This window comes from Salmonella sp. NW38 (assembly GCF_051807745.1).
GTDB classification, from domain to species: domain Bacteria; phylum Pseudomonadota; class Gammaproteobacteria; order Enterobacterales; family Enterobacteriaceae; genus Salmonella; species Salmonella enterica.
This window is the reverse complement of the sequence record NZ_JAMMTO010000007.1, coordinates 105040-162710: the sequence shown is the minus strand read 5'-3', so window position 1 is coordinate 162710 and position 57671 is coordinate 105040. Positions and strand designations below refer to the sequence as shown.

Below are 57671 nucleotides of genomic sequence, written 5' to 3'. Positions count from 1 at the left end.
TCTGTTGAGAATAGTTCACAGACAGCTTCGCAATCCGTTAGCGCTAAAGATATTCTGAATAGTATTGGTATTAGCAGCAGTAAAGTCAGTGACCTGGGGTTGAGTCCTACACTGAGCGCGCCTGCGCCAGGGGTATTAACGCAAACCCCCGGAACGATCACGTCCTTTTTAAAAGCCAGTATTCAAAATACCGACATGAATCAGGATTTGAATGCCCTGGCAAATAATGTCACGACTAAAGCGAATGAGGTTGTGCAAACCCAGTTACGCGAGCAGCAGGCAGAAGTCGGAAAGTTTTTTGATATTAGCGGAATGTCTTCCAGTGCCGTTGCGCTGTTGGCTGCCGCGAATACGTTAATGCTGACGTTGAACCAGGCTGATAGCAAACTGTCTGGTAAGTTGTCATTAGTCAGCTTTGATGCAGCTAAAACGACGGCAAGCTCCATGATGCGCGAAGGGATGAATGCGTTGTCCGGTAGTATTTCCCAGAGCGCGCTTCAGTTGGGGATCACTGGCGTGGGCGCCAAACTGGAATATAAGGGGCTGCAGAATGAAAGAGGCGCGCTTAAACATAATGCCGCGAAGATCGATAAACTGACCACTGAAAGCCACAGTATTAAAAACGTGCTGAACGGGCAGAATAGCGTCAAACTCGGTGCTGAAGGCGTCGATTCTCTGAAATCGTTAAATATGAAGAAAACCGGTACCGATGCGACGAAAAATCTTAATGATGCGACGCTTAAATCTAATGCCGGAACCAGCGCCACGGAAAGTCTGGGTATTAAAGACAGTAATAAACAAATCTCCCCTGAACATCAGGCTATTCTGTCGAAACGTCTTGAGTCTGTCGAATCCGATATTCGTCTTGAGCAGAATACCATGGATATGACCCGAATTGATGCGCGCAAGATGCAGATGACGGGCGATCTGATTATGAAGAATTCGGTCACGGTCGGTGGTATTGCAGGGGCGTCCGGGCAGTACGCCGCTACTCAGGAACGTTCCGAGCAGCAAATTAGCCAGGTGAATAACCGTGTTGCCAGCACCGCATCGGACGAAGCCCGTGAAAGTTCACGTAAATCGACCAGCCTGATTCAGGAAATGCTGAAAACAATGGAGAGCATTAACCAGTCGAAAGCATCCGCACTTGCTGCTATCGCAGGCAATATTCGCGCTTAATCTGAAAGGTCATCTATACGCCATCAGGGGTGTGATTTAATCGCGCTCCTGATGGCGAACTGGGGATATTATGCTTAATATTCAAAATTATTCCGCTTCTCCTCATCCGGGGATCGTTGCCGAACGGCCGCAGACTCCCTCGGCGAGCGAGCACGTCGAGACTGCCGTGGTACCGTCTACCACAGAACATCGCGGTACAGATATCATTTCATTATCGCAGGCGGCTACTAAAATCCAGCAGACACAGCAGACGCTGCAGTCAACGCCACCGATTTCTGAAGAGAATAATGACGAGCGCACGCTGGCGCGCCAGCAGTTGACCAGCAGCCTGAATGCGCTGGCGAAGTCTGGCGTGTCATTATCCGCAGAACAAAATGAGAACCTGCGGAGCGCGTTTTCTGCGCCGACGTCGGCCTTATTTAGCGCTTCGCCTATGGCGCAGCCGAGAACAACCATTTCTGATGCTGAGATTTGGGATATGGTTTCCCAAAATATATCGGCGATAGGTGACAGCTATCTGGGCGTTTATGAAAACGTTGTCGCAGTCTATACCGATTTTTATCAGGCCTTCAGTGATATTCTTTCCAAAATGGGAGGCTGGTTATCGCCTGGTAAGGATGGAAATACCATTAAGCTAAATGTTGACTCACTTAAAAGTGAAATAAGTAGTTTAATTAATAAATACACTCAAATAAATAAAAATACGATTTTATTTCCCTCGCAAACTGGCAGCGGAGTGACAACAGCAACGAAAGCGGAAGCTGAGCAGTGGATTAAAGAATTGAATTTACCGGCCAGCTGTCTAAAGGCGTCTGGTTCTGGTTATGTCGTACTGGTGGATACGGGGCCACTGAGCAAAATGGTTAGCGATCTTAATGGAATAGGATCGGGTTCAGCCCTTGAACTGGATAACGCCAAATATCAAGCCTGGCAGTCGGGTTTTAAAGCACAGGAAGAAAATCTGAAAACCACATTACAGACGCTGACGCAAAAATATAGCAATGCCAATTCATTGTACGACAACCTGGTAAAAGTGCTGAGCAGTACGATAAGTAGCAGCCTGGAAACCGCCAAAAGCTTCCTGCAAGGATAACAGAAGAGGATATTAATAATGGTTACAAGTGTAAGAACTCAGCCCCCCGTCATGATGCCAGGTATGCAGACCGAGATCAAAACGCAGGCCACGAATCTTGCGGCGAATCTTTCCGCAGTCAGAGAAAGTGCCACAGCGACGCTGTCAGGGGAAATTAAAGGCCCGCAACTGGAAGGTTTTCCCGCGCTGATCAAACAGGCGAGTCTGGATGCATTGTTTGCATGCGGGAAAGACGCCGAGGCGTTAAAAGAAGTTTTTACCAATTCAAATAATGTCGCCGGTAAGAAAGCGATAATGGAATTTGCCGGGCTCTTTCGTTCAGCGCTCAACGCCACCAGTGATTCTCCTGAGGCGAAGACGCTACTAATGAAGGTGGGGGCAGAGTATACCGCGCAAATCATAAAAGATGGCCTGAAAGAAAAGTCAGCTTTTGGACCATGGCTGCCAGAAACAAAGAAAGCGGAAGCGAAGCTGGAAAACCTGGAAAAACAGCTGTTAGATATCATCAAAAATAACACTGGCGGTGAATTAAGTAAATTATCGACGAATCTTGTTATGCAGGAGGTGATGCCCTATATTGCCAGCTGCATTGAACATAACTTTGGCTGTACGTTAGATCCGTTAACCCGCAGCAATCTTACGCACCTTGTTGACAAAGCGGCGGCGAAGGCGGTTGAGGCGCTTGATATGTGCCACCAAAAATTAACGCAAGAGCAGGGTACCAGCGTAGGACGGGAAGCCCGGCACCTTGAAATGCAAACGTTGATACCCCTGCTGCTACGTAATGTTTTTGCACAAATTCCTGCAGATAAACTGCCCGACCCTAAAATTCCGGAACCTGCGGCTGGACCAGTACCTGATGGTGGGAAAAAAGCAGAACCTACGGGTATTAATATCAATATTAATATTGATAGCAGTAACCGTAGCGTGGATAACAGTAAGCATATTAACAATAGCCGAAGCCATGTCGATAATAGCCAGCGCCATATCGATAATAGCAACCATGATCATAGCCGGAAGACGATTGATAATAGCCGAACATTTATTGATAACAGCCAACGCCATGGCGAGTCACACCATTCGACTAACAGCAGTAACGTAAGTCATAGTCATTCGCGTGTGGATTCGACTACGCATCAAACGGAGACGGCACACAGCGCCAGCACAGGGGCAATTGACCATGGCATCGCGGGTAAAATTGACGTCACGGCTCATGCGACGGCAGAGGCTGTGACCAACTCTTCATCCGAAAGTAAAAATGGAAAGGTGGTCACGTCAGAAAAGGGCACTACGGGTGAAACCCCCTCTTTTGATGAAGTCGATGGCGTAACCAGCAAGAGCATTATCGGCAAGCCGGTACAGGCCACGGTGCACGGCGTTGATGATAATAAACAGCAAAGCCAGACGGCAGAGATTGTGAATGTGAAGCCGCTTGCCAGTCAACTGGCTGGCGTCGAGAATGTTAAAATCGATACCTTACAATCAGACTCGACGGTAATTACAGGTAATAAAGCCGGTACGACCGATAATGATAATAGCCAGACAGATAAGACTGGCCCATTTTCTGGTTTGAAGTTTAAGCAAAATAGTTTCCTCTCAACAGTACCGAGCGTTACGAATATGCATTCAATACATTTCAACGCCCGTGAGGCGTTTTTGGGTGTGATACGTAAAGCCCTGGAGCCGGATACCTCCACACCGTTCCCTGTACGCAGAGCGTTTGACGGCTTGCGTGGGGAAATATTACCCAATGACACGATAAAGAGTGCAGCGTTGAAAGCGCAATGTAGCGATATTGACAAGCACCCAGAATTGAAAGCGAAAATGGATACGCTTAAAGAGGTCATTACTCATCATCCACAAAAAGAAAAACTGGCTGAGATTGCATTGCAGTTTGCCAGAGAGGCGGGGTTGACCAGGCAAAAAGGGGAAACTGACTATGTGTTAAGTAATGTGCTGGACGGCCTTATCGGAGACGGTAGCTGGCGAGCTGGCCCGGCTTACGAGTCATACCTGAATAAACCTGGCGTGGATCGGGTTATTACTACCGTTGATGGCTTGCACATGCAGCGTTAATTAACCGGGAAAGATGCGATGAATATGGATATTGAAGCAAGAGTCAAAAAAGTGATCACCTCCTGTATTGCCGTTGATGTTGATAGTATCAATGGTCAGACCCATCTGGTTGAGGATCTTTATGCTGACTCATTGGATTTAATTGATATTGTATTTGGTCTTAGTGAGGAGTTTGACATTAGTTGCAATGAAAACGATCTTCCTGATATGACGACCTTTGCAGATATATGCCGTGTTGTTAAAAAAAGTCTTGAGTCCAGGGTGTAGTATTTTTCTCTCGCTCGACAACAATTGAACAAGATTAATTGTTATGAAAATCATCACACACGTAGTACCCGGTTCAGGTATGGCTGCAATATATGATGATATTGCTGACAGTCCGCGTTTTGTTATTAAAGGCAAGTTACGTCATGTTGAAAATGATCCGAAGGAGCTGCTGATATGTGTTCCGATGCGTAGTGAATGGCTATTCTACTGGATTAAAGGAGAGAAATATTGCGCCCGGCGATGGGCGCGAAAAAGTATCAAGACATTGTGTAACCAGATTAAATTTGAAGAAGCAATCTTATAAAAGATATAATTCAAGAGGAAAGTAAATTGCAAGCACACCAGGATATTATCGCTAATATTGGTGAGAAATTGGGTTTACCGCTCACTTTTGACGACAACAATCAGTGCTTATTACTACTCGATAGCGATATTTTTACGTCTATTGAAGCTAAAGATGATATCTGGTTATTGAACGGTATGATTATACCGTTATCGCCTGTTTGTGGCGATTCTATCTGGCGGCAGATTATGGTGATTAATGGTGAACTGGCTGCGAATAATGAAGGTACGTTAGCGTATATTGAGGCCGCAGAGACGTTGTTGTTTATACATGCAATTACCGATCTGACAAATACTTACCATATTATATCGCAGCTTGAGTCATTTGTGAATCAGCAGGAAGCGCTCAAAAACATACTGCAGGAATATGCTAAAGTATGAGGAGAGAAAATTGAATAATTTAACGTTGTCTTCTTTTTCAAAAGTTGGTGTGTCGAATGATGCCCGACTTTATATTGCTAAGGAAAATACTGATAAGGCATATGTTGCGCCTGAAAAATTTTCGTCAAAAGTATTAACCTGGCTTGGAAAAATGCCGTTATTTAAAAACACTGAAGTGGTGCAAAAACATACGGAAAACATCAAGGGACAGGATCAGAAAATTTTACAAACATTTCTCCAGGCACTAACGGAAAAATATGGGGAAACAGCGGTCAATAACGCACTGTTAATGTCCCGTATAAATATGAACAAACCCCTTACCCAACGTTTAGCAGTGCAGATCACGGAGTGTGTAAAAGCTGCTGACGAAGGGTTTATAAACCTTATTAAGAGCAAGGATAATGTTGGTGTCATGAATGCCGCTTTAGTCATAAAAGGCGGCGATACAAAAGTGGCAGAAAAAAATAACGATATTGGAGCAGAAAGTAAGCAACCTTTACTCGATATCGCGCTAAAAGGACTTAAGAGAACAATACCGCAACTGGAACAAATGGATGGAAATAGCCTGCGAGAAAACTTCCAGGAGATGGCTTCAGGTAACGGCCCGCTACGTTCATTAATGACGAATTTACAGAATTTAAATAAAATTCCAGAGGCTAAACAACTTAATGATTATGTTACAACGTTAAAAAATATTCAGATAGGAGCAGACAGGTTCTCACAATGGGGAACCTGTGGGGGAGTGGTTGAGAGGTGGATTGATAAAGCCTCTACTCATGAATTAACCCAGGCTGTAAAAAAAATTCACGTTATTGCTAAAGAACTGAAAAACGTTACAGCTGAACTTGAGAAAATAGAAGCCGGCGCGCCAATGCCACAGACGATGAGCGGACCGACACTGGGCCTGGCACGGTTTGCGGTCAGCAGCATTCCAATTAATCAGCAAACCCAAGTGAAACTGAGCGATGGAATGCCTGTGCCAGTGAATACGTTAACTTTTGACGGTAAGCCTGTGGCATTAGCCGGTTCGTACCCAAAAAATACGCCGGACGCGCTGGAAGCGCATATGAAAATGCTTCTTGAAAAAGAATGCTCGTGCCTGGTGGTGTTAACGTCGGAAGATCAGATGCAGGCAAAACAATTACCACCCTATTTCAGAGGGAGCTACACTTTTGGCGAGGTGCATACCAACAGCCAAAAAGTGAGCTCAGCCAGTCAGGGAGGAGCGATAGACCAATACAATATGCACCTGTCCTGCGGGGAAAAGCAGTATACAATCCCGGTATTGCATGTGAAAAATTGGCCAGATCACCAGCCGTTACCGTCTACTGATCAGTTAGAATACCTGGCAGATAGGGTGAAAAATAGTAACCAAAATGGCGCGCCGGGGCGTAGTTCATCAGATAAGTATTTACCGATGATTCATTGTCTGGACGGAGTGGGGAGAACCGGAACGATGGCGGCGGCTCTTGTACTTAAGGATAATCCTCATAGTAATCTGGAGCAGGTACGTGCAGATTTCCGGGATTCACGGAACAATAGAATGCTGGAAGACGCCTCACAGTTTGTACAACTAAAAGCAATGCAAGCCCAGTTGCTTATGACGACAGCAAGCTGATAAAAACATAGCTTACTTTTAGAACTATCTGAAAGTAAGCTATTTCTGTATAATTATTTGTTTACCGCGATAGAAAGTCTTTTGTTTTTCTCTTCTGCTGACATCCCTTTTAATTTTCTGTAATTCTCCCAAATTTTTTTAGCATAACGCTTCCTTATATCCGATCGTTTCGGTGACGTCCCGGCATTATAAGCGCCAACGGCCTCCCAGCTATAACCGTAGATTTTCATCATATCTGATAAAATGGATGCGCCCACAATGACAGAAATGCAGGGGTCCTGTAACAACTGTTTTTCACTAATCCCCATTTTTTTCAGCCTTTTCATATGGAAGCTGTTAATTTGCATCAGGCCAAGATCGGTTGAACCATCTCGGTTATAACCAATGGCGCCTGGTTTCATCGCCGATTCCTGCTGGGCGATAGCGTAAAGTAGTTCGGATTCAATATTGAACATTTTTTCAGCCTGAAGCCAGCAATCAGCCCATGCCGTATTTATGCTAAGCAACCAGATTACGATGATAAAAAAATAATGCATATCTCCTCTCTCAGATTTTACCGTAATTTAATCAAGCGGGGATCCTGTTTCCATCTTTTGAACCAAATATTGTCTTCGTTTTTAAATTTATTCCACATTTTCTCGGCAATAGCTTCGCCGTGGGCAACCAGCACTAACGGTAATAATCCCGGATTATTATCTATACGCTGTTCACTTTCCAGAAATTCTCTTATCGTCGGTAAGGCTCGCTCACTATTCTGACAGTATTCAGCATAAAGAAGATTAACAGCAATAAGCCCTGTTATTTCCTGCGTGGATATTTCTTTAGTTAATTTTCGTGCCAGTTCATGTTTACCTTTAAGCGAAAGAAACATAACCTGCATACTTAATAATATTGGATTATCCTGCAGGTGTTGTGAGCGTAATTCATCGCCTAAACGTATAGCATCATCAATACCAGTATGATAATAGGTAATCCACAGCTTAGTGATCCCTGCGGCTGCGCGCGTTGGATCCAATTTTAAACACTCATTAATCGTTTGTAAGGCCTCCTCCAACTGACCAGCCATGAAAAGATTCCAGCCATAATAATATTTAATATCTGCAGAAATGGGCGAAAGTAAGTTAGCTTGTTTGAATAGCAAACTCCCGACGATGTATTCTGAATGAATCGTATTAATTAGCCCCAGTAATCCTAAAGCTTGTGGATTATTGTGGTCCAGCTCTGTCGCCTTAATCGCATGTTCTTTAGCTTTGATCATGGCGTTTTGTTTATCAAAAATCCCCATTTGCGCCATGCTGAGGTAGCATTCTGCCAGCGCACAGTAAGGCGCAATGCTGTTTGGCGACATGTTAACGCATTGAGTCAGCAATTTAAGCGCTTGCTGTAAGCTATAGGGGGTATATTGATTTAACTCATGCTTACCGCGTAAGTAAACCATAGTACTGTCAATCGAATTTAGCTCGCTAACCTGCTTTGTGTCCCAGCGAAGCCCGGGAATACATCTGAGCAAAAGATTAGCAATTTTGTTTTGCAAGAGAGAAGCGGGTTGGTGTTCTATCAACTTAATGCTTTCCTGGTGCAGCAGGTGATAACCTTTAACCCGAACTATCTCGATCTGTACAATATTATCATTGCCATCGGGTATCATCTGCCCGGAGATATAATAATCGGGGCGTAATTGATCCATGAGCTCAAGTATATCCTTAACACTGCGACAGTTCTTCGTAATGGTCACCGGCAGCACGCTCAGGCCAAAGGGCGCATACTGCGATAATCCCTTCACGATAGAGTAATGCAGACTCTCGGATTGAACCTGATCCTGCATCTGAAAAGGAAGTATCGCCAATGTATGAGTCGTAGGTTGCGGCGCTGGCGGAGACACCACTACGACCGGACGATTAAACCGATAGCCCTGTCCGTACAGTGTTTCAATGTAACGATGCTCTTTATCTTCCGACAGAATACGTCGTAAGGCATAAATACAGCGGGTAAGAGATTCTTCGTTAACTTCCGCGTCGCCCCATACCTGGTCCAGTAAGGTGTTTTTACTCACAATCTCGCCGGCGGCTTCGAGCAGGATGACCAGAACGGCATATTCTTTTGGCGGAATATTGACTTTCTTTTCTGAGCGTAGCAGGGAGCCGTCCATGTTGAGTATGAAATCATCAAAGACGAATTTTTTATTCGATACAGGAACAGGATTAAAATGTGGCATGATAATAGTGTATTCTCTTACAGGGTGAAAAGTTATAATAGCTAATACAAGTCGTTAGGATAGAATCTACTGTTTCAGTAATTCTGCTGTTAGTACTAACGGTCAGGTTGAGCTTTTATTATGAGCTTAATGTCATATTGTACGGGCTCGGGTTTATATGTTTTTAACATTTGATTATTTAGCTTATGCCTGTGCTTTAAATAACTGACATGTTGGTAATAATATTGTTATAACTAACCGTGATTATCGAATGGACGCTGTCGTATATCCTGGTGCAGAGAGTCAGCGCCGGGCATCTAAATATTTACATATTTAACTTGGCCTCATTGCAATAGAGATTAGTTTTGTAGCTATCTTACTGCATTTTTTGGGGGTGTAAATGCTGCTTATTATATCTTCATGGTTAATGGTCTGATAATTACACCATCAGAACCATTTTTCTCGAAGATTTCCACTAAATGACCATTCGTTGAAAGTTTAAGAGTGTAATTTGTCTTAGGTTCCAAAATATAAATGAAAGACTGTTTTTAATGGTGCGCTTATTTTTATATTTTTTTGCAAAATAATGATATCGTCTTTTCTTTACACCCTTCAGCTATAGCGTCAAAAAGGCAGGGGGTTATGAGCAGTATCATCCTCAGGCTGGCCCCCAGGCATTATATCGATATCAGGAGGAAGAGAAGAGGTATGCCAGGCAGAAGCTAACAAGCGTGACTGTTTCGGTGTAGACCGTTCAGGCAAATAGTTCCCAGAGGGAACGGATGATGTATAAATATGAATAAAATGCCGGCCTTAATCCACAGGGTTAAAGCCGGAAGGAGATAGTGTCATCTGGATGGATTGTTACGCTGTGAATAAGGCAATATCGATTTACCAGTCATCATAGCGATGACAAGTTCACAAAAATCGTGTTATATAATCAGCCTTACTTTAAATTACCAGAGATATCAGTATAAGCTGTCTTCCTGACAGAACAATGATATTGAATAGCCTCCCATCCTGATATAGCGTGTTAATGCGCAGTCTGAATTTTAAATTATTACAATTTTAATAAAAATCTTTACTTGAGTGACAGATACAAAAAATGTTAATGGTTCGCCATTTTTATGAATGTCGATGGCGTAGTTTTAAAATATTTTTTGAAACATTGAATGAAATAGGACGTGCTGTCATAACCACATTTTAATGCTACAGCATTAACATTATGGTTGCCTATGCGTAAAAGTTTTGCTGCCTGATTCATTCTTGCCGATAAGTAGATGTCGCTAAAGCTGGTACCTTCTTCTGCAAGTTTCCGTTTGAGCGTTGACGTACTCATAAATATATGATCGGCAACATCCGTAAGCTTCCACTGTCTACTGGGTGACGAAGATATAATGTTGTAAACGCGCTCCTTTAACGTTATCTGAGCCGAGCTAAGGATGATCTCATAACTCTCCGGGAGTCGGAGAAAAGCAGTAAGCAGGAACAGCAGAAAATAAGGAATTAACTCTTCATTTTCAATACAACTTTTGTTGTTACAGTTACTGCAACCTTTGCTTGTATCCTTCGTACAGGAGAACGCCGTTTTCAGATGTTCAAATACCTCTCTTCTGGCAGGAAAGTCAGGCGTATAGAAGATTTTCTGCGCTTTCTCTGTGGGTACCGCCATTTTGGTTTGCTGCTCGTTTGGGATAAGTGCATAGAGAGCGCCAAGTCGTTGCGTCGGTATCTCGAGTATATCGAAATCCATATGGCCATTGACTTCTTCAAGCGTCACGCTAACTACCTGCTCTTTTTTGAGCACCAACATCCCAGGTTCGTCACAGTAAATCGTATCGTGATTATTGCTAATCGTCAGTTTACCGCTCCGAAAGCAAACTAAAGTGAAACTGCTTACATAAAGATTTTTGATGGTAACCTGCTGAGTCTGACTTTTAATTTGCTGCCGGGTATTTGTCAAAAGTGATTTTAATTTCTGTAAGTTATCTGCGGCAGGACGCTGATGACTATTACTTACAAAGGTTACATTTTCCATATTATCCCTTTGTTGATGTTATTTTAATGTTCCTTACTGGTATCCTACTGAAAAAATCTGAGTTGTAAATGCTCTTTATTAGCGTGTGTTGGCAATGGTCTGATTGTTACACCAAAAGAACCCAAATTTGGGTAATTTATCTACAGTAGTTTAAGCCCCAATGGGGATGATGGTTCTTTTAATATGTGTTGAGACGCATTATACAGAATAAATTGATTTTATTTCTCACTTTTCATTCTATTTTCATCAGGAATCCCTGTGTCCTGTGCGGTAATCTGCTGCTATCGAGAACGACAGACATCGCTAACAGTATATATGGAAACATCAAAAGAGAAGACGATAACAAGCCCAGGGCCATACATAGTTCGATTACTTAACAGCTCACTGAACGGCTGTGAGTTTCCATTGCTGACAGGCCGAACACTCTTTGTGGTAGGTCAGAGTGATGCGCTCACTGCTTCAGGCCAACTCCCTGATATACCTGCCGATAGCTTTTTTATCCCGCTGGACCATGGCGGAGTAAATTTTGAAATCCAGGTGGATACGGATGCGACCGAAATTATACTCCATGAGCTGAAAGAAGGAAATTCTGAATCTCGTTCGGTGCAATTAAATACGCCAATACAGGTCGGTGAATTGCTTATCCTGATTCGCCCGGAAAGCGAGCCGTGGGTGCCCGAGCAGCCTGAAAAGTTAGAAACGTCTGCAAAAAAGAACGAGCCGCGTTTTAAAAACGGAATTGTAGCAGCACTGGCCGGGTTTTTTATATTGGGAATTGGGACGGTGGGGACGTTATGGATACTTAACTCGCCGCAGCGGCAGGCCGCAGAGCTCGATTCGTTATTGGGGCAGGAGAAGGAGCGCTTTCAGGTGTTGCCAGGACGGGACAAAATGCTCTATGTCGCTGCGCAAAATGAAAGAGATACGCTGTGGGCTCGTCAGGTTTTAGCGAGGGGCGATTATGATAAAAATGCGCGAGTGATTAACGAAAACGAAGAAAATAAGCGTATCTCTACCTGGCTGGATACCTATTATCCTCAGCTGGCTTATTATCGGCTTCATTTCGATGAGCCGCGTAAACCCGTTTTCTGGCTAAGCCGCCAGCGAAACACGATGAGCAAGAAAGAGCTCGAGGTGTTAAGTCAAAAGCTGAGAGCGCTAATGCCCTACGCGGATTCGGTTAACATCACGTTGATGGACGATGTTACCGCAGCAGGCCAGGCGGAAGCGGGGCTAAAACAGCAGGCGTTACCTTATTCCCGCAGGAATCATAAGGGGGGCGTAACGTTTGTTATTCAGGGGGCGCTCGATGATGTAGAAATACTCAGAGCTCGTCAATTTGTCGATAGCTATTACCGCACATGGGGAGGACGCTATGTGCAGTTTGCGATCGAATTAAAAGATGACTGGCTCAAGGGGCGCTCATTTCAGTACGGGGCGGAAGGTTATATCAAAATGAGCCCAGGCCATTGGTATTTCCCAAGCCCACTTTAATTTAACGCAAATAAGGAAGTCATTATGCCAACACCTTGGTCAGGCTATCTGGATGAAGTTTCAGCAAAATTTGATACGGGCGTTGATAATCTACAAACGCAGGTAACAGAGGCGCTGGATAAATTAGCAGCAAAACCCTCCGATCCGGCGCTACTGGCGGCGTATCAGAGTAAGCTCTCGGAATATAACTTGTACCGTAACGCGCAATCGAACACGGTAAAAGTCTTTAAGGATATTGATGCTGCCATTATTCAGAACTTCCGTTAATCAGTTATAAGGTGGATTATGTCGATTGCAACTATTGTCCCTGAGAATGCCGTTATAGGGCAGGCGGTCAATATCAGGTCTATGGAGACGGACATTGTCTCGCTGGATGACCGGCTACTCCAGGCTTTTTCTGGTTCGGCGATTGCCACGGCTGTGGATAAACAGACGATTACCAACAGGATTGAGGACCCTAATCTGGTGACGGATCCTAAAGAGCTGGCTATTTCGCAAGAGATGATTTCAGATTATAACCTGTATGTTTCTATGGTAAGTACCCTTACTCGTAAAGGAGTCGGGGCTGTTGAAACGCTATTACGCTCATGATTCGTCGATATCTATATACCTTTCTGCTGGTAATGACCCTTGCCGGCTGTAAGGATAAGGATCTTTTAAAAGGACTGGACCAGGAACAGGCTAATGAGGTCATTGCCGTTCTGCAAATGCACAATATAGAGGCGAATAAAATTGATAGCGGAAAATTGGGCTATAGCATTACCGTTGCTGAGCCTGATTTTACCGCTGCGGTGTACTGGATTAAAACTTATCAGCTTCCTCCCCGGCCACGGGTGGAAATAGCGCAGATGTTCCCGGCGGATTCGCTGGTATCGTCTCCGCGAGCTGAAAAGGCCAGGTTATATTCGGCTATTGAACAGCGACTGGAACAGTCATTACAGACGATGGAGGGCGTGCTCTCCGCCAGGGTCCATATTAGTTATGATATTGATGCTGGTGAAAATGGCCGTCCGCCAAAACCTGTTCATCTGTCGGCATTAGCCGTATATGAACGAGGTTCGCCGCTTGCGCATCAGATCAGCGATATCAAGCGTTTCTTAAAGAATAGTTTTGCCGATGTGGATTATGACAACATTTCTGTTGTGTTGTCAGAACGTTCTGATGCCCAATTACAGGCTCCCGGCACACCAGTAAAACGTAATTCTTTTGCAACCAGTTGGATTGTGTTGATTATTTTGTTATCCGTGATGTCAGCAGGCTTTGGCGTCTGGTATTACAAAAACCATTATGCCCGCAATAAGAAAGGCATAACGGCTGATGATAAGGCGAAATCGTCAAATGAATAGGCAGCCATTACCCATTATCTGGCAAAGAATCATTTTTGATCCGTTATCGTATATCCATCCTCAGCGGTTGCAGATAGCGCCGGAAATGATTGTCAGACCCGCCGCCAGGGCGGCGGCAAATGAGTTAATACTGGCGGCATGGCGGCTTAAGAACGCAGAAAAGGAGTGTATTCAAAACTCACTGACGCAGCTGTGGCTGCGTCAGTGGCGCCGACTGCCGCAAGTAGCGTATTTACTCGGTTGCCATAAACTGAGAGCCGATCTGGCAAGGCAGGGAGCCTTGCTTGGCCTGCCGGATTGGGCGCAAGCATTTTTGGCAATGCATCAGGGAACAAGTTTATCTGTCTGCAATAAGGCGCCGAATCACCGGTTTTTACTTAGCGTCGGGTATGCACAGTTAAATGCCCTGAATGAATTTTTACCTGAATCTTTAGCACAGCGTTTTCCTTTGCTTTTTCCTCCATTTATTGAGGAGGCATCGAAGCAGGATGCTGTAGAAATGTCAATTTTGCTACTGGCCTTACAATATGCTCAAAAATATCCCAATTCCGTCCCCGCTTTCTCCTGTTGAGGGGATACTGATAAAGCGTAAAACGCTGGAACGTTATTTCTCTATTGAAAGATTAGAACAGCAGGCGCATCAACGGGCTAAGCGTATTTTGCGAGAGGCGGAAGAAGAGGCAAAGACCTTGCGGATGTACGCCTATCAGGAAGGTTACGAGCAGGGAATGATAGACGCGTTACAGCAGGTCGCCGCTTATCTTACTGATAATCAGACAATGGCCTGGAAGTGGATGGAAAAAATACAGATTTATGCCCGCGAGTTATTTTCAGCTGCGGTCGATCATCCCGAAACGCTTTTAACCGTCCTGGATGAGTGGCTGAGGGATTTCGATAAGCCGGAGGGGCAACTTTTTTTAACACTGCCAGTTAATGCGAAAAAAGATCACCAAAAACTGATGGTGTTGCTTATGGAGAACTGGCCAGGCACTTTTAATCTTAAATATCATCAGGAACAGCGCTTTATCATGAGTTGCGGCGATCAGATCGCAGAATTTTCACCTGAACAATTTGTTGAAACGGCAGTAGGCGTCATTAAGCATCATCTTGATGAACTTCCACAAGACTGCCGGACAATTTCTGATAACGCCATTAACGCACTTATTGATGAATGGAAGACAAAAACGCAAGCATTGTAAAATGGAGGTTATAAGGTGATACCGGGTACGATTCCGACTTCTTATTTGGTCCCGACAGCGGATACTGAAGCGACGGGTGTGGTTTCGTTGAGTACCAGGGCCGCTATGCTGAATAATGTGGATAGCGCGCCTTTAAGCAATGGCGGCGACGTTGATCTTTATGATGCATTCTACCAACGACTTTTGGCGCTTCCTGAGTCAGCCTCTTCTGAAACGCTTAAAGATAGCATTTATCAAGAGATGAATGCCTTCAAAGATCCTAAAAGTGGTGATTCGGCTTTTGTTTCTTTTGAGCAGCAAACGGCTATGCTACAAAACATGTTAGCAAAAGTTGAACCGGGCACCCATTTATATGAGGCTTTAAACGGGGTATTAGTTGGTACAATGAATGCACAGTCACAAATGACCTCCTGGATGCAGGAGATTATTTTATCGGGCGGGGAAAACAAAGAGGCAATTGACTGGTGAACCCCCCATTGCTGGCGATTTGTGATAAGGTATGGTGTATATATCAGCAAATAATGCAGAAAATGCACCATGCCAGTGTATCTATCTTATTGATGTATATGGATTATTAAGGTATCTACCAGGCGTTTTATTCTGAAATGATTATATTAATATTGTAAGCTTCCATTACAAAATTGTGCATAAAGTTTGTAAGAGTATCTTTTTGTGACGAAATGAACGCGCGTTGGAATGTAATTATTGGCTATAATAATAAAAAAATCGGATTTAAATCATCTCTGTGAGTTTTAATTATTTGTTTATAAGAATATAACGATTTTGAGTTCCTTATAGCACACAGGATAAAATATGGTATTGCCTTCAATGAATAAATCAGTTGAGGCCATTAGCAATAATCACCTTCAACAGCCGAACAAATTTCCATTAATAAATGGATTAGCTGACGTAAGAGACTATTATGTCGCAAACTGCTTATTATTTAAACTTAATAAAGGCAGTTTGCGAATTGAAAACGAATTTGGGGAGTTCATCGAACAATCTGCGCCGTGTTTATTTTTATTGGAAAAAGATCAAACAATCACTCTTAGTATGAGCGAAATAGAAGGGCATATTGATTTTTCTTCACTGGAAGTTTCCTATGACTTAATGCAAAAATTCTACAAAGTTTTTTACAGTACAAGAAACTATAATGATCGAGAGCTATCATTAAAAACGAAACCAAAGTATTTTTTTCATGCGGACTTGTTGCCAGGGATGAGTGATACTTTTGACTCTATTTTGCATGGTGTGGCATGTCCACGGGTTTGTAGTAATGTGAGTATTGATGATCATGATTATTCATATTTCTCATTGATGTATCTTATATCGGCATTTGTACGTAAGCCCGGTGGGTTTGATTTCCTTGAGCGAGCAATAAAAATTACGACAAAAGAGAAAGTTTATAACATTATTATCAGCGATCTCACCCGCAAATGGTCACAGGCTGAGGTGGCAGGAAAGCTGTTTATGAGCGTATCAAGTCTGAAGCGAAAACTGGCCGCTGAAGAGGTGAGTTTTAGCAAAATATACCTGGATGCTCGTATGAATCAGGCTATAAAATTATTACGTATGGGGGCTGGAAATATTTCACAAGTCGCGACGATGTGTGGCTATGATACGCCTTCTTATTTTATCGCTATTTTTAAACGGCATTTTAAGATTACACCGCTTAGCTTTATGCGTACAATGAACCATTGATTTGTGAAATTATTTTAAACGTTACTATCTGTTTGCGTTACAGATACCAAATATTTTTTAATCGTAGTGTATATTTCAGTATCGCTACACCAGTGATATGTAGTTAATGAAAGGGAATCGAAAGCGTTCATTGTCAGACATACATGGCCACCAGGCGCCGGGCAATCGTTGTACTCTAAGAGATTACAGTAAAGTAAAACAGCAAATTTAATCATTATCAGATTTGTAAAAGGAATTCATTTCGGTAACGACATTGCGCATGTAATAACGTATCTGGTCTTATTACCTTTGTAGTAAGAAGGCGTTATCTACTTGCGCAGTAGTCGCCCAGGAAGAAAAATCATTACCGAAGCTGTGGTCAGTTTTCAAAAAAGGATAAATAAATGAGAAATGTAATTATATACGGTATTAACTGGACTAATTGTTATGCCCTTCAGTCTATTTTTAAGCAAAAATATCCGGAAAAGTGCGTTAAAACGTGTAACTCATTAACCGCACTTTTGCATTCTCTATCCGATATGCCGGACGCCGGGCTGATTTTAGCTTTGAACCCGCATGAGCATGTTTATCTTTTTCATGCGTTGCAAACGCGGTTGCAGAACCGTAAAGTTTTGGTAGTGGCAGATCGCTTGTATTATATCGATCGCTGTGTGCTGCAATATTTTGGCGTTATGGATTATGTTTTAAAAGATGAACTATCCTGCGCTATCCGCTCGGATCGAGAGAAGCTTCGTCTTCCGGAAGCCTGGCTGCGTTTCTGCCACAGGCCACAAAAGAAAACCGTGGTTGCTACGTATGCTTTTAATGCCGGCGAAACGCCGGAAGAGGTATTGTTTAATATCAATCAATACGCCTGGTGGAATCTACCTCCCGGCGTCACTCAGGCGAAATATGCGCTGCTGATATTATTATCCTCCGGACATCCGGCAATTGAACTGGCGAAAAAATTTGGTCTGGGAACAAAAACCGTCAGTATTTATCGTAAGAAGGTTATGTATCGTTTGGGGATGGACTCTTCGCCGCTATCTCTGTTCCGGGGACTGAAACTAGACGCGCATTTACAGCGCACAGCTTTTGCACATAACCCTGCTGTACCTGACGATAATTGCGCGTTACCGATTGCAGTAGGAATGAATTAAACTATTTTTTATGTGACAATCATGCTCTTGTATTACGTGTAGTTATAGATTTATTTTTTGCTGGGATATTACAGATCTTGTGAGTAATAATCACATTGTGCTGGGTTAGCCAAACTCTGAAAAAATTTCGAAACAGGAAAAATATGGGGAGTAAAGCAGCTCATCTTTACGCTTGTCGCAAAGAAATTTAAAGATAGCTGCTTACCATACTGACCAACAATAGATATAGGGTGGCTTTCTACTACAACTGCCGTATTTATTTTCTGAACGCAGCTTTTAACCTTGCGCCTCTGGTACGATTTCATTACGCCTGTCGCGCCATGTTGCGTAAATAAATACCGCAATAAACACGATGGCAAATAATACCACGATGGTCGGCGCTGGCGCGCTATCAAGATAAAAAGACAGATAGACGCCCGCAAAAGCGGTAATAACTGACAGACTCACCGCTAATCCCAGCGCGCGCGCAAAGCGTCGCGTCAGCAAAATGGCAATTGCGCCGGGGGCGATAAGCAATGAAATCGACAGAATAATACCCACCGATTTCAGCGTGGCGACGATAGTCAGCGCAATCATACATAGCAGGCCATAATGCAGTAGCGTGATATTCAGCCCGCTGGCTTTCGCCTGGTGCGGGTCAAAAGCGTGTAGCAGGAGATCTTTCCATTTCAGCCCAATGATTAACGCAATACCCAGTGCAATAACTGACGTTTGTACGATATCCCCCAGCGATACGCCCAGCATATCCCCAAACAGGATGTGATCCAGATGCACTTCCGATTGAATAGAAACATAGAGCACCAGACCTGCGCCAAACATCCCGGAAAAGACGATGCCCATCACCGTATCACGTTTGATGCGGCTGTTATCGTCCAGATAGCCGGTCGCGATAGCGCAAAATAATCCGGCAATGAAAGCGCCAATCGCCAGGGGGATCCCCACAATATATGCCAGCACGACCCCGGGGAATACCGCATGACTCATTGCGTCGCCCATTAACGCCCAGCCTTTTAACACTAAAAACACGGACAGCAAGGCGCAGGGAATCGCTACAATGACCGAAACCATAAGGGCGTTCACCATAAAATCAAACTGAAAGGGTTCCAGTAACGTTGTTAAGAACATGTCGGCTCCTTCTGCAGGCGGGCGCGTCGACGGTTGGCTAACAGACCGTGTTTCGGGGCGAAAATAAAGGCCGTGATGAACAGTAAGGTTTGCATGACGACAATAATTCCGCCAGTGGCGCCATCCAGCCAGTAGCTAAGCCATGCGCCCAGAAAACTGGTCAGGCTGCCAATCACGACGGCAATCATGAGCAGACGTGGAAAACGGTCGGTGAGTAACCAGGCTGTCGCGCCCGGCGTGACGACGAGACAGATCACCAGGAACGCCCCAACGGTTTGCAGGGCCGCCACGGTGGAGACGGACAATAGAGTGAAAAACAACAGCTTTAGTCGACCCGGATTAAGCCCGATAGAACGCGCATGAGTTTCATCGAAAAAGACGACCATCAGATCTTTCCACTTTAACAGCAGAATCGTCAGCGAGACTGCGCCGATAATCGCCAGTTGCGCAATATCCGCTGGCGCGATCGCCAGCACGTTGCCGAGAATAATCGTCTGGATATTCACCGACATCGGATTGAGCGACACCATAAAAAGGCCGACGCCAAAAAAAGAGGAGAAGATAAGCCCGATAATCGCGTCTTCTTTCAGGCGTGAGCGTTGGTTAAGAAAGAGCATACTGCCTGCCGCCAGTCCGCCGGAAAGAAACGCGCCGAGCGAGAAGGGCAGCCCTAACATCCAGGCGCCAGCGACGCCAGGCACAATAGAGTGAGATAGCGCATCGCCAATGAGCGACCAGCCTTTGAGCATCAAATAGCAGGAGAGAAACGCGCACAGACCGCCCACCATTGCGGAGACCCACATCGCGTTGAGCATATACTGGTAGCCAAACGGCTCAACAAGCCAGTTCATGACGATTTTCCTCCGCTGGCCACGCGCCGGGAAATAAAGGGGCGCTCGTCATCGGTGATGATGTGCTCTTCACCTCCGCTTAGCGCGATATGACGTAGAACGCCGCTAAACGCCTGTTCCAGATTCGCGGCGGTAAACGTGGTTTCGGTAGGGCCGCTGGCCAGTACGGTTCCTTTAATCATTACCGTATAGTCGCAAAACTCGGTGACGGAGCCGAGATTATGCGTTGAGACCAGCATCGTGCGGCCTTCATCGCGCAGTTCCCGCAGTAGATCGATGATTCGCGCTTCGGTTTTTACATCCACGCCGGTAAAAGGTTCATCCAGCAGGATTACCTGTCCATCCTGGGCGATGGCCCTGGCAAGAAACACACGTTTTTTCTGCCCGCCGGACAGCTCGCCAATCTGCCTGTGACGATACTCCTGCATATCCACCCGCGCCAGCGCGGCGTCAACACAGGCGTGATCATGCGCAGTGGGACGGCGTAGCCAGCCCATATGGCCGTAGCGTCCCATCATCACCACATCTTCTACCAGCACCGGAAATGACCAGTCCACTTCTTCCGATTGCGGAACATAAGCAATGAGGTTTTTTTTCAGCGCCTTGTTGACTGACTGTTGCAGGATAGTGATATCGCCCTGCGCAAGATGCACAAAGCCCATTAACGCTTTAAATAACGTAGACTTACCGGAACCATTTACGCCTACCAGCGCGGCGATTGAACCGCCAGGCACCTGAAAAGTGGCGTCCCGTAGGGCGGTATGACCGTTGCGATACGTCACCGTGACTTGATCAACGGTAATCGCAGATTGACTCATTGTTGACTCCTCAGTCCGTCGTTAATGCCGTTGACGATGGTTTCGGTCGTGACGCGCAGCAGATCCAGATAGGTTGGCACAGGGCCGTCAGCGGCGCTCAGAGAATCGACATACAGTACGCCGCCATAATGCGCGCCGGATTCACGCGCGACCTGGCGGGCCGGTTTATCGGAAACCGTACTCTCGCTAAAGATGGCGGGAATATGGTGCTTTTTAATGGTATCAATCACTTTACGCACCTGTTTTGGCGTCCCCTGTTGATCGGCGTTAATTGGCCAGAGATAAAGCTCTTTCATGTCGTTATCGCGCGCCAGGTAAGAGAACGCGCCTTCACTGGTGACCAGCCAGCGCTGATCGGCAGGAATTTTTTCCAGCTCGGCACGCAACGGATCGGCCATCTGGCGAATTTTCGCTTTATAGCGTTCGGCATTTTGCTTATAGATCTGCGCATTATCCGGATCGTACTTCACCAGGGCATCGCGAATGTTATCGACATAAATCAGCGCGTTTTCTGCCGACATCCAGGCGTGCGGGTTCGGTTTACCGTTATACGGGCCTTCGGTAATGCCCATCGGTTTGACGCCGGTGGAGACGACGACTTCCGGTACGCCGGAAAGGTGCTGATAAAAGCGGGCGAACCATCGCTCCAGGTTCAGACCATTCGCGAGGATAAGCTGTGCCCCCTGCGCTCGTTTAATATCGCCGGGCGTTGGCTGATACTCATGGATTTCAGCGCCGGGCTTGGTAATTGAGCTGACTTCCGCTGCGTCGCCCGCCACGTTTTTCGCCATGTCGGCAATAACGGTAAACGTGGTGATGACTTTAAATTTCTCTTTTGCATAGGCTGGCGATAGCGCGAGTATTGCAACAATACCGGCAATCAGGAGTGTTTTCAGACGATGTAGATTCGTCATAGTATCCCTCGCAACAATGTGGTTAATTAATCATCGAATATAGCCTTTGCTATGTTATATAGCACAAGGTATGAATAAATGAAAATAATTCTTATTTGCGAAATGGCGACGATATGCAGTGATAGTACTAAAGAGGGATAAGGTGTAAAATAAATACACCTTAATGTTCGGAGAGAGCACGATGCCTGGTAAACGTATCGCTCGTGAAAAACTGACGATCAAAAAAATGATCGCGCTGTATGAAAGCCAGTGCCCACAGGCGTCAGCGGTGCAGGGGCATTACGAGGCGCTGTTCGCCTACGCGCAAAAACGTCTTGATAAATGCGTATTTGGCGAGGAAAAACCCGCCTGTAAGCAGTGCCCGGTGCACTGCTATCAGCCGGCTAAACGCGAGGAGATGAAGCAGATTATGCGTTGGGCAGGTCCGCGAATGCTTTGGCGGCATCCTGTCCTGACCTTGCGGCACCTTATCGACGATAAGCGCCCCGTTCCGGAATTGCCGGAAAAATATCAGCGCAAGAAGTGAAGGGGAAGCGCCAGGCCTACGGCGCGCATCATCTCCAGGCCGGATCAGATCCGGCAACCCGTTACGCTAACGCGTCTTTATCAATACCCAATCGCTTCATACGCGACAGCAGGGTGGTTCGTTTAAGCCCCAGACGCTGCGCCGCGCCTTTTGGTCCAGCCACTACGCCATTGGTCTCTTTCAGCACGCGTATAATAAGCTGATATTCATCTTCGCCTTCTTTGGCGCTTTCAGTCGCAACAGGCGAGGTATCGGGCGTTACGGCGGTAATATCCGGCAGCGACAGTTGTAGCACATTGCCGCGCGTCAGCAGCACGGCGCGCTCGACGACATTCTCCAGCTCGCGAACGTTCCCCGGCCATTCCATGCTGCTGAGCGTGCGCAGTGTTTCGGCGGGAATGCTGTCGATATTACGCCCCATTCGGCGGGCGATTTTGAAGGTGAACGCTTTGACCAGTAGTGGTATATCTTCCGGACGTTCGCGTAACGGAGGAAGCTGGATCGGAAAAACATTCAGCCGATAGTAGAGATCGTTACGGAATTCGCGATCGGCGACCATTTTTTTCAGATCGCGGTTAGTCGCGGCGATCAGCCGCACGTCGGTCTGGATCAGTTTATTGCTGCCGAGACGTTCAAACTCTTGCTCCTGAAGGACACGCAGCAGCTTAGGCTGTAGCTCCAGCGGCATGTCGCCCACTTCATCCAGAAACAGCGAGCTTTTATCCGCCAGCTCGAAACGGCCAATCCGCTGCGCGCTGGCGCCGGTAAACGCGCCGCGCTCATGACCAAACAAATCGCTTTCCAGCAGCCCCGCCGGCATCGCGGCGCAGTTCATCTTTACCATCCTGCGCCCGCTACGTCCGCTCAGGTTGTGAATGGCGCGGGCAATCAACTCTTTACCGGTTCCCGTTTCGCCCAGAATCAGTACGGTACTGTCGCTTTGCGCCACCATCTCAACCTGCTTTAGCACGTTGTACATCGCTTCGCTGCGTCCGATGATCTCGCCAAACTCGCTGTCGACGTTATTAAGCTGCTCTGTGAGCGCCAGATTTTCGTCGACCAGGCGTTCCTTCAGACGGTGGATTTCCTGATAGGCCAGCGCATTATCCACGGCAATGGCTACCCGTTCGGCAATCTGACGCAGCAGCTTGAGGTTGGCGGTGGTAAACACTTTTTCTTCGCACTGGGCCAGTTTGAGCACGCCAAGCATCGTCTTGCCGGACATCAACGGCAGCAGGCAAAGCGTCTGGATCTGATTGCCCCAGGTATCGAACAGCATGCGTTCGTACGGGGCAAGCGGATCGCGTTCGTTGAGGTTGATAAGCAGCATCTCTTTACTTTTAAAGACGCGCTCCGTGAGCGTGCCGGCTTCGTCGACTTCGCTCTGTTCGTGCGCCGGATGATGCTCATCAAGATAGTGGGTGGAGTAGATATTCAGCTTATTTTTGCGATGGCTGCGCAACACGATGCTGATTGCGTCGATATTGAAATAGTGGTGGATCTCTTTTGCGACTTCGCTTACCAGCTCATCAATATCCAGACGCGACAGGACGGCGTTGGTGATCGCAACCAGAATACGGAAGTTATCGCGTTCGCGGCACAACAGATCATAATCGACATTATTGTTTACCCGGTTTTGAATTTGCTCGGCGACCACGCCGACAATTTGGGTAAACGTATGCAGACGGTCATATTCCTTTTCACTCCAGGGGCGATCTTCCTGACGGATGAATTCGCAGCCGCCGAAAATACGGCCCTCCGCGGCTAAAGGAAGCAGACAGTAATGACCAAATTCAGGGTAGAGGCCGCTCGCGGCAAGCTGCGGCCAGGTTTCGGTAAACTCATGGAAATTACAGTGCAATGCATCGGGGCGAGAAAGGATGCGACGTACCGGGCCGTGCGCCAGTACGGTTTCATCTTCATATTCAACAGGACGGCCATTTTCTCGCGTCGCATAATATTGTGCGCGTTGCGACTGCGCCTGCCATAGCACAATGCCGGCGCTGTCGGCGAGCGCTGAACGCTTTACCAGTTGTGAAAGCGCTTCACTGAGCGACGCCAAATCGGGCTGCTGCAATAAGGTACGAGTGATATCGAACAAGCCTTGCTGTCCAAGATCGCTCATGGGTGTATACGACATGTTGCTTTTCCAGGAAAATACCGCAAAACGGTGCGAAAACGGTAAATGAATTATAGGTATAAGTCGTAAGTTATTGCCGGATGGCTGACCGCAAACTCGCTGGTCACACACTCCGTAGGCCTGATAAGCAAAGCGCCATCAGGCGTTCATGCAGCGTTAATGCCGGATGTCGACGCAAATGCGTCTTATCCGGCCTACAGTATGCTGCCAACAGGCTGCTAGCATATACGAGGTAATGGTTCGGCGTGTGGCAAATCAAGGGTTCGCTTCACGCCATAGAGTCCGGCTAAGCGAACGCCTTTGCGTTCCACGACTTCGCCAATCAGCGCCGCATCACGTCCCAGCGGATGCGCGCGTAATGCCGCCAACGCCCGATCTGCGGCCTGCCGTTCAACGGCAATCACCAGTTTTCCTTCGTTGGCAAAGTTCAGGGCATCCAGCCCCAACAGCTCGCAGACGCCGCGCACGGCAGGTTTGAGCGGCAGTGCGGATTCGGACAATTCAATACCGTAACCGCAGGACGCCGCAAACTCATGGGCGACCGCATTCACGCCGCCGCGCGTGGCGTCACGCAATGCCTTCACTCCGTCAATATGACGCAGCGTCTGAATAAGCGGCGTTAATACTGCGCAGTCGCTCGCCAGCTCGCCATCCAGTCCCAGTTGCTCACGCAGGTTGAGGATAGTGGCGCCGTGATCGCCAAGCGTACCGCTGACTAACAGCACATCGCCAACGTTCAGCGTTTGCGCGCCCCAGTGAATATCGGCGGGAATCGCCCCCATGCCGGCAGTGTTGATAAACAATTTATCCGCCGCGCCGCGCTGCACAACTTTGGTGTCGCCGGTTACAATGGCGATACCCGCTTCCCGCGCGGTCGCCGCCATGCTATTGACCACGCTTTTTAACGTCTCCATCGGCAGCCCTTCTTCAAGGATAAAGCCGCAGGAGAGATAGCGGGGGATCGCGCCGCTCACCGCAACGTCGTTCGCCGTACCGCAAATCGCCAGTTTGCCGATATTGCCGCCGGGGAAAAAGAGCGGATCGATCACATAGCTATCGGTAGAAAACGCCAGACGGTCGCCCTCCGCCGTCAGCTGCGCCAGCTCCAGACGCGCCTGATCTTCTTGTTCCGCCAGCCACGGGTTGGCAAAGGCCTCCATAAACAGGCTATTAATCAACTGTTGCATAGCCTGGCCGCCGCTGCCGTGGGCGAGTTGTATATTGTTCAAACTTCACACTCCTGCTGACGATACTGATACCAGGCGGCGCATGCGCCTTCGGAAGAGACCATCAGCGCGCCGAACGCGGTCTCTGGATTACATGTTTTACCAAATAGCGGGCACTGATGCGGCTTGCATCTGCCGGTCAGCACTTCGCCGCAGCGGGCGCGCGGATCGTCATAGACCTGCTGCGGCGCTGGGCGGAAATGCGCTTCGGCGTCAAAGCGCTGATACTCTGGCGTCAGGTGGACGCCGGAGGATTCAATCACGCCCAGACCGCGCCACTCGCTATCGCCATTAACGCAGAACACATCGGCGATGGCCTGCTGCGCCAGCATGTTTCCGGCATCCGGCACCACGCGACGGTATTGGTTTTCAACCTGGCTTAGGGCCGCTATTTTCTGCTCAACCAGCATGACCACGCCTTGCAGTAGATCAAGCGGTTCGAATCCAGCCACCACCAGCGGGCGATTAAAATCGGCGGCGATAAACTGGTACGCCTCGGTGCCGATGACCATGCTGACGTGGCCTGGCGCAAGAAAGGCGTCAATGCCGTTGTCCGGCTGCTCCAGTAAGCTACGCAGCGTCGGGATCAGCGTAATGTGCTGGCAGAAAAAGTAGAAGTTTCGCACGTCACGCTGTTTTGCCTGCTGCAGCGTGATGGCGGTGGTCGGCATGGTGGTTTCAAAGCCCAGCCCGAAAAATACCACTTTGCGGGTCGGGTTATCCTGCGCCAGCTTCAGCGCGTCCATCGGAGAGTAAACAATACGGACATCCGCGCCGCGCGCTTTAGCCTGCAACAGAGAACCCTGTTTCCCCGGCACGCGCATGGCATCGCCAAAGGTGCAGAAAATCACCTCCGGATGGCTGGCGATTTCCACGCAACTGTCGATGCGTCCCATCGGCAGCACGCAGACCGGACAACCGGGACCGTGAATAAACTCCACGTTTTCGGGCAGTAACTGATCGAGACCAAATTTAAAAATCGCGTGGGTATGACCCCCGCAGACTTCCATAATGCGCAACGGACGTTCGGCAGTGTAAGGAAGAAGGGCGGCGCGTTCACGCAGGTGTTCAATGAGCTGCATCACCTGTTCCGGCGCACGGTACTCGTCAACAAAACGCATTATCTCTCCTCACCATACAGCAGTGCGCCGACGTCCGGCTCAACATCAAACATATTTTGTAGCGCGTCGAGCGTGTCGCGCGCTTCCGCTTCGTTAATGACGCTCATGGCGAATCCGACATGAACCAGCACCCACTGACCCAGACGCGGCTGACCGTTTTCATCACAACTGCCAACTAATGTGAGATCGACGTCGCGCTGAATGCCGCAGACGTCAACTTTTGCCTGATTGCCGTCAATGGCGCGGATTTGACCCGGCACGCCTATGCACATCGCTGCACCTCCAGCCAGGCCAGCCACTGATCCATGCCTTCGCCGCTGGTGGCGGAAATCAGGATAATTTCAATCTCCGGGTTCACTTCACGCGCGCTGGCGATGCACTTCTCAACGTCAAAATTGAGGTAGGGCAGCAGATCGACTTTATTGAGCAGCATGAGCGACGCAGCGGCAAACATATGGGGATATTTCAGCGGCTTATCTTCACCTTCGGTTACGGAAAGCACTGCGACTTTATGCTTTTCGCCCAGATCGAAGCTGGCCGGGCAGACAAGGTTACCGACGTTTTCGATAAACAGAATACCATGGTCATCCAGCGGCAGGCGCGGCGCGGCGTCGGCGATCATTTGCGCGTCAAGATGGCAGCCTTTACCGGTGTTGACCTGAATGGCGGGCGTGCCGGTAGCACGGATGCGGGCGGCGTCGTTCACTGTCTGCTGGTCGCCTTCAATCACCGCGCACGGTACACGGTCTTTCAATTTCATCAGCGTTTCGGTCAGCAGGGTGGTTTTACCGGACCCGGGGCTGGACACCAGGTTGAGCACCAGTTGCTGGCGGGCGGCGAAACGGGCGCGGTTGCGCTCAGCCAGACGATTATTTTTGTCCAGCACGTCGATTTCAACCTCCAGCATCCGCCGCTGACTCATACCAGGCGCGTGGGTTCCGGCTTCGCCGTGGCCGTAATGCAGATCGCCTTCTGCGGTCTGACTTGGGGCAAAGTCAGGCGTTTTAATGCCGGTAATATTCAGCGCCGGGCGAGCCGCTGGGGCAAAGGGCGCGCTACGAAACGCTGAGTGCGGATTATGTTCATCGCCTTCTATATAAAGGTTGCCTTCAGCGCAACCGCAAGTCGTACACATCGCTTACTCCTGATCTTTTTCTTGTTACAGGCTTTCTGCCGGATGGCGACGCGAGCGTCTATCCGGCATTAATCTTCAGTTTCATCAATCTCTATGCGCCGAATTTGTAAGCCGTCATCGGCCACAATTCGCAGCGTATCGCTATGACATTGCGGACAACGACGTACACGGTGGGTTAACAACGTGACATATTGTTGACAATGCTCACACCAGCATTCGGCTTCCTGTTCTTCGAGGTGCAGTTTACAACCTTCTGCTATCGTGCCGCGGCATACCAGATCAAAACAAAAGGAAAGAGCGCTGGTTTCCACGCAAGAAAATGCGCCAATTTTGATCCAGACGGCTGTCACACGTTTTGCACCGTATGCTGAAGCCTGTTGTTCAATCAATTCCAGTGCCCGTTGGCAGAGGGTGATTTCGTGCATATCGCCTCCCGTAGTGGTTGCCCCTGTAAAGCAATATTTATGCCAATATTTTTATCCCCTGGCAGGTTAATGTCGACGATGACGAAATGACATGTCGTCACCGCGTCGAAACGGCAGTTACTGTGCGCGTCTGCCATTAAAAACAATAAGTTAAAAATTGGCATGGAAAATGCTTAACGCAGGCATCTCTGTTAAACGGGTAACCTGACATGACTATTTGGGAAATAAGCGAAAAGGCCGATTACATCGCGCAACGGCATCGTCGCCTACAGGACCAGTGGCATATTTACTGCAACTCGCTGGTTCAGGGGATCACCCTCTCGAAAGCGCGCCTGCATCACGCAATGAGCTGCGCGCCGGAAAGGGATCTTTGCTTTGTCCTGTTTGAGCACTTTCGTATTTACGTCGCGTTGGCGGATGGTTTTAACAGCCACACCATTGAGTACTACGTTGAAACCAAAGATGGCGAAGATAAGCAATTGATTGCACAGGCGCAGCTCGATATCGACGGCAAGGTTGACGAACGGGTTAATAACCGCGATCGCGAGCAGGTGCTGGAGCACTATCTGGAAAAAATCGCCAGCGTTTACGACAGCCTCTATACCGCTGTAGAAACCAATTCGCCGGTTAATTTGCGTCAATTGGTAAAGGGAAACAGCCCGGCGGTATAAGCCTGAGGTGTTGCCCGCTTTGATTCTCGATATGGCGTTGCGCCATGTCATGAATGTTTTGGGGATGGGCGTGTCGATAAGTGTCGAAAATGACATTTCAACGGCATGTTTTCGTCAAAAATGACAATCACCTGAGGAATGCCTGGTGAATCGTTTTGTAATTGCTGACTCCACTCTCTGTATCGGCTGCCACACCTGTGAGGCCGCCTGTTCAGAGACGCATCGCCAGCATGGCCTGCAGTCAATGCCGCGCCTGAAAGTGATGCTGAATGAAAAAGAATCTGCGCCGCAGCTTTGTCACCACTGTGAAGATGCGCCATGCGCCACGGTATGCCCGGTTAACGCGATTAATCGCGTTGACGGCGCTGTCCAGCTTAATGAAAGCCTGTGCGTGAGCTGCAAACTGTGCGGTATTGCCTGTCCGTTTGGCGCTATTGAGTTTTCCGGCAGCCGTCCGCTGCATATTCCGGCGAACGCCAATACGCCGAAAGCGCCGCCCGCGCCGCCAGCGCCTGCGCGCGTCAGTACGTTGCTCGACTGGGTGCCGGGCGTGCGCGCTATCGCGGTGAAATGCGACCTGTGCAGCTTTGACGAGCAAGGCCCGGCCTGCGTGCGGATGTGCCCGACTAAAGCGCTACACCTGGTAGAGAACACGGATATCGCCCGCGCCAGCAAACGTAAACGTGAGCTGACGTTTAATACCGATTTTGGCGATCTCACCTTGTTTCAGCAGGCTCAGAGTGGGGATGCATAATGAGTTCACTTTCACTGATTACTAGCGGCGTCGCGTGGTTTGCCGCCGCCGCCGTTCTGGCGTTTCTGTTTTCGTTTCATAAAGCGCTGAGCGGCTGGATTGCCGGTATCGGCGGCGCGGTCGGCAGCCTGTGTACGGCAGGCGCGGGGTTCACCGCGCTGACCAGCGCCGTTACGGTGAGCGGCGTGATGCCGTTTACCGGTCACATGCTGCAAATAACGCCGCTGAATGCTATCTGGCTGATTACGCTGGGGCTGTGCGGTCTGTTCGTCAGCCTGTTCAATATCGACTGGCATCGCCATCCACAGGTAAAAGCCAACGGACTGTTGATCAACCTGCTGATGGCGACAGCCGTCTGCGCTGTGGTCGCCAGTAACCTGGGGACGATGGTGGTGATGGCGGAAATCATGGCGCTCTGCGCCGTGTTCCTTACCGGCGGTAGCAAAGAGGGCAAACTGTGGTTTGCGCTGGGCCGTCTCGGTACGCTGCTGCTGGCAATCGCCTGCTGGCTGGTGTGGCAGCGCTACGGCACGCTGGATCTGGGGCTGCTGGATCAACGCGCTCAGCAACTGCCGCTGGGCTCCGATATCTGGCTGCTCGGTGTTATCGGCTTTGGTCTGCTGGCCGGGATTATCCCGCTACACGGTTGGGTGCCGCAGGCGCACGCCAACGCCAGCGCTCCCGCCGCCGCGCTGTTCTCGACCGTGGTGATGAAAATCGGGCTGCTGGGCATTCTCACGCTATCTCTGCTTGGCGGCAATGCGCCGCTGTGGTGGGGCGTGGCGCTGTTGGTGCTTGGGATGATCACCGCCTTTGTCGGTGGTTTGTACGCGCTGATGGAGCATAACATTCAGCGCCTGCTGGCCTACCACACGCTGGAAAATATCGGCATCATTTTGCTCGGTCTGGGCGCAGGCGTTACCGGGATTGCTCTCAATCAGCCGGTACTGATCGCGCTGGGTCTGACCGGCGGGCTCTATCACCTGCTGAACCATAGCCTGTTCAAAAGCGTGCTGTTTCTGGGCGCGGGCAGCATCTGGTTCCGTACCGGTCATCGCGATATCGAAAAACTGGGCGGTATTGGTAAACGGATGCCGGTTATTTCTATCGCCATGCTGGTCGGTCTGATGGCGATGGCTGCGTTGCCGCCGCTGAACGGCTTTGCCGGCGAGTGGGTGATTTACCAGTCCTTCTTCAAACTGGGCAACAGCGGCGCGTTTGTTGGTCGTCTGTTAGGACCGCTGCTGGCGGTTGGCCTGGCGATTACCGGCGCGCTGGCGGTGATGTGTATGGCGAAAGTTTACGGCGTGACGTTCCTTGGCGCGCCGCGCACGAAGGAAGCTGAAAATGCCAGCTGCGCGCCGATCCTGATGGGCGTCAGCGTGGTGGCATTGGCGATTTGCTGCGTACTGGGCGGGGTTGCCGCGCCGTGGCTGCTGCCGATGATTTCCACTGCGGTACCGTTGCCGCTGGAAACCGCGCACACCACCGTATCGCAGCCGATGATCACGCTGCTGTTGGTCGCCTGTCCGCTACTGCCGTTCATCATTATGGCGATGTTCAAAGGCAACCGTCTGCCGTCGCGTTCTCGCGGCGCGGCCTGGGTGTGCGGCTACGACCATGAGCAGTCGATGGTGATTACCGCGCACGGTTTCGCCATGCCGGTGAAAGAGGCCTTTGCCCCGGTACTTAAACTGCGTAAATGGCTGAACCCGGTATCGCTGGTGCCGGGCTGGCAGAACGCGGCGGCAGCGGTGCTGTTCCGTCGTCTGGCGCTGATTGAGCTGGCGGTGCTGGTGGTGATTGTGGTTTCACGAGGAGCCTGAAAATGAGTGTGTTTTATCCGTTAATTCAGGCGCTGGTGCTATTTGCCGTTGCGCCATTGCTGTCCGGTATTACTCGCGTGGCGCGCGCCCGTCTACACAATCGCCGAGGGCCGGGCGTGTTGCAGGAGTACCGCGACATTATCAAACTGCTCGGTCGTCAGAGTATTGCGCCCGCGGATTCCGGCTGGGTTTTTCGCCTGACGCCGTTTGTGATGGTCGGCGTGATGCTGACTATCGCCACCGCACTGCCGGTCGTCACCGTTGGATCTCCGTTGCCGCAACTGGGTGATTTAATCACCCTGATTTACCTGTTCGCCATCGCGCGCTTCTTCTTCTCTATTGCAGGCCTGGATACCGGCAGTCCGTTCACCGCGATCGGCGCCAGCCGTGAAGCGATGCTCGGCGTGCTGGTGGAGCCGATTCTGCTGCTGGGTCTGTGGGTCGCCGCGCAGGTGGCGGGTTCAACTCATATCAGCAATATCGCCGATACCATTTATCACTGGCCTGTCGCGCGCAGTATTCCGCTGATTCTGGCGCTGTGCGCCTGCGCCTTCGCCACCTTTATCGAAATGGGCAAGCTGCCGTTCGACCTGGCGGAAGCGGAGCAGGAGTTGCAGGAAGGGCCGTTGACCGAATACAGCGGTAGCGGCTTTGCGGTGCTGAAATGGGGCATCAGCCTGAAACAACTGGTGGTGCTGCAAATGTTCGTCGGCGTGTTTCTGCCGTGGGGACAAATGGAAACCTTCAGCGCAGGCGGACTGTTGCTGGCGCTGGTGATTGCCGTCGTCAAGCTGATTGTCGGCGTACTGGTGATCGCCCTGTTTGAAAACAGCATGGCGCGACTGCGTTTTTGCGCCACTTCACGCGTGACCTGGGCCGGTTTTGGGTTTGCGTTTTTAGCCTTCGTCTCCTTGCTGGCGGCGTGATTTAAGAGAGTTTGAGCATGTCTGAAGAAAAATTAGGTCAACAATACCTTGCGGCGCTGCACCAGGCGTTTCCGGGCGTCGTGCTGGACGAAGCCTGGCAGACCAAAGATCAGCTGACTATTACGGTGAAAGTAAACTATCTGCCGGAAGTGGTGGAGTTTCTTTACTACCAGCAGGGTGGGTGGCTGTCGGTGCTGTTCGGTAATGACGAACGCCAGTTGTGCGGCCACTATGCCGTTTATTACGTGCTGTCGATGGAGCAGGGCACGAAGTGCTGGATTACCGTCCGCGTTGAAGTGGATGCCAATAAGCTGGAATTCCCATCCGTTACGCCGCGCGTACCGGCTGCCGTGTGGGGTGAACGCGAAGTACGCGACATGTACGGTTTAATCCCGGTCGGTCTGCCGGACGAGCGCCGTCTGGTGCTGCCGGACGACTGGCCGGATGAACTCTATCCGCTGCGTAAAGACAGCATGGATTATCGTCAGCGCCCGGCGCCGACCACCGATGCGGAAACCTACGAGTTCATTAACGAGCTGGGTGACAAGAAAAATAACGTGGTGCCGATTGGCCCGCTGCATGTTACTTCCGATGAACCGGGCCACTTCCGTCTGTTCGTCGATGGCGAAAACATTATCGACGCCGACTACCGCCTGTTCTACGTCCACCGTGGTATGGAAAAACTGGCGGAAACCCGCATGGGTTATAACGAAGTCACCTTCCTGTCGGATCGCGTGTGTGGTATCTGCGGCTTCGCCCACAGCACCGCCTACACCACTTCCGTGGAAAACGCGATGGGCATTCAGGTGCCGGAACGTGCGCAGATGATCCGCGCCATTCTGCTGGAAGTGGAACGCCTGCACTCGCATCTGCTCAACCTTGGCCTGGCCTGTCACTTCACCGGCTTTGACTCCGGCTTTATGCAGTTCTTCCGCGTGCGTGAAACCTCCATGAAGATGGCGGAGATACTGACCGGGGCGCGCAAAACTTACGGACTGAACCTGATCGGCGGGATTCGCCGCGATCTGCTGAAAGAAGACATGATCCAGACCCGTCAACTGGCGCAGCAGATGCGTCGTGACGTGCAGGAGCTGGTGGACATGCTGCTGAGCACGCCGAATATGGAACAGCGTACCGTGGGTATCGGCCGTCTGGACCCGGAAATTGCCCGCGACTTCAGTAATGTCGGCCCGATGGTGCGCGCCAGCGGCCACGCCCGCGACACCCGCGCCGACCACCCGTTTGTCGGCTACGGTCTACTGCCGATGGAAGTACATAGCGAGCAGGGCTGCGATGTGATTTCTCGTCTGAAAGTCCGTATCAACGAAGTTTACACCTCGCTGAATATGATCGATTTCGGTCTGGATAATCTGCCGGGCGGCCCGCTGATGGTGGAAGGCTTTACCTATATTCCGCACCGTTTTGCGCTCGGCTTTGCTGAAGCGCCGCGTGGCGATGATATCCACTGGAGCATGACCGGCGACAACCAGAAGCTGTACCGCTGGCGCTGTCGTGCGGCGACCTACGCCAACTGGCCGACGCTGCGCTATATGCTGCGCGGCAACACCGTCTCCGATGCGCCGCTGATTATCGGCAGCCTCGACCCTTGCTACTCCTGTACCGACCGGATGACCGTGGTCGATGTGCGTAAGAAGAAGAGCAAAGTCGTGCCGTACAAAGAACTTGAGCGCTACAGCATTGAGCGTAAAAACTCGCCGCTGAAATAAGGAATCGCCATGTTTACCTTTATCAAAAAAGTTATCAAAACCGGCACGGCGACCTCGTCTTATCCGCTGGAGCCGATTGCGGTTGATAAAAACTTCCGCGGCAAGCCGGAACATAATCCGCAGCAGTGCATCGGCTGCGCCGCCTGCGTTAATGCCTGCCCGTCGAACGCGCTGACGGTGGAAACCGATCTTGCGACCAATGAGCTGGCGTGGCAGTTCAATCTTGGCCGCTGCATCTTCTGCGGTCGCTGCGAAGAAGTTTGCCCGACGGCGGCGATCAAACTGTCGCAAGAGTACGAACTGGCAGTGTGGAAGAAAGAAGATTTCCTGCAACAGTCCCGCTTCGCGCTGTGCAACTGCCGCGTGTGCAATCGTCCTTTCGCCGTACAGAAAGAGATTGACTACGCCATTGCGCTGCTTGCGCACAACGGCGACAGCCGCGCGGAAAACCACCGCGAAAGCTTTGAGACCTGCCCGGACTGTAAGCGTCAGAAATGCCTGGTGCCGTCCGACCGTATTGAACTGACTCGCCATATGAAAGAGGTCAGCTAATGAGCAATTTATTAGGCCCGCGTGACGCCAACGGCATTCCGGTACCGATGACGGTGGATGAATCCATCGCCAGCATGAAGGCGTCTCTACTGAAAAATATTAAGCGTTCGGCATACGTTTACCGCGTGGATTGCGGCGGCTGTAATGGCTGTGAAATCGAAATCTTTGCGACGCTTTCGCCGCTGTTTGATGCCGAGCGTTTCGGCATCAAAGTGGTACCGTCGCCGCGTCATGCCGATATTCTGCTGTTTACCGGCGCGGTGACCCGCGCCATGCGCTCTCCGGCGCTGCGCGCCTGGCAGTCGGCGCCGGACCCGAAAATCTGTATCTCTTACGGCGCCTGCGGCAACAGCGGCGGCATCTTCCACGATCTCTACTGCGTCTGGGGCGGTACCGACAAAATCGTCCCGGTGGATGTGTATATTCCAGGCTGCCCGCCAACGCCTGCGGCGACGCTGTATGGCTTTGCGATGGCGCTTGGCCTGCTGGAGCAGAAAATCCACGCCCGCGCGCCGGGTGAGCTGGACGATCAGCCCGCAGAGATCCTGCATCCGGATATGGTGCAGCCGCTGCGCGTGAAGGTGGATCGCGCGGCGCGCCGGCTGGCGGGTTATCGCTATGGTCGTCAGATCGCCGATGATTACCTGACACAGTTGGGGCAGGGCGAGCAGCAAGTGGCGCGTTGGCTGGAAGCGGAAAACGATCCGCGTTTAACCGAAATTGTCACCCATCTCAATCATGTTGTTGAAGAGGCGCGTATCCGATGAGCGAACAGGTGGTGTTCAGTCAACTGAGCCGTAAGTTTATTGATGAGAACGATGCGACGCCTGCCGAGGCGCAGCAGGTTGTCTATTACAGCCTGGCGATTGGTCACCACCTGGGGGTTATCGATTGTCTGGAGGCCGCGCTCACCTGCCCATGGGATGAGTATCTGGCGTGGATCGCCACCCTGGAAGCCGGTAGCGATGCCCGGCGTAAAATGGAAGGCGTGCCGAAGTATGGCGAGATCGTCATCGATTTCAACCATGTGCAAATGCTGGCGCGCGCGTTTGATGAGGCGCGCGCCGCGCAGACCCCGCAGCAGCAAGAATGGAGCAAACTGATGCTCAGTATGCTGCATGACATTCATCAGGAAAGCGCCATCTACCTGATGGTGAGGAGGCTTCGTGACTGACGTTTTACTCTGTGTCGGCAACAGCATGATGGGCGACGACGGCGCAGGCCCGTTACTGGCGGAAATGTGCGCGGCGCAGCCGAAGGGCAACTGGGTTGTCATCGATGGCGGCAGCGCGCCGGAAAACGACATTGTGGCGATTCGCGAACTGCGCCCGCAGCGTCTGTTGATTGTCGACGCCACCGATATGGGACTTAATCCGGGCGAGATCCGCATTATCGATCCGGATGATATCGCCGAAATGTTTATGATGACCACCCACAATATGCCGCTCAACTACCTTATCGATCAGCTGAAAGAGGATGTCGGCGAGGTGATTTTTGTTGGTATCCAGCCGGATATCGTCGGGTTTTATTATCCGATGACTCAACCGATTAAGGACGCGGTAAACATCGTCTATCAGCGCCTGGAAGGCTGGCAGGGAAACGGCGGATTTGCCGCGCTGGAAGCGCCGGAGGCGTAAAATGCGCACATATTTAGGGAGAATTTGTGTTACACGGCAAAGGTTGTAAGAAGGACGTGAAGATTATCGTATGGAGCGGACTGCTATTTCTCTGCCTCGCCGCACGCGCACTGGCCACCGGTGTTGTCGGTTACCTGCCGATGAGCGACGGTGAATATGCGCAAAAGCGTGCGCTGAAGCCGCTGTTCACCCTGCCTTATTCTGTATCGCCCGACCAGACCTGGCATTTTCGCCAGGTCGGAGTCAGTGGCGTGACGCTACTGCCGGAGCCGAAAAAAGATAACGAATGGCGGATTAGCGGAAAAGACAGAGCCGGTAATTCGTGGGTTGTCCCGGTGGGAAGGCTGATTAATTTGGCGGGTAATGCGCAATTTTATCGCGCTGACCTCGATCGTAACGGCATTCAGGACCTGGTTATCTGGTTGGGCAATCCTGGGTTGGGCCTGGCGCCGAGCGCGCAATACATCATTTTCACCTTTCTCAAGAATGGCCGCCCCTGCGTCTTTGAACCGTGGGGGTTTTATACCGCCAGCGATACTGGCGTCGATGATTTGCTTGATTTACAGGGCAATGGGCGTACGCAACTGTTGGATATGCAGTTTGACTCAGGCTACTGGATAACCAATTTATATCAGGTGAAGGACGCCCGCTGGCAGCGCGTACACGGCTGGTTTGGCCGGTTGAGTTATCCGGCGCTGACCCGTTTTAATCACTATCCTGGCCGTAAATTAATTATCAAACCTATTGTCGGAAGGAATCCGCAAACGGACGATCTTTCCCTTACGCAGCGCTGTTTAATACGCGGTAACGTATTGCCAGGCGTTAATCAGGATTGATGCCAGTTGCGGTGCAGAGTTGGCTGGCTATCACTGTAAATCTTGACCACCACTGGCGACATTACGTGTCATCGACACTTGTGACGATGACACGTAAATGCTCACGAAAATAGAAATAATATTCTTAAATAACAATGAAATAAAAATTGGCACGATTCGTGTATATATCGGCACATCATCTGTTATTGCTGGAGAATTTGATGAACCGTTTCATCATTGCAGACGCGAGTAAGTGCATTGGTTGCCGTACCTGTGAAGTGGCTTGCGTCGTATCCCATCAGGAAAATCAGGATTGCGCATCGCTGACCCCTGAAACCTTTTTACCTCGTATCCATGTCATCAAAGGCGTGAACGTTTCCACGGCAACGCTGTGTCGCCAGTGTGAAGACGCGCCGTGCGCCAACGTTTGCCCGAATGGCGCCATCAGCCGTGACAAAGGCTTTGTTCATGTGATGCAGGAACGCTGCATTGGCTGTAAAACTTGCGTAGTGGCATGTCCTTACGGCGCCATGGACGTGGTGGTACGTCCGGTGGTTCGCAATAGCGGCGCGGGGCTGAACGTGCGTGCCGAAAAAGCCGAAGCCAACAAGTGCGATCTGTGTCACCACCGTGAAGCCGGTCCTGCCTGTATGGCCGCTTGCCCAACGCACGCCCTCATCTGCGTGGACCGCAATAAGCTCGAACAGCTAAGCGCGGAAAAACGCCGTCGTGCGGCGCTGGATTCAACGGCATCGCTGCTTTTCTGATTTCTGCGATTGCGCGTAGAATACGCCACAAAGCATTGCCGGATGGCGGCATCAATGCCTTCTCCGGTCTACGGTCCGTGCGGTTGTAGGCCTGATAAGCGTCGCGCCATCAGGCATCCGGGTTCGATGATGGCGGGAAAATAAGATGGCGATAGACACACCTTCCGGCGTACAGCTACGCATTCGGGGCAAAGTACAGGGCGTCGGTTTTCGTCCTTTTGTCTGGCAGCTGGCGCAGCAGTTGCGATTACACGGCGACGTGTGTAATGACGGCGACGGCGTCGTCGTTCGGCTGCTGGAAGAGCCGTCGCAATTTATTGCCGCGCTCTATCAGGATTGCCCGCCGCTGGCGCGCATTGACAGCGTTGAACACGCGTCGTTGATATGGGAGCGCGCACCGACGGATTTCGCTATTCGTCAGAGCGCAGGCGGTTCGATGAACACGCAAATCGTGCCGGATGCGGCGACCTGCCCGGCATGTCTTGCCGAGATGAATACCCCTGGCGAGCGGCGCTACCGTTATCCTTTCATCAATTGCACCCACTGCGGACCACGCTTCACCATTATTCGCGCTATGCCCTATGACCGGCCATTTACGGTGATGGCGGCGTTTCCCTTGTGTCCGGAATGCGACAGCGAATACCGCGATCCGTACGATCGCCGTTTTCATGCCCAGCCCGTTGCCTGTCCGTCATGCGGGCCGCATCTTGAGTGGCGGAGCCAACATGAACGAGCGGAAAAAGAGGCGGCTTTGCAGGCGGCGGTCGCCCAACTGAACGCCGGGGGCATTATTGCCGTTAAAGGGCTGGGTGGTTTTCATCTGGCCTGCGATGCGCGCAACGATAACGCAGTGGCGATGCTGCGGGCGCGTAAACATCGCCCGGCGAAACCATTGGCGGTGATGTTGCCCACGGCGCAAACGCTGCCGAGCGCGGCGCGTTCGCTGCTGACCACGCCAGCGGCCCCGATTGTGCTGGTGGATAAGCAGTATGTACCTGCGCTGGGTGAGGGCATCGCGCCAGGGCTTACGGAGGTGGGCGTGATGCTGCCAGCCAACCCGTTGCAACATCTCTTGTTGCAGGCGCTCAATTACCCGCTGGTGATGACATCCGGCAACCTGAGCGGCAAACCGCCCGCCATCACCAACGAACAGGCGCTGGACGATTTACACGATATTGCCGATGGTTTTTTGTTGCACAATCGCGACATTGTTCAGCGCATGGACGACTCTGTCGTGCGCGACAGCGGCGAAATGCTGCGTCGTTCGCGGGGATACGTGCCGGACGCGATTGCGTTGCCGCCCGGATTTCGCGATGTGCCGCCGATACTTTGTCTGGGCGCGGATCTGAAAAACACGTTCTGTCTGGTACGCGGCGAACAGGCGGTTGTCAGCCAACATTTGGGCGATCTCAGCGATGACGGTATCCAGGCGCAGTGGCGCGAGGCATTGCGTTTGATCCAGTCAATCTACGATTTTACGCCAGAGCGTATCGTCTGTGACGCGCATCCGGGCTATGTTTCCAGTCAGTGGGCCAGTGAGATGCGTCTGCCGACAGAGACGGTGTTACACCATCATGCCCATGCGGCGGCTTGCCTGGCCGAGCATGGTTGGCCGCTGGACGGCGGAGAGGTGATTGCCCTGACGGTAGACGGTATCGGCATGGGTGAGAATGGCGCGCTATGGGGCGGAGAATGTCTGCGGGTCAATTATCGCGAATGCGAACATTTAGGTGGTTTACCCGCCGTGGCGCTGCCGGGAGGCGATCTGGCTGCCAAACAGCCGTGGCGTAATCTGTTAGCGCAGTGCCTGCGCTTTGTGCCGGACTGGCAGGATTACCCGGAGACAGCGGGGCTGCAACAGCAAAACTGGAGTGTCCTGGCGCGCGCCATTGAGCGCGGCGTCAATGCCCCATTGGCGTCTTCCTGCGGGCGGTTGTTTGACGCGGTGGCTGCCGCGCTTCGCTGCGCGCCAGCATCGCTTAGCTATGAGGGCGAGGCCGCCTGCGCGCTGGAGGCGCTGGCCTCTCAATGCGCTAACGTTGAGCATCCGGTAACGATGCCGCTTAACGGCGCTCAACTGGACGTCGCTGTTTTCTGGCGGCAATGGTTGAACTGGCAGGCCACGCCCGCGCAACGCGCCTGGGCTTTTCATGATGCGCTGGCGTGCGGGTTTGCCACGCTAATGCGCCAGCAGGCTACGGCGCGGGGGATAACCACTCTGGTCTTCAGCGGCGGGGTGATACACAACCGCTTACTTCGCGCGCGTCTTGCCTTTTATCTTTCTGATTTTAAATTGTTATTTCCGCAGCGGTTACCGGCGGGCGACGGCGGACTGTCGTTTGGACAGGGCGTGATTGCCGCAGCGCGAGCATTAAGGGAAGTGTAGGGCACCGGATGGCGGCTGCGCCTTATTCGGCCTGTAAATAGATGCTCACTCGTGGGCCGGATAAGACGCGAAGCGGCGCCATCCGGCATCACAGGCTTATACGGACAACGTTTTCAGTAGTGCAAAGGCCTCTTTCATGCGGTCTTCACTCACCACAAAGGCGCGTAGTTGGCCTTCTCCGCTCATGCCTTTGGCAATCATACCGTCAGATTCTGCGGTAATCTGCCAGCTTAAATCACGGCGCTGAGTTTCTCCCGCCAGATGCAGCGGCAGTTCCGGCGTTTTGACTTTGACCAGCATCGCCGGTAGCTTCAGCGGCACGTTGCCGCCAGACAGATTTTTCGCCAGGTACATCGCGCTTAGCTGGATCGGTTGCAGGAAGGGCAGCACCTGACCGTTGATTTCCGCGCAATCGCCGATCGCATAAATATCCGGGTGACTGGTCTGTAGATAGCTATCCACGCAGACGCCGCGGTTGACGACTACCCCGGCGCGGCGCGCCAGAGCGGTTTCCGGGCGTAAGCCGGTGGCGGCAATCACCGCATCGACCTCAATACTACGCTGGCTTACCAGCGTAGCGCGGATACCGGCTTCGGTTTTCTCCAGTTTTTGCAACTGCGATTTCAGCAGCAGATGCACCCCCATATCGGTCAGGTGATGCTGTAAGCGACTGCTCACTTCCGGTGGCATCAGTGAGGCGAGAAGGCTGGCGGCGTTATCCATCAGAGTTACCGTTTTCCCGGCGCGGCAGAAATCCATCGCTAATTCACTGCCAATGAGACCGCCGCCGACAATCAGCACTCGCTGCGCGTCGCGCAGTTGTGTCTCACAGGCGCGGTACTCCTGCTGGCTATTCAAAGTAAGCATTAACTCACGTCCTGCAATCGGCGGCACAAAGGCTGTCGCCCCGGTCGCCAGTACCAGCTTGTCGTACTGCCACTGCTTATCCTGACTTTTCACCACATGGGCATCGGCATCAATGTCAGCAACCCAGGTATGCGGGAACAGTCGCAGATTAAACTGTTCAGCAAATTCCCCCGCTAACTGGCGGGTGAGATCATCGGCGCGCTGCGACTGGCTGATAACGTGGCTGAGATCGGGCTTGTTGTACTCATCCATACTGTCCGCCGCAATCAGGGTTAACGGCACATGCGCATCTTGTTTACGGATATTTTTGACGAGCTGGCGGGCGGCGAAGCCCGACCCAATAATGATGATCCCCCGACTCATTTTGCCTCCGTCGCCAGTACGTCGAACACGTCTTTACCTAATGAACATTCCGGGCACAGGAAGTTATCCGGCACGTCGCTCCACGGCGTACCCGGCGCGACATCCTGCAACGGCTCGCCCTGCGCAGGGTCGTAAATCCACTGGCATACGCTGCATTGCATTTTAGGGCCGAGGTCTGCGGCGGCGCAGGTTGTGATTTCTTCGGCTGGCGCGGTTTTCTGTGTGGTTTCCGGCAGCGGAGCAAGCGCCCACTGACGCGCGATGTCGCGACCGTGCTGACGGCACAACTCCAGCGCATCCAGATCCGGACGCCATTTTGCTTTCAGACTCAGGGACATTTCAAAACCGGCATCCTGTAAGCGCGTGGACAGTCGATCCACCGCGCCGCCGCTCCAGCCATGAGAACCGAAGGCGCTGGCGCGTTTGTTGCGAAAGCGCAGGCCGGTCATCTCTTCCACCAGACCAGCGATTTTCGGCATCATCACGTTGTTCATGGTAGAAGTGCCGACCAGCACGCCTTTCGAACGGAAGACATTGGTCAGTATTTCATTTTTATCGCTGCGGGCGACGTTAAAGATTTTGACCGCCACGTTCGGGTCCACTTCATTGATACCCTGTGCGATGGCATCCGCCATCATGCGAGTATTGTTCGACATGGTATCGTAGAAAATAGTGATACGATCTTCCTGATAATCTGCCGCCCATTTCAGATACAGTTCCACGATTTGCGTTGGGTTGTCGCGCCATACCACGCCGTGTGAGGTGGCAATCATATCCACCGGCAGGTTGAAGCCGAGGATTTCGGTAATTTTTGGCGTTACCAGACGGCTGAACGGCGTCAGGATATTGGCGTAGTAGCGCTGGCATTGTTCAAACAGTTCGGTTTGGTCCACTTCATCATTGAACAGGCGCTCGTCGCAATAGTGCTGACCAAAGGCGTCGTTGCTGAATAACACCGCGTCGCCGGTCATATAGGTCATCATGCTGTCCGGCCAGTGCAGCATCGGCGTTTCCACGAAGATCAACTGCTTGTCGTTGCCGATATCCAGCGTATCGCCGGTTTTCACCACCTTAAAATTCCATTCCGGGTGATGGTGATGGCCGTTGATAGAGTCAATGGCGTTGGCGGTACAGTAGATAGGCGTGTCCGGGATCTGCGCCATCAGTTCGGTCAGCGCGCCTGCATGGTCTTCTTCGGCATGGTTAATGATGATGTAGTCGATATCCGCGAGGTCGATTTCACTGCGCAAGTTTTGCACAAACTCACGGCTAAACTTATGATCGACGGTATCGATCAGCACATTCTTTTCTTCACGAATGAGATAGCTGTTATAGCTGCTGCCTCGCAGCGTTTTGTATTCAGTGCCGTGAAAATCACGAACTTCCCAGTCGCGCTGGCCAACCCAATGAATATTATTTTTAACCAGGATAGACATAACCACCTCAATTCATTCAACGTTTGCAAAAAGTTGTTTTGCTTATTGCAGGTAGTGTGCCAACTTTACATCTTATTGATTTATATGAATTTATAATAAGTTTGTATTTTTGATATAGTCAAAAAGACTATAAATGATGCTGTCAATATGACACTATAGGTTGTCAAAATGACAATGAGGTAACCATGAGTTTTTCCGTGGAGGTATTGGCGGGCATCGCCATTGAGTTACAACGCGGCATTGGGCATCAGGATCGTTTTCAGCGGTTGATTACTACGCTGCGTCAGGTGCTGGCGTGCGACGCCTCGGCGCTGCTGCGCTATGAATCACGACAATTTATTCCACTGGCGATTGATGGCCTGGCGCAGGACGTCCTCGGCAGACGTTTTACCCTGGAAGGGCATCCGCGCCTGGAAGCCATCGCCCGCGCGGGGGACGTGGTGCGTTTTCCGGCTGATAGCGATTTGCCCGATCCGTATGACGGGTTAATTCCCGGACAGGAAAGCCTGAAAGTCCACGCCTGTGTTGGTCTGCCGCTGTTTGCCGGACAGAACCTCATCGGTGCGCTGACCCTTGATGCTATGACGCCGGAGCAGTTCGAGGTATTTAGCGATGAAGAACTACGGCTTGTCGCCGCGCTGGCCGCCGGGGCATTGAGTAATGCGCTGTTAATTGAACAACTGGAAAGCCAGAACATGCTGCCGGGGTCGTCAGGCGTGTTTGAACCGATAAAAGAGACGCACATGATCGGCCTGTCGCCTGCGATGACGCAGTTGAAAAAAGAGATCGAGATTGTGGCGGGCTCCGATCTTAACGTGCTGATCGGCGGTGAAACGGGGACCGGTAAAGAGCTGGTGGCGAAAGCTATTCACCAGGGCTCCCCCAGAGCGGTCAATCCGCTGGTCTATCTCAACTGCGCCGCGCTGCCGGAAAGCGTGGCGGAGAGCGAGTTGTTTGGTCATGTAAAAGGGGCTTTTACCGGGGCTATCAGTAATCGTAGCGGTAAGTTCGAAATGGCAGATAACGGTACGCTGTTTCTGGATGAGATTGGCGAACTGTCGCTGGCGCTACAGGCCAAGCTGCTTCGCGTGTTGCAGTATGGCGATATTCAGCGCGTCGGCGACGATCGTAGCCTGCGCGTGGATGTGCGGGTGTTGGCGGCGACCAACCGTGACCTGCGTGAAGAGGTGCTGGCGGGACGTTTTCGCGCCGATCTGTTCCATCGCCTGAGCGTTTTCCCGCTCTTTGTGCCGCCGCTGCGCGAGCGCGGCGATGATGTGGTGCTGTTGGCGGGCTATTTTTGCGAGCAGTGCCGACTGCGGCTGGGGCTGTCCCGCGTGGTGCTGAGTCCCGGCGCGCGCCGCCATTTGCTCAACTATGGCTGGCCGGGCAACGTCCGGGAACTGGAACATGCCATTCACCGTGCGGTTGTACTGGCGAGAGCGACCCGGGCAGGGGATGAGGTGATACTGGAGGCGCAGCATTTTGCCTTGTCAGAGGACGTTTTACCCGCGCCGCCTGCGGAAAGCTTTCTGGCGCTGCCGACTTGCCGCAATTTGCGCGAATCGACGGAGAACTTTCAGCGAGAGATGATTCGCCAGGCGCTGGCGCAAAATAATCATAACTGGGCGGCCAGCGCGCGGGCACTGGAAACCGACGTCGCCAACCTGCATCGGCTGGCGAAGCGTCTGGGACTGAAGGATTAGATAATCCCCGCCTGGTAGAAATCCTGTAGGTTAATGGCGCCGGTGAGTTTGCCGTTTTCATCGACCACCGGCGCGGCGGTAATTTTGCGTTTCATCAGGAGCTCTTTGGCGTCAATAGCGCGGCTTTGCGCCTGGAGCGTAATACCGTTGGGCGTCATGGCTTCGCTTACCGGCGTGGTGAGCGCGCCGCCGCCCACCAGCCAGCGACGCAGGTCGCCGTCGGTAAAGACGCCTTTCACAACATGTTGCTCATCGCAAACTGCCACCAGCCCCAGTCCGGTACGGCTAAGTTCCAGCATGGCATCCATTACGCTGGTGGCGAGCATCACCTGCGGTATTGCATCGCCCTGGCGCATCAGGTGATGCACATTATTGAGCAAACGCGCGCCCAGTGCGCCAGCCGGATGCGAACGGGCGAAATCTTCTTCGTTAAAACCGCGCGCCTGCATGACTGCCATCGCCAGCGCATCGCCCATCATCAGCGTATTGACGGTACTGGACGTCGGTGCCAGATGCATCGGGCAGGCTTCACGCTCGACGGAAATATCCAGAACGGCTTTTGCCGCTCGCCCCAGCGGAGAGTGAGGTTTACCGGTCATCGCCAGCAGCGCGACGGATTTATCTTCCAGACGCGGGATGATGAGGTCGAGTTCTTTTGCGCCGCCGGAATAGGAGATAAATAACATCACGTCGCGGCTTTCAATCATCCCCAGATCGCCATGCAGTGCTTCCGCCGGATGAACAAAAAAAGCGGGAGTACCGGTACTGGCAAGCGTCGCGGCGATTTTTTTACCAATATGACCTGATTTACCAATACCGGAAACGATCACTTTGCCTTCACAGTGAATAATGATATTGGCGGCGCGGACAAAATCATCGCCCAGACGCTCCGGCAGACGGCTGGCTTCCTGTAGCTCCAGCATTAAGGTCTGACGGCCCGCGTTTAGTAGTGCATCACTCATTGCTTTCTCCGGTTATGATTACTTCAATCCCTTTTGCTTCCAGCGCCTGACGAAATGCCGGATCGATACCCGCGTCCGTGATCAGTTTGTCGACGGTTTCCAGACTGCACACCACATTGGGGCTTTTACGACCAAATTTTGAGGAGTCCGCCATCAGAATCACCTCGCGTGCTGCATTGCACATTGCGTTACTGACGGTGTAAACCTCATTGAACGTGGTCACACCGACGTTCAGGTCAATACCGTCAGTTCCCATGAAAAGTTTATCAAAGCTGAATTGCTCAAAGGCGTTTTCCGCCAGTTGACCGTGAAACGACGCCGATTTTTTACGGAAGGTGCCGCCGGGCATCAGGATAGTTTGTTCGTTGTCCAGTTCCGATAGCGCGTTGACAATATGGAGGCTGTTGGTCATCACCGTGATGTTGCTAAAACGCGAAAGCAACGGCACCATCTGTAACACGGTACTTCCGGCGTCCAGAATAATGGAATCGCCATCATGGATATATTTCACAGCGGCTGCGGCTATCAGCGCTTTTTTGTGGGTGTTGATAAGCGTTTTGTGATCAATAGGCGGATCGGACTCTTCTTTATTCAACACCACGCCGCCATAGGTGCGGATGACGGTTCCGGCATTTTCCAGAATGACCAGATCTTTACGGATAGTGGTGCCTGTCGTGTCAAAGTACTGGGCCAGTTCTTCAACCGAGCATTTTCCCTGTTTTTGCAGGTGCTCCAGAATCGCGGCCTGACGCTGACGAGGTTTCATAGGCGTGATTACCCTGACTTATGTATTTACCCGTCATACTTCACGCTGCATGTGCGTTGGCTTTCCTCGCTCACCCCGGTCACGTACTGATGTACGCTCCTGGGATTCGCTGCGTCGCCGCCTTCCTGCAACTCGAATTATTTAGGGTATTGGTTGCAAAATGATAATTTCGCAAGCTATACGCATTCACAACGAAATTACCCATGTTTCAGTTTAAGCGCCAATGATAGTGCATTCTGCGCGAGCGAATCATGGGGAAAGATCACATCAGGCTGTAATTCATGCAAATGTTTTCCTTGCATTGCGGCAATTTTAACCGGTCTGGCGAATACCGTAAGGCCTTTCATCAATAAAGTGTCCGTCACCCGCTGCTGTTCGTCCAGCGCCACAGCAACCACCACCCGGGGCTTAAAACGCCCGCCGGAGCGCCCGACGCCGACCCGCCCCTGTTGGCTAAGTTTATCGAAAGCCCGATTAAAGCGGGAAATCTGCCAGCCGCCCAGCGCCAGTTGCGCGCACCAGGCGATAACGGCGACGGTAATCAGAGTGGAAACCATAATGTGCTCCTGTTGTTTTGCCTGATGGCGGCGTAACCGTCTTATCCGGCCTACGGCGCCATCCGGCAATTCACGGTCAGAACATCACTTGACCGCCGGTTACGTTGATCGACTGCCCGGTGCAATAAGACGCTTTCGGGCTGGCATAAAATAACAGCATGTTCAGCACATCCTGATAATCACACCCGCGTTTGAGTGGTACCTTATCAATGTAATACTGTTCCACCTCGTCGGGCTTAATGCCCAGTTTAGTGGCGTATTGCGGCAGCAGTGACTGGAACATTGGCGATTTCAAAAGGTTGCCGAGCATCAACGAGTGTACGGTAATGCCGTATTCCGCCAGATCCAGCGCCAGAGACTGGGTTAACCCCACGCCGCCGAATTTCGCCGCGCTGTAGCCGGAGTTGTGTTTACTGCCCACTTTGCCGGATTTAGAGTTAATCTGAATAATGCGCCCCTGAATGCCGTCGCGGATCATCAGGCGGGAAAACTCACGGGCGCAGAGGAAATAGCCCACCAGATTCACCTGTAGCGAGCGGTCAAAATCGCCCAACTGGAAATCGCTGATAAACGCCGCTTTGGCGATACCCGCGCTGTAAACCAGCAGATCGGCGCGCCCGAAAATCTCGTCTACGCCGCGGGACAGCGCCAGCACGCTCTGCTCGCTGGTAGCGTCGGCGCCAAAACCGTACGCCATACCTTCGCCAAAATCGGCGTTAATTTCCTGGGCGACATTCGCGGCTTTATCGCTTTGAATATCAACGACCGCCACGCGGTATCCTTCTTCTGCAAGCCCACGGCAAAGGAATGCCCCCAGGGTCTGGCCTCCGCCAATGACAACGGCAACTTGATTCATGTTTTTTCTCCTTAAGCGACAAACGTCAAAATACAGCCCGGCGCGATATCGTCCGGTACAGGCCCCGCAACGTGTACGGTGCCGGGAAATTCCGCTTCGCGCAGACCATCGAAGCGCAAAGTGATATGCCCCAGTTCACGCAGGTTTTGCTCGGCTACGCTGCCGACCGCCGTGACCGGATAGCAATGTTGGCCCAATTCACACCGCGCGCCAGGCTGCAGCGCGCCGGTCAGTTCGCCATGACAATGGATGAAGCAAAATTCTTCGATATCCGCCGGCGCGCCTTCCCGAAACGTAATCAGCATCTGTTCGCCGAGCGCCTCCTTCGCGCTCTGGCCGATACGGGTGATGGTGGTTTGATAAATCACGCTCATGTCTGAACCTCTTATTGATAGATAAAGCCGGAAACAAACCAGGCGATAAGTACCGTGGGCGCGCCAGTCAGGAAGCGTCCGACCAGCACGGAAGGTACGCCGACGCGAACGGTGTCTTGTTTCGCTTCTGCCAGCGACAGGCCGACCGGGATAAAGTCGCAGGCCGCCTGCGCGTTAATCGCGAACAGGGCAGGAAGCGCCAGATGCGGGGGGATATTGCCCAGGCCTATCTGAACGCCAATCAGGACGCCAATGACCTGAGCGATAACCGCGCCAGGGCCGAGAAAGGGCGACAGCAGTGGGAAAGAGCAGATCAATGCCAGCGTCACCAGCCCCAGTGGATGGCTGGCTAATGGCGCCAGACCGTGGGCGATCCAGTCGCCAAGACCTGAGGCCATAATGATGCCGATCAGCGCCGAAACGAACGCCATAAACGGCAGGATTGTTTTCAGGACCGTATCAATGGTGTCGCGACCGGACTGGAACAGTACCGCCACGGCGGAGCCCATTCCCATACCAACTTTTGCCAGCAGCCCGTCGCTCTGCTCGGTGATTTTTTTGCTGGTGTCGTAGTCACGTCCTAATGTCGTTTTGGCAGGCTGGGGACTGTCAGGCGTTTCGCCGACAAGAGTAATGTTTTCTTCTTTTACGCCGGAGACATAAATATCCTCAACAATATACTGCGCCAGTGGGCCGGACTTACCCGTCGAGTGAATATTAATGGTTGGAATCCGGCGTTTCGGATAGATACCGCAGCGCAGCGTACCGCCGCAGTCGATAATGGCCGCGCCGATTTCCGCTTCCGGCGGTTCGCCTTCTTTAAAGCCGTCCACCGCTTGCCAGCCTGTTAGTTGCGCCAGTTTGTCGACGATCGCCGGGCGCGTACCGGCTGTGATATAGACGATCTTTTTGCCTGGCGTAACGTCCAGTTCAAGTGGGCCGCCCCAGCCGCCGGCGCCTTTCTCAATACGAACCCGTGTCATGATACCGCTCCTGTCAGATGAACTTTCTGCTCAAGTTGAATCCCCATTTTTTTCTCAAAAATAGCGGTGGTGAGATCGGTGACCCAACCGCGGAAGAAGTTCGTCACCAGACCTACCAGCAGATAGCTCACCGCGAGCGGGCCGAGAGGAAGCCCTAACGTGGTGAGTCCGCTGGCGATACCCAGATAAACAAACAGTTCGCCGGGATTGATATGCGGAAACAGACCGTTCATGGAGTGACAGCTATAGGAGGCCGCCGCGTAATAGCTCGGCTTGTACTTCTCCGGCATAAAGCGTCCCAGACTCAGGGTCATCGGATTACAAAAAACAAATGTCCCGATACACGGTAAAAGCAGGTAACGAGATAGCGGATTTCCGGCGCAACGTTGGGCAAAACGCTCAATACGCTGCTGGCCGATAAAATTGATGAGCGCATTCATGATAACCAGCAGGCTTATCAGTAGCGGAAGAATACCTGTCACCATACCGGTAAACACCTCTCCGCCTTTCTGGAATAACCCGATGAACCACTCCGCACCATGTGTAATGGTTTCGATCATTGTTCTCTCCTGTAGGGTTTTTAGTTTTCTTGCTAATTTCCTGTTCATTTTAATCATGTTGAAAGATTCAAAAGTGTTATTGTGATCGCAAAATAAAAGAAAAATATTTTAAGTTGAAAGTTTGTGGGGTGGGGGAGCAGATACAAACTGAAAAGAGGAGAAAGGTGATTTTATTCTCTTGTGCCGCTTCCTTGTGCGGCGGGGGATGCTTTACCATACTTCTCCCTGGCTGAATTTGTTTAATGGATGTCTCATGTTCAAGCGTCGTTATGTAGCGTTACTTCCACTTTGCGTATTGCTTGCTGCCTGTAGCAGCAAGCCAAAATCTTCCGAGACTCAAGCGACGACGGGCACGCCTTCCGGCGGCTTCCTGCTTGAGCCGCAGCATAACGTCATGCAAATGGGCGGCGACTTCGCCAACAACCCTAATGCGCAGCAGTTCATTGATAAAATGGTCAGTAAACACGGTTTCGACCGTCAGCAGCTGCAGGAGATCCTCTCGCAGTCTAAAAGACTGGATTACGTCCTGCGTCTGATGGACAGACAAGCGCCGACCACTCAGCCGCCCGCTGGACCAAATGGCGCCTGGTTGCGCTACCGCAAACAATTTATTACGCCGGATAACGTGCAAAACGGCGTCGCGTTCTGGAATCAGTATGAAGACGCGCTGAACCGCGCCTGGCAGGTATACGGCGTACCGCCGGAAATCATCGTGGGGATTATCGGTGTGGAAACCCGCTGGGGACGTATCATGGGGAAAACGCGGATTCTGGACGCGCTGGCGACGCTGTCATTTAACTATCCGCGTCGGGCGGAATATTTCTCCGGCGAGCTGGAAACCTTCCTGCTCATGGCGCGCGATGAGCAAGACGATCCGCTCAATCTGAAAGGTTCCTTTGCGGGCGCGATGGGCTACGGCCAGTTTATGCCATCTTCCTATAAAGAATATGCGGTCGATTTCAATGGCGACAATCACATCAACCTTTGGGACCCGGTTGATGCCATCGGCAGCGTGGCGAACTACTTCAAGGCGCATGGTTGGGTGAAAGGCGATACGGTTGCGGTGCCGGCGAATGGTCAGGCGCCTGGGCTGGCGAATGGTTTCAAAACAAAATATAGCCTCTCTCAGCTTGCTGCCGCAGGCTTAACGCCGCAGCAATCGTTGGGCAATCATCAGGAAGCCAGCCTGCTGCGTCTGGATATCGGTACGGGCTACCAGTACTGGTACGGCTTGCCGAACTTCTACACCATTACCCGATATAACCACAGCACGCATTATGCGATGGCGGTTTGGCAGCTGGGCCAGGCGGTAGCGCTGGCGCGGGTGCGCTAATTTACGCTTAGGGAGGGGAGCACCCCCTCCGCTATTATTATGGCTTTTGGGGCTGATTCTCTGCCTGCAAGTGGGATATCTTCTTTGATAGTGCCAGACTATATCCCAGACATCCCAGGCCTAAGATAATTTGACCGCCATCATACGTTTCAAAATAGCCTGACGACAATATATTCAGTACTCCCATTCCTAATGAACATACTCCACCCACAATTAACCACAGCCGTAGTTGACAGGTTTGTTTCAGTTTGTGCTGTGTGCTTTCCGTTTTTTTGAGTGACATCCTTGCTTTCTCTCCGTGCGTGTAAATTTAGCAACATGGTACTGCTATTTAGTCATGTGCTACCTCTTTCATTCTGCATAAATAACCTGCTGGCATTTTTTCGGAATCCGACTCGTAAAATCGACTGCTCGTCCCCATCTCTGGTGAGAAAGTGCTATCTTGTGCGGCAGGATTTCTAACTGACAGAGGTCATGATGACTGACAGTGAACTGATGCGGCTTAGCGAGCAGGTCGGGCTGGCGTTAAAAGCGCGCAGGGCGACCGTAACGACGGCAGAGTCCTGTACCGGCGGCTGGCTGGCGAAAGCCATTACCGACATCGCCGGAAGCTCCGCCTGGTTTGAACGCGGCTTTGTCACCTATAGTAATGAAGCCAAAGCGCAGATGATTGGCGTGCGTGAAGAGACTCTGGCGCAGCATGGCGCGGTCAGCGAACCCGTAGTGGTCGAAATGGTGATCGGGGCGTTGAAGGCCGCTCGCGCCGATTTTGCTGTCGCTATTAGCGGAATTGCCGGGCCGGATGGCGGCAGTGAAGAAAAGCCGGTTGGTACGGTGTGGTTTGCTTTCGCCAGCGTCAGCGGAGAAGGGATTACGCGTCGGGAATGCTTCAGCGGCGACCGTGAATCGGTGCGTCGACAGGCGACGACGTACGCGCTACAAACCCTGTGGCAACAATTTCTACAAAACACTTGATACTGTATGAGCATACAGTATAATTGCTTCAACAGTACGAATTCACTATCCGGTTCAATACCAAGTTGCATGACAGGAGTAATAATGGCTATCGACGAAAACAAACAGAAAGCGTTGGCGGCAGCACTGGGCCAAATTGAAAAGCAATTTGGTAAAGGCTCCATCATGCGTCTGGGTGAAGACCGTTCTATGGATGTGGAAACTATCTCCACCGGTTCGCTTTCACTGGACATCGCACTCGGTGCGGGCGGTCTGCCGATGGGGCGTATCGTCGAAATTTACGGGCCGGAATCTTCCGGTAAAACGACCCTGACGCTGCAGGTGATTGCCGCTGCGCAGCGTGAAGGTAAAACCTGTGCGTTTATCGATGCGGAACACGCGCTTGACCCTGTTTACGCACGCAAGCTGGGCGTCGATATCGATAACCTGCTTTGTTCTCAGCCGGATACCGGCGAGCAGGCGCTGGAAATCTGTGACGCGCTGGCGCGTTCAGGCGCGGTGGACGTCATTGTGGTCGATTCCGTAGCGGCGCTAACGCCGAAAGCGGAAATCGAAGGCGAAATCGGCGACTCTCACATGGGCCTCGCGGCGCGTATGATGAGCCAGGCGATGCGTAAGCTGGCGGGGAACCTGAAACAGTCCAACACGCTGTTGATTTTCATCAACCAGATCCGTATGAAGATTGGCGTGATGTTCGGCAACCCGGAAACCACCACCGGCGGTAACGCGCTGAAATTCTACGCTTCTGTTCGTCTTGATATCCGTCGTATTGGCGCGGTGAAAGAGGGCGATAATGTCGTGGGTAGCGAAACGCGTGTGAAAGTGGTGAAAAACAAAATCGCCGCGCCGTTTAAGCAGGCCGAGTTCCAGATCCTCTACGGCGAAGGCATCAACTTCTATGGCGAACTGGTTGATCTGGGCGTGAAAGAGAAGCTGATCGAGAAAGCGGGCGCATGGTACAGCTACAACGGCGAGAAGATTGGCCAGGGCAAAGCGAACGCGACTACCTGGCTGAAAGAGAACCCGGCGACAGCGAAAGAGATCGAGAAAAGGGTTCGTGAATTACTGTTGAGTAATCAGAATGCCACGCCCGATTTCGCCGTTGACGATAGCGAAGGCGTTGCAGAAACCAACGAAGATTTTTAATCATCAGGTGATGGTGGGTCGGACAAAACGAAGCCGCCATTCAGCAAAACGTTAAATTACCATCAAGGGCTGCATTTATGCGGCCCTTTTGGCATTTCTCCCTGTTAAGGTTTTTTATGAGTGAACCCACATCGCGCCGTCCCGCTTATGCTCGTCTCCTTGATCGTGCGGTACGTATTCTTGCTGTCCGCGATCACAGCGAGCAGGAATTACGGCGTAAACTCTCCGCGCCGGTGATGGGCAAAAATGGGCCGGAAGAGATTGATGCGACGGCAGACGATTATGAACGCGTGATCGCCTGGTGCCACGAACATCACTATCTTGATGACGAGCGCTTCGTGATGCGCTTTATCGCCAGTCGTAGCCGCAAAGGCTATGGCCCGGCGCGTATTCGCCAGGAGTTGAATCAGAAAGGCATTTCCCGTGAATCGACTGAAAAAGCAATGCGAGAATGTGAAATTGACTGGAGTGAAATGGCACGTGAACAGGCCATTCGCAAATATGGCGAGCCGCTCCCTTCAAACTTTTCAGAAAAGGTTAAGGTACAGCGCTTTTTGCTCTATCGCGGGTATCTGATGGACGATATCCAGCAAATATGGCGAAATTTTGCAGATTGAGCGCATACGGGATTTTACTTCCCGGTAAAGAAAACTTATCTTATTCCCACTTTTTCCGTCTGGACGCGGGTTGCTTAACGGCGAACAGCGTCTGCGACGAATATTCCTTAAATACACAAAATCATTCAAGCCGCATCAAAGCGGCAAGTGAGCCTCGGGAACGCGTGACCGGGAAACTCGCAGCCAACGCAGAGGCGGCCTGAAGGATGAAGTGTAGCTTGATTTCAGGATAATTATGAGCAAGAGCACCGCTGAGATCCGTCAGGCGTTTCTCGACTTTTTCCATAGTAAAGGGCATCAGGTAGTTGCCAGCAGTTCCCTGGTGCCTAACAATGACCCCACTCTGTTGTTTACCAATGCCGGGATGAACCAGTTCAAGGATGTTTTCCTTGGGCTCGATAAACGTAATTATTCCCGTGCAACCACTTCCCAGCGTTGCGTACGCGCGGGGGGTAAACACAACGATCTGGAAAACGTCGGATACACTGCACGTCACCATACTTTCTTCGAAATGCTGGGCAACTTCAGCTTCGGCGATTACTTCAAACACGACGCCATTCAGTTCGCATGGGAATTACTGACCGGTGAAAACTGGTTTGCTCTGCCAAAAGAGCGTTTATGGGTCACCGTCTATGAAACCGACGACGAAGCCTATGAGATCTGGGAAAAAGAAGTCGGCATCCCGCGCGAGCGTATCATCCGTATCGGCGACAATAAAGGCGCGCCATACGCATCGGATAACTTCTGGCAGATGGGCGACACCGGTCCCTGCGGTCCGTGCACCGAAATCTTCTACGATCATGGCGACCACATCTGGGGCGGCCCTCCGGGAAGCCCGGAAGAAGACGGCGATCGCTATATTGAGATCTGGAACATCGTCTTTATGCAGTTCAACCGTCAGGCTGACGGGACGATGGAACCATTGCCGAAACCGTCTGTAGATACCGGTATGGGGCTGGAGCGTATTGCCGCGGTACTGCAACACGTTAACTCTAACTATGACATCGACCTGTTCCGCACGTTGATTGAAGCGGTAGCGAAAGTCACCGGTGCCACCGATCTGGGTAATAAATCGCTGCGCGTTATCGCCGACCACATCCGTTCCTGCGCATTCCTGGTTGCCGATGGCGTGCTGCCGTCGAATGAAAACCGTGGCTATGTGCTGCGTCGCATTATTCGTCGCGCGGTGCGTCACGGCAACATGCTGGGCGCGAAAGAGACCTTCTTCTACAAGCTGGTTGGGCCGCTGATTGAGGTAATGGGCTCCGCAGGCGAAGAGTTGAAACGTCAGCAGGCGCAGGTCGAGCAGGTTCTGAAAACGGAAGAAGAGCAGTTCGCCCGTACGCTGGAGCGCGGTCTGGCGCTGCTGGATGAAGAACTGGCGAAATTGCAGGGTGATACCCTGGACGGCGAAACCGCTTTCCGTCTGTATGATACTTATGGTTTCCCGGTCGATTTAACGGCGGACGTCTGCCGTGAGCGCAATATCAAAGTCGACGAAGCCGGTTTTGAAGCCGCCATGGAAGAGCAACGCCGTCGCGCGCGCGAAGCTAGCGGTTTTGGCGCGGACTACAACGCGATGATCCGCGTTGATAGCGCTTCTGAATTTAAAGGTTATGACCATCTGGAACTGAACGGCAAAGTGACTGCGCTGTTTGTCGATGGTAAAGCGGTTGAAGCGATTAACGCGGGACAGGAAGCGGTTGTCGTGCTGGATCAGACCCCATTCTATGCGGAATCAGGCGGTCAGGTTGGCGATAAAGGCGAGCTGAAAGGCGCTGGATTTACTTTCGCTGTGGACGACACGCAAAAATATGGTCAGGCGATTGGTCATATCGGCAAATTGTCTGCGGGCGCTCTGAAAGTGGGCGATGCGGTACAGGCTGACGTAGATGAAGCGCGCCGCGCACGTATCCGTCTGAACCACTCCGCCACGCACCTGATGCACGCGGCGTTGCGCCAGGTGCTTGGGACACACGTTGCACAGAAAGGTTCGCTGGTTAGCGATAAAGTGCTGCGCTTCGACTTCTCGCACAATGAAGCGATGAAGCCGTCGGAGATTCGTCAGGTTGAAGATTTGGTGAATGCGCAAATTCGCCGCAACCTGCCGATTGAAACGAACATCATGGATCTCGACGCGGCGAAGGCGAAAGGCGCCATGGCGCTGTTTGGCGAGAAATATGACGAACGTGTACGCGTTCTGAGCATGGGCGATTTCTCTACCGAACTGTGCGGCGGTACTCACGCCAGTCGTACCGGTGATATCGGTCTATTCCGTATTATCTCTGAGTCCGGCACCGCAGCGGGCATTCGTCGTATTGAGGCGGTAACCGGTGAAGGCGCTATGGCCACCGTTCATGCGCAAAGCGATCGCTTAAACGATATTGCGCATCTGCTGAAGGGCGACAGCCAGAATCTGGGCGACAAAGTGCGTGCCGTGCTGGAACGTACACGTCAGCTGGAAAAAGAGTTGCAGCAGTTGAAGGACCAGGCCGCAGCGCAGGAGAGTGCAAATCTTTCCAGTAAAGCGGTCGATCTCAACGGCGTGAAGCTCCTGGTCAGCGAGCTTGCTGGTATTGAGCCGAAAATGCTGCGAACCATGGTTGATGATCTGAAAAATCAACTGGGGTCTACCGTTATCGTACTGGCAACGGTTGTTGAAGGTAAGGTTTCTCTGATTGCGGGCGTGTCGAAGGATGTGACCGACCGGGTTAAAGCAGGGGAATTGATTGGTATGGTCGCTCAGCAGGTAGGCGGTAAGGGTGGCGGTCGTCCGGACATGGCGCAAGCCGGTGGTACGGATGCGGCAGCTCTGCCTGCAGCGTTAGCCAGTGTACAAGGCTGGGTCAGCGCAAAATTGCAATAATTATAAGCGTTCGTTGGCGCCGCAGCCCGTGCTGCGGCGTTTACGTCAACGCTATCGACAACGATAAAGTCAGGTTGAAGTTTTGTATATCGGCTAAACTTAGGTTTAACAGAATGTAATGCCATGACTGCTTACACCTAAGGTGTTTGTCATCGCTTACTTTTTGGCGTTATATGATGGATAATGCCGGGATACAGAGAGACCCGACTCTTTTAATCTTTCAAGGAGCAAAGAATGCTGATTCTGACTCGTCGAGTTGGTGAGACCCTCATGATTGGCGATGAGGTCACCGTGACAGTTTTAGGGGTGAAGGGCAACCAGGTGCGTATTGGCGTGAACGCCCCGAAAGAAGTTTCTGTCCATCGTGAAGAGATCTACCAGCGTATCCAGGCTGAAAAATCCCAGCAGTCCAGTTACTAAGGTTTTCGCGTCTCACTTTTCGGGTGAGACGCAGCCTCTCTTCTCGCTCGCCCTCGTTGTCCCTTCATGACTTTTTTCAACCCCACTGTTGATATGGTGCGCTTTTGGCGGCCAGCGTGTCATCAAATTATCTGTTGATAAAACACTCTTTTTGGCTTTTTTACAGACTAATTGAGCGTGAAGTGTGCAAACGATAAAAGCTCTGGAAAAATTGTTTGACTTATAAGTCCCAGAAAGTAATATGTGCGCCACGCAGCGACGATGAGCAGAACAAGTTCTTCGAAGCACTCGTAAGAGGCGTGTGGTGAGGTGGCCGAGAGGCTGAAGGCGCTCCCCTGCTAAGGGAGTATGCGGTCAAAAGCTGCATCCGGGGTTCGAATCCCCGCCTCACCGCCATTTGCATCCGTAGCTCAGCTGGATAGAGTACTCGGCTACGAACCGAGCGGTCGGAGGTTCGAATCCTCCCGGATGCACC

General features: G+C 51.5%; 59 protein-coding genes and 2 tRNA genes (1 of these 61 running past the window's edge). 38 read left to right on the top strand and 23 right to left on the bottom strand.

The window, feature by feature from the left end; all coding sequences use genetic code 11:
• The 7 genes from sipC to sptP form a co-directional block, all read left to right on the top strand.
• Nucleotides 1-1179, top strand: partial view of an SPI-1 type III secretion system needle tip complex protein SipC gene (gene sipC / locus NA624_RS14055; RefSeq protein ID WP_000909028.1) — the 3' portion only. Its footprint begins 51 nt before the window's first position; the window shows 1179 of its 1230 coding nt (coding positions 52-1230); its start codon lies beyond the left edge, outside the window; it ends in the stop codon at nt 1177-1179.
• Between the two features lie 70 nt (nt 1180-1249).
• Nucleotides 1250-2272 (top strand): SPI-1 type III secretion system needle tip complex protein SipD, encoded by a 1023-nt coding sequence (gene sipD / locus NA624_RS14050; protein ID WP_000932256.1) that lies wholly within the window; start codon nt 1250-1252, stop codon nt 2270-2272.
• 18 nt (nt 2273-2290) lie between these two features.
• Nucleotides 2291-4348 (top strand): SPI-1 type III secretion system effector SipA, encoded by a 2058-nt coding sequence (gene sipA, locus NA624_RS14045; protein WP_000258830.1) that lies wholly within the window; start codon nt 2291-2293, stop codon nt 4346-4348.
• Nucleotides 4349-4366: 18 nt separating this feature from the next.
• The gene (locus NA624_RS14040) at nt 4367-4615 is read left to right on the top strand and encodes an acyl carrier protein (RefSeq protein WP_001055579.1); all 249 of its coding nucleotides are present in this window, start codon (nt 4367-4369) and stop codon (nt 4613-4615) included.
• Nucleotides 4616-4658: 43 nt separating this feature from the next.
• Nucleotides 4659-4919, top strand: coding sequence for a hypothetical protein (locus NA624_RS14035; RefSeq protein ID WP_000692251.1), 261 nt, complete (start codon nt 4659-4661; stop codon nt 4917-4919).
• Nucleotides 4920-4945: 26 nt separating this feature from the next.
• The gene (gene sicP, locus NA624_RS14030) at nt 4946-5338 is read left to right on the top strand and encodes a chaperone SicP (RefSeq protein ID WP_001147854.1); all 393 of its coding nucleotides are present in this window, start codon (nt 4946-4948) and stop codon (nt 5336-5338) included.
• The gene (gene sptP / locus NA624_RS14025; protein ID WP_000922289.1) at nt 5325-6956 is read left to right on the top strand and encodes an SPI-1 type III secretion system effector GTPase-activating protein SptP; all 1632 of its coding nucleotides are present in this window, start codon (nt 5325-5327) and stop codon (nt 6954-6956) included. Before sicP ends, sptP begins: the two co-directional genes overlap by 14 nt.
• 53 nt (nt 6957-7009) lie before the next feature.
• Here the strand turns inward: sptP and iagB are convergent, their stop codons facing one another.
• The 3 genes from iagB to hilD all read right to left on the bottom strand — a co-directional run bounded on the left by iagB (nt 7010) and on the right by hilD (nt 11188).
• Nucleotides 7010-7492, bottom strand: a complete 483-nt coding sequence (gene iagB / locus NA624_RS14020) for an SPI-1 type III secretion system invasion protein IagB (protein WP_000558932.1) — start codon at nt 7490-7492, stop codon at nt 7010-7012.
• A 17-nt stretch (nt 7493-7509) separates the two neighbouring features.
• Nucleotides 7510-9171 (bottom strand): transcriptional regulator HilA, encoded by a 1662-nt coding sequence (hilA, locus tag NA624_RS14015; protein WP_001120090.1) that lies wholly within the window; start codon nt 9169-9171, stop codon nt 7510-7512.
• Between the two features lie 1087 nt (nt 9172-10258).
• Nucleotides 10259-11188: a transcriptional regulator HilD gene (gene hilD, locus NA624_RS14010; RefSeq protein ID WP_000432701.1), complete on the bottom strand. Its 930-nt coding sequence runs from the start codon at nt 11186-11188 to the stop codon at nt 10259-10261.
• A 315-nt stretch (nt 11189-11503) separates the two neighbouring features.
• Between hilD and prgH the strand changes: the two genes are divergently transcribed.
• From prgH to sprB, 9 genes are all read left to right on the top strand, one after another.
• Entirely contained in the window at nt 11504-12682 is a 1179-nt protein-coding gene (prgH, locus tag NA624_RS14005; protein WP_000450196.1) for a type III secretion system inner membrane ring protein PrgH, read from the top strand.
• A gap of 24 nt (nt 12683-12706) precedes the next feature.
• Nucleotides 12707-12949 (top strand): type III secretion system needle filament protein PrgI, encoded by a 243-nt coding sequence (prgI, locus tag NA624_RS14000; RefSeq protein ID WP_001143113.1) that lies wholly within the window; start codon nt 12707-12709, stop codon nt 12947-12949.
• An 18-nt stretch (nt 12950-12967) separates the two neighbouring features.
• Nucleotides 12968-13273, top strand: a complete 306-nt coding sequence (prgJ, locus tag NA624_RS13995; protein WP_000020431.1) for a type III secretion system inner rod protein PrgJ — start codon at nt 12968-12970, stop codon at nt 13271-13273.
• On the top strand, nt 13270-14028 hold the full coding sequence (gene prgK / locus NA624_RS13990; RefSeq protein ID WP_000621238.1) for a type III secretion system inner membrane ring lipoprotein PrgK: 759 nt from the start codon (nt 13270-13272) through the stop codon (nt 14026-14028). The genes prgJ and prgK overlap by 4 nt, the downstream gene beginning before the upstream one ends.
• Nucleotides 14000-14599 carry an oxygen-regulated invasion protein OrgA gene (orgA, locus tag NA624_RS13985; RefSeq protein ID WP_077905449.1) on the top strand — a complete coding sequence of 200 codons (600 nt, stop codon included), beginning with the start codon at nt 14000-14002 and terminating at the stop codon, nt 14597-14599. Before prgK ends, orgA begins: the two co-directional genes overlap by 29 nt.
• Nucleotides 14556-15227, top strand: coding sequence for a type III secretion system linker protein OrgB (gene orgB / locus NA624_RS13980; RefSeq protein WP_000916655.1), 672 nt, complete (start codon nt 14556-14558; stop codon nt 15225-15227). Before orgA ends, orgB begins: the two co-directional genes overlap by 44 nt.
• Nucleotides 15228-15242: 15 nt before the next feature.
• Nucleotides 15243-15695 carry a type III secretion system effector protein OrgC gene (locus NA624_RS13975; RefSeq protein ID WP_000612183.1) on the top strand — a complete coding sequence of 151 codons (453 nt, stop codon included), beginning with the start codon at nt 15243-15245 and terminating at the stop codon, nt 15693-15695.
• A gap of 345 nt (nt 15696-16040) precedes the next feature.
• The gene (hilC, locus tag NA624_RS13970) at nt 16041-16928 is read left to right on the top strand and encodes an invasion transcriptional regulator HilC (RefSeq protein ID WP_000243998.1); all 888 of its coding nucleotides are present in this window, start codon (nt 16041-16043) and stop codon (nt 16926-16928) included.
• Nucleotides 16929-17311: 383 nt separating this feature from the next.
• The gene (gene sprB, locus NA624_RS13965) at nt 17312-18067 is read left to right on the top strand and encodes a transcriptional regulator SprB (protein WP_001246670.1); all 756 of its coding nucleotides are present in this window, start codon (nt 17312-17314) and stop codon (nt 18065-18067) included.
• A 276-nt stretch (nt 18068-18343) separates the two neighbouring features.
• Here the strand turns inward: sprB and sitD are convergent, their stop codons facing one another.
• From sitD to sitA, 4 genes are read right to left on the bottom strand one after another with little or no spacing between them, the layout of a single operon-like run.
• Nucleotides 18344-19192 carry an iron/manganese ABC transporter permease subunit SitD gene (sitD, locus tag NA624_RS13960; protein WP_000480205.1) on the bottom strand — a complete coding sequence of 283 codons (849 nt, stop codon included), beginning with the start codon at nt 19190-19192 and terminating at the stop codon, nt 18344-18346.
• Nucleotides 19183-20043: an iron/manganese ABC transporter permease subunit SitC gene (sitC, locus tag NA624_RS13955; RefSeq protein ID WP_001104336.1), complete on the bottom strand. Its 861-nt coding sequence runs from the start codon at nt 20041-20043 to the stop codon at nt 19183-19185. Before sitC ends, sitD begins: the two co-directional genes overlap by 10 nt.
• On the bottom strand, nt 20040-20861 hold the full coding sequence (gene sitB / locus NA624_RS13950) for an iron/manganese ABC transporter ATP-binding protein SitB (protein ID WP_000083153.1): 822 nt from the start codon (nt 20859-20861) through the stop codon (nt 20040-20042). Before sitB ends, sitC begins: the two co-directional genes overlap by 4 nt.
• Nucleotides 20858-21775, bottom strand: a complete 918-nt coding sequence (sitA, locus tag NA624_RS13945) for an iron/manganese ABC transporter substrate-binding protein SitA (RefSeq protein WP_000182930.1) — start codon at nt 21773-21775, stop codon at nt 20858-20860. The genes sitB and sitA overlap by 4 nt, the downstream gene beginning before the upstream one ends.
• A 181-nt stretch (nt 21776-21956) precedes the next feature.
• Here sitA and NA624_RS13940 point away from each other — a divergent pair, with 181 nt between their 5' ends.
• Nucleotides 21957-22301: a nitrous oxide-stimulated promoter family protein gene (locus NA624_RS13940; RefSeq protein WP_001117943.1), complete on the top strand. Its 345-nt coding sequence runs from the start codon at nt 21957-21959 to the stop codon at nt 22299-22301.
• 61 nt (nt 22302-22362) lie between these two features.
• Here NA624_RS13940 and flhA read toward each other — a convergent pair whose 3' ends face one another.
• The 6 genes from flhA to hypA form a co-directional block, all read right to left on the bottom strand.
• Nucleotides 22363-24441 (bottom strand): formate hydrogenlyase transcriptional activator FlhA, encoded by a 2079-nt coding sequence (gene flhA / locus NA624_RS13935; RefSeq protein WP_000122692.1) that lies wholly within the window; start codon nt 24439-24441, stop codon nt 22363-22365.
• 218 nt (nt 24442-24659) lie between these two features.
• Nucleotides 24660-25670, bottom strand: coding sequence for a hydrogenase expression/formation protein HypE (gene hypE, locus NA624_RS13930; protein WP_001059957.1), 1011 nt, complete (start codon nt 25668-25670; stop codon nt 24660-24662).
• The gene (gene hypD / locus NA624_RS13925; protein WP_001212962.1) at nt 25667-26788 is read right to left on the bottom strand and encodes a hydrogenase formation protein HypD; all 1122 of its coding nucleotides are present in this window, start codon (nt 26786-26788) and stop codon (nt 25667-25669) included. Before hypD ends, hypE begins: the two co-directional genes overlap by 4 nt.
• Complete coding sequence (gene hypC, locus NA624_RS13920) at nt 26788-27060, bottom strand: hydrogenase 3 maturation protein HypC (RefSeq protein ID WP_000334871.1); 273 nt, start codon at nt 27058-27060, stop codon at nt 26788-26790. The genes hypD and hypC overlap by 1 nt, the downstream gene beginning before the upstream one ends.
• On the bottom strand, nt 27051-27923 hold the full coding sequence (gene hypB, locus NA624_RS13915) for a hydrogenase nickel incorporation protein HypB (RefSeq protein ID WP_000337637.1): 873 nt from the start codon (nt 27921-27923) through the stop codon (nt 27051-27053). Before hypB ends, hypC begins: the two co-directional genes overlap by 10 nt.
• Before the next feature lie 68 nt (nt 27924-27991).
• Nucleotides 27992-28348, bottom strand: coding sequence for a hydrogenase maturation nickel metallochaperone HypA (hypA, locus tag NA624_RS13910; protein WP_000544461.1), 357 nt, complete (start codon nt 28346-28348; stop codon nt 27992-27994).
• A gap of 209 nt (nt 28349-28557) precedes the next feature.
• On the opposite strand from hypA, the gene hycA reads away from it, so the two are divergent.
• The 12 genes from hycA (at nt 28558) to hypF (ending at nt 40409) form a co-directional block, all read left to right on the top strand.
• Nucleotides 28558-29019 (top strand): formate hydrogenlyase regulator HycA, encoded by a 462-nt coding sequence (gene hycA / locus NA624_RS13905; protein WP_000158075.1) that lies wholly within the window; start codon nt 28558-28560, stop codon nt 29017-29019.
• Nucleotides 29020-29164: 145 nt separating this feature from the next.
• A complete protein-coding gene (gene hycB, locus NA624_RS13900) occupies nt 29165-29773 on the top strand; it encodes a formate hydrogenlyase subunit HycB (RefSeq protein WP_001079164.1) in 609 nt (202 codons plus the stop codon).
• On the top strand, nt 29773-31599 hold the full coding sequence (gene hycC / locus NA624_RS13895; protein WP_000097051.1) for a formate hydrogenlyase subunit 3: 1827 nt from the start codon (nt 29773-29775) through the stop codon (nt 31597-31599). The genes hycB and hycC overlap by 1 nt, the downstream gene beginning before the upstream one ends.
• Nucleotides 31600-31601: 2 nt before the next feature.
• Nucleotides 31602-32525, top strand: coding sequence for a respiratory chain complex I subunit 1 family protein (locus NA624_RS13890; protein WP_000110563.1), 924 nt, complete (start codon nt 31602-31604; stop codon nt 32523-32525).
• 17 nt (nt 32526-32542) lie between these two features.
• Nucleotides 32543-34252 carry a formate hydrogenlyase subunit HycE gene (gene hycE / locus NA624_RS13885; RefSeq protein ID WP_001288155.1) on the top strand — a complete coding sequence of 570 codons (1710 nt, stop codon included), beginning with the start codon at nt 32543-32545 and terminating at the stop codon, nt 34250-34252.
• Nucleotides 34253-34261: 9 nt separating this feature from the next.
• Nucleotides 34262-34804, top strand: a complete 543-nt coding sequence (gene hycF / locus NA624_RS13880; RefSeq protein ID WP_000493767.1) for a formate hydrogenlyase subunit HycF — start codon at nt 34262-34264, stop codon at nt 34802-34804.
• Entirely contained in the window at nt 34804-35571 is a 768-nt protein-coding gene (gene hycG / locus NA624_RS13875) for a formate hydrogenlyase subunit HycG (RefSeq protein WP_000067419.1), read from the top strand. The genes hycF and hycG overlap by 1 nt, the downstream gene beginning before the upstream one ends.
• Nucleotides 35568-35978: a formate hydrogenlyase maturation HycH family protein gene (locus NA624_RS13870; protein WP_000003725.1), complete on the top strand. Its 411-nt coding sequence runs from the start codon at nt 35568-35570 to the stop codon at nt 35976-35978. The genes hycG and NA624_RS13870 overlap by 4 nt, the downstream gene beginning before the upstream one ends.
• Nucleotides 35971-36441 (top strand): hydrogenase maturation peptidase HycI, encoded by a 471-nt coding sequence (hycI, locus tag NA624_RS13865; protein WP_000132984.1) that lies wholly within the window; start codon nt 35971-35973, stop codon nt 36439-36441. Before NA624_RS13870 ends, hycI begins: the two co-directional genes overlap by 8 nt.
• Before the next feature lie 26 nt (nt 36442-36467).
• A complete protein-coding gene (locus NA624_RS13860) occupies nt 36468-37277 on the top strand; it encodes a hypothetical protein (RefSeq protein WP_000902279.1) in 810 nt (269 codons plus the stop codon).
• 200 nt (nt 37278-37477) lie between these two features.
• The gene (gene hydN / locus NA624_RS13855) at nt 37478-38023 is read left to right on the top strand and encodes an electron transport protein HydN (RefSeq protein WP_001078787.1); all 546 of its coding nucleotides are present in this window, start codon (nt 37478-37480) and stop codon (nt 38021-38023) included.
• 145 nt (nt 38024-38168) lie between these two features.
• Nucleotides 38169-40409, top strand: coding sequence for a carbamoyltransferase HypF (gene hypF, locus NA624_RS13850; RefSeq protein ID WP_000963424.1), 2241 nt, complete (start codon nt 38169-38171; stop codon nt 40407-40409).
• Between the two features lie 96 nt (nt 40410-40505).
• Here hypF and norW read toward each other — a convergent pair whose 3' ends face one another.
• Both norW and norV read right to left on the bottom strand, forming a co-directional pair.
• Entirely contained in the window at nt 40506-41639 is a 1134-nt protein-coding gene (norW, locus tag NA624_RS13845; RefSeq protein ID WP_000086339.1) for an NADH:flavorubredoxin reductase NorW, read from the bottom strand.
• On the bottom strand, nt 41636-43075 hold the full coding sequence (norV, locus tag NA624_RS13840; protein ID WP_000026000.1) for an anaerobic nitric oxide reductase flavorubredoxin: 1440 nt from the start codon (nt 43073-43075) through the stop codon (nt 41636-41638). The genes norW and norV overlap by 4 nt, the downstream gene beginning before the upstream one ends.
• A 185-nt stretch (nt 43076-43260) precedes the next feature.
• Between norV and norR the strand changes: the two genes are divergently transcribed.
• Nucleotides 43261-44781: a nitric oxide reductase transcriptional regulator NorR gene (gene norR, locus NA624_RS13835; protein WP_000010814.1), complete on the top strand. Its 1521-nt coding sequence runs from the start codon at nt 43261-43263 to the stop codon at nt 44779-44781.
• Here norR and gutQ read toward each other — a convergent pair.
• From gutQ to srlA, 7 genes are all read right to left on the bottom strand, one after another.
• Nucleotides 44778-45743, bottom strand: coding sequence for an arabinose-5-phosphate isomerase GutQ (gutQ, locus tag NA624_RS13830; protein WP_001278206.1), 966 nt, complete (start codon nt 45741-45743; stop codon nt 44778-44780). The two genes, norR and gutQ, sit on opposite strands and share 4 nt — an antisense overlap.
• The gene (gene srlR, locus NA624_RS13825; protein ID WP_000804536.1) at nt 45736-46509 is read right to left on the bottom strand and encodes a glucitol operon DNA-binding transcriptional repressor SrlR; all 774 of its coding nucleotides are present in this window, start codon (nt 46507-46509) and stop codon (nt 45736-45738) included. Before srlR ends, gutQ begins: the two co-directional genes overlap by 8 nt.
• A 197-nt stretch (nt 46510-46706) precedes the next feature.
• Nucleotides 46707-47066 (bottom strand): transcriptional regulator GutM, encoded by a 360-nt coding sequence (gene gutM / locus NA624_RS13820; protein ID WP_000255198.1) that lies wholly within the window; start codon nt 47064-47066, stop codon nt 46707-46709.
• Nucleotides 47067-47142: 76 nt separating this feature from the next.
• Nucleotides 47143-47922 carry a sorbitol-6-phosphate dehydrogenase gene (srlD, locus tag NA624_RS13815; protein WP_001077368.1) on the bottom strand — a complete coding sequence of 260 codons (780 nt, stop codon included), beginning with the start codon at nt 47920-47922 and terminating at the stop codon, nt 47143-47145.
• Nucleotides 47923-47933: 11 nt separating this feature from the next.
• Nucleotides 47934-48296, bottom strand: coding sequence for a PTS glucitol/sorbitol transporter subunit IIA (srlB, locus tag NA624_RS13810; RefSeq protein ID WP_000111553.1), 363 nt, complete (start codon nt 48294-48296; stop codon nt 47934-47936).
• Between the two features lie 11 nt (nt 48297-48307).
• Complete coding sequence (srlE, locus tag NA624_RS13805) at nt 48308-49279, bottom strand: PTS glucitol/sorbitol transporter subunit IIB (protein ID WP_000199042.1); 972 nt, start codon at nt 49277-49279, stop codon at nt 48308-48310.
• Nucleotides 49276-49839, bottom strand: a complete 564-nt coding sequence (gene srlA, locus NA624_RS13800) for a PTS glucitol/sorbitol transporter subunit IIC (RefSeq protein WP_000573333.1) — start codon at nt 49837-49839, stop codon at nt 49276-49278. The genes srlE and srlA overlap by 4 nt, the downstream gene beginning before the upstream one ends.
• A gap of 253 nt (nt 49840-50092) precedes the next feature.
• Here srlA and mltB point away from each other — a divergent pair, with 253 nt between their 5' ends.
• Nucleotides 50093-51172 carry a lytic murein transglycosylase B gene (gene mltB / locus NA624_RS13795; protein ID WP_000476811.1) on the top strand — a complete coding sequence of 360 codons (1080 nt, stop codon included), beginning with the start codon at nt 50093-50095 and terminating at the stop codon, nt 51170-51172.
• Nucleotides 51173-51209: 37 nt separating this feature from the next.
• On the opposite strand, the gene NA624_RS13790 is transcribed toward mltB, so the two are convergent.
• Nucleotides 51210-51455 carry a hypothetical protein gene (locus NA624_RS13790; protein WP_024134441.1) on the bottom strand — a complete coding sequence of 82 codons (246 nt, stop codon included), beginning with the start codon at nt 51453-51455 and terminating at the stop codon, nt 51210-51212.
• Nucleotides 51456-51649: 194 nt separating this feature from the next.
• On the opposite strand from NA624_RS13790, the gene pncC reads away from it, so the two are divergent.
• The 7 genes from pncC (at nt 51650) to NA624_RS13755 (ending at nt 57669) form a co-directional block, all read left to right on the top strand.
• Complete coding sequence (gene pncC, locus NA624_RS13785; RefSeq protein ID WP_000132241.1) at nt 51650-52147, top strand: nicotinamide-nucleotide amidase; 498 nt, start codon at nt 51650-51652, stop codon at nt 52145-52147.
• Between the two features lie 84 nt (nt 52148-52231).
• The gene (gene recA / locus NA624_RS13780; protein ID WP_000963150.1) at nt 52232-53293 is read left to right on the top strand and encodes a recombinase RecA; all 1062 of its coding nucleotides are present in this window, start codon (nt 52232-52234) and stop codon (nt 53291-53293) included.
• 116 nt (nt 53294-53409) lie between these two features.
• The gene (recX, locus tag NA624_RS13775) at nt 53410-53910 is read left to right on the top strand and encodes a recombination regulator RecX (protein WP_001294862.1); all 501 of its coding nucleotides are present in this window, start codon (nt 53410-53412) and stop codon (nt 53908-53910) included.
• Between the two features lie 235 nt (nt 53911-54145).
• Complete coding sequence (alaS, locus tag NA624_RS13770; protein WP_000047220.1) at nt 54146-56776, top strand: alanine--tRNA ligase; 2631 nt, start codon at nt 54146-54148, stop codon at nt 56774-56776.
• Nucleotides 56777-57010: 234 nt separating this feature from the next.
• The gene (gene csrA, locus NA624_RS13765; protein WP_000906486.1) at nt 57011-57196 is read left to right on the top strand and encodes a carbon storage regulator CsrA; all 186 of its coding nucleotides are present in this window, start codon (nt 57011-57013) and stop codon (nt 57194-57196) included.
• Nucleotides 57197-57499: 303 nt separating this feature from the next.
• Nucleotides 57500-57592 (top strand) — tRNA-Ser (locus tag NA624_RS13760).
• A 3-nt stretch (nt 57593-57595) separates the two neighbouring features.
• Nucleotides 57596-57669 (top strand) — tRNA-Arg (locus tag NA624_RS13755).
• Nucleotides 57670-57671 lie beyond the last annotated feature (2 nt).

Coding starts and splice junctions, on each gene's coding strand:
- sipD (WP_000932256.1), top strand. CDS start 1,250: ATGCTTAATATTCAAAATTATTCCGCTTCTCCTCATCCGGGGATCGTT.
- sipA (WP_000258830.1), top strand. CDS start 2,291: ATGGTTACAAGTGTAAGAACTCAGCCCCCCGTCATGATGCCAGGTATG.
- NA624_RS14040 (WP_001055579.1), top strand. CDS start 4,367: ATGAATATGGATATTGAAGCAAGAGTCAAAAAAGTGATCACCTCCTGT.
- NA624_RS14035 (WP_000692251.1), top strand. CDS start 4,659: ATGAAAATCATCACACACGTAGTACCCGGTTCAGGTATGGCTGCAATA.
- sptP (WP_000922289.1), top strand. CDS start 5,325: ATGCTAAAGTATGAGGAGAGAAAATTGAATAATTTAACGTTGTCTTCT.
- iagB (WP_000558932.1), bottom strand. CDS start 7,492: ATGCATTATTTTTTTATCATCGTAATCTGGTTGCTTAGCATAAATACG.
- hilA (WP_001120090.1), bottom strand. CDS start 9,171: ATGCCACATTTTAATCCTGTTCCTGTATCGAATAAAAAATTCGTCTTT.
- hilD (WP_000432701.1), bottom strand. CDS start 11,188: ATGGAAAATGTAACCTTTGTAAGTAATAGTCATCAGCGTCCTGCCGCA.
- prgH (WP_000450196.1), top strand. CDS start 11,504: ATGGAAACATCAAAAGAGAAGACGATAACAAGCCCAGGGCCATACATA.
- prgI (WP_001143113.1), top strand. CDS start 12,707: ATGCCAACACCTTGGTCAGGCTATCTGGATGAAGTTTCAGCAAAATTT.
- prgJ (WP_000020431.1), top strand. CDS start 12,968: ATGTCGATTGCAACTATTGTCCCTGAGAATGCCGTTATAGGGCAGGCG.
- prgK (WP_000621238.1), top strand. CDS start 13,270: ATGATTCGTCGATATCTATATACCTTTCTGCTGGTAATGACCCTTGCC.
- orgA (WP_077905449.1), top strand. CDS start 14,000: ATGATAAGGCGAAATCGTCAAATGAATAGGCAGCCATTACCCATTATC.
- orgB (WP_000916655.1), top strand. CDS start 14,556: ATGCTCAAAAATATCCCAATTCCGTCCCCGCTTTCTCCTGTTGAGGGG.
- hilC (WP_000243998.1), top strand. CDS start 16,041: ATGGTATTGCCTTCAATGAATAAATCAGTTGAGGCCATTAGCAATAAT.
- sprB (WP_001246670.1), top strand. CDS start 17,312: ATGAGAAATGTAATTATATACGGTATTAACTGGACTAATTGTTATGCC.
- sitD (WP_000480205.1), bottom strand. CDS start 19,192: ATGTTCTTAACAACGTTACTGGAACCCTTTCAGTTTGATTTTATGGTG.
- sitC (WP_001104336.1), bottom strand. CDS start 20,043: ATGAACTGGCTTGTTGAGCCGTTTGGCTACCAGTATATGCTCAACGCG.
- sitB (WP_000083153.1), bottom strand. CDS start 20,861: ATGAGTCAATCTGCGATTACCGTTGATCAAGTCACGGTGACGTATCGC.
- sitA (WP_000182930.1), bottom strand. CDS start 21,775: ATGACGAATCTACATCGTCTGAAAACACTCCTGATTGCCGGTATTGTT.
- NA624_RS13940 (WP_001117943.1), top strand. CDS start 21,957: ATGCCTGGTAAACGTATCGCTCGTGAAAAACTGACGATCAAAAAAATG.
- flhA (WP_000122692.1), bottom strand. CDS start 24,441: ATGTCGTATACACCCATGAGCGATCTTGGACAGCAAGGCTTGTTCGAT.
- hypD (WP_001212962.1), bottom strand. CDS start 26,788: ATGCGTTTTGTTGACGAGTACCGTGCGCCGGAACAGGTGATGCAGCTC.
- hypC (WP_000334871.1), bottom strand. CDS start 27,060: ATGTGCATAGGCGTGCCGGGTCAAATCCGCGCCATTGACGGCAATCAG.
- hypB (WP_000337637.1), bottom strand. CDS start 27,923: ATGTGTACGACTTGCGGTTGCGCTGAAGGCAACCTTTATATAGAAGGC.
- hypA (WP_000544461.1), bottom strand. CDS start 28,348: ATGCACGAAATCACCCTCTGCCAACGGGCACTGGAATTGATTGAACAA.
- hycA (WP_000158075.1), top strand. CDS start 28,558: ATGACTATTTGGGAAATAAGCGAAAAGGCCGATTACATCGCGCAACGG.
- hycC (WP_000097051.1), top strand. CDS start 29,773: ATGAGTTCACTTTCACTGATTACTAGCGGCGTCGCGTGGTTTGCCGCC.
- NA624_RS13890 (WP_000110563.1), top strand. CDS start 31,602: ATGAGTGTGTTTTATCCGTTAATTCAGGCGCTGGTGCTATTTGCCGTT.
- hycE (WP_001288155.1), top strand. CDS start 32,543: ATGTCTGAAGAAAAATTAGGTCAACAATACCTTGCGGCGCTGCACCAG.
- hycF (WP_000493767.1), top strand. CDS start 34,262: ATGTTTACCTTTATCAAAAAAGTTATCAAAACCGGCACGGCGACCTCG.
- hycG (WP_000067419.1), top strand. CDS start 34,804: ATGAGCAATTTATTAGGCCCGCGTGACGCCAACGGCATTCCGGTACCG.
- NA624_RS13870 (WP_000003725.1), top strand. CDS start 35,568: ATGAGCGAACAGGTGGTGTTCAGTCAACTGAGCCGTAAGTTTATTGAT.
- hydN (WP_001078787.1), top strand. CDS start 37,478: ATGAACCGTTTCATCATTGCAGACGCGAGTAAGTGCATTGGTTGCCGT.
- hypF (WP_000963424.1), top strand. CDS start 38,169: ATGGCGATAGACACACCTTCCGGCGTACAGCTACGCATTCGGGGCAAA.
- norW (WP_000086339.1), bottom strand. CDS start 41,639: ATGAGTCGGGGGATCATCATTATTGGGTCGGGCTTCGCCGCCCGCCAG.
- norV (WP_000026000.1), bottom strand. CDS start 43,075: ATGTCTATCCTGGTTAAAAATAATATTCATTGGGTTGGCCAGCGCGAC.
- norR (WP_000010814.1), top strand. CDS start 43,261: ATGAGTTTTTCCGTGGAGGTATTGGCGGGCATCGCCATTGAGTTACAA.
- gutQ (WP_001278206.1), bottom strand. CDS start 45,743: ATGAGTGATGCACTACTAAACGCGGGCCGTCAGACCTTAATGCTGGAG.
- srlR (WP_000804536.1), bottom strand. CDS start 46,509: ATGAAACCTCGTCAGCGTCAGGCCGCGATTCTGGAGCACCTGCAAAAA.
- gutM (WP_000255198.1), bottom strand. CDS start 47,066: ATGGTTTCCACTCTGATTACCGTCGCCGTTATCGCCTGGTGCGCGCAA.
- srlD (WP_001077368.1), bottom strand. CDS start 47,922: ATGAATCAAGTTGCCGTTGTCATTGGCGGAGGCCAGACCCTGGGGGCA.
- srlB (WP_000111553.1), bottom strand. CDS start 48,296: ATGAGCGTGATTTATCAAACCACCATCACCCGTATCGGCCAGAGCGCG.
- srlE (WP_000199042.1), bottom strand. CDS start 49,279: ATGACACGGGTTCGTATTGAGAAAGGCGCCGGCGGCTGGGGCGGCCCA.
- srlA (WP_000573333.1), bottom strand. CDS start 49,839: ATGATCGAAACCATTACACATGGTGCGGAGTGGTTCATCGGGTTATTC.
- mltB (WP_000476811.1), top strand. CDS start 50,093: ATGTTCAAGCGTCGTTATGTAGCGTTACTTCCACTTTGCGTATTGCTT.
- NA624_RS13790 (WP_024134441.1), bottom strand. CDS start 51,455: ATGTCACTCAAAAAAACGGAAAGCACACAGCACAAACTGAAACAAACC.
- pncC (WP_000132241.1), top strand. CDS start 51,650: ATGACTGACAGTGAACTGATGCGGCTTAGCGAGCAGGTCGGGCTGGCG.
- recA (WP_000963150.1), top strand. CDS start 52,232: ATGGCTATCGACGAAAACAAACAGAAAGCGTTGGCGGCAGCACTGGGC.
- recX (WP_001294862.1), top strand. CDS start 53,410: ATGAGTGAACCCACATCGCGCCGTCCCGCTTATGCTCGTCTCCTTGAT.
- alaS (WP_000047220.1), top strand. CDS start 54,146: ATGAGCAAGAGCACCGCTGAGATCCGTCAGGCGTTTCTCGACTTTTTC.
- csrA (WP_000906486.1), top strand. CDS start 57,011: ATGCTGATTCTGACTCGTCGAGTTGGTGAGACCCTCATGATTGGCGAT.